The organism is Cryobacterium sp. PH29-G1 (assembly GCF_030063365.1).
In the GTDB taxonomy this organism is placed as follows: Bacteria; Actinomycetota; Actinomycetes; order Actinomycetales; family Microbacteriaceae; genus Cryobacterium.
The window spans coordinates 171589-218334 of the sequence record NZ_JASISY010000006.1; the positions used below are offsets into that span (position 1 = coordinate 171589).

General features: G+C 64.9%; 41 protein-coding genes and 2 pseudogenes (1 of these 43 only partly in view). 18 read left to right on the top strand and 25 right to left on the bottom strand.

All coding sequences use genetic code 11. The annotated features are described in order from the left end of the window. A protein-coding gene (locus tag QMK22_RS10330) for an MFS transporter (RefSeq protein WP_283497550.1) crosses the window boundary here: on the top strand, positions 1 to 86 show its 3' portion. Its footprint begins 1390 nt before the window's first position; the window shows 86 of its 1476 coding nt (coding positions 1391–1476); its start codon lies off the left edge, out of view; it ends in the stop codon at positions 84 to 86. Positions 87 to 153: 67 nt separating this feature from the next. Here the strand turns inward: QMK22_RS10330 and QMK22_RS10335 are convergent, their stop codons facing one another. Next, positions 154 to 342: a hypothetical protein gene (locus QMK22_RS10335; protein WP_283497551.1), complete on the bottom strand. Its 189-nt coding sequence runs from the start codon at positions 340 to 342 to the stop codon at positions 154 to 156. A 294-nt stretch (positions 343 to 636) separates the two neighbouring features. Here QMK22_RS10335 and QMK22_RS10340 point away from each other — a divergent pair, with 294 nt between their 5' ends. Both QMK22_RS10340 and QMK22_RS10345 read left to right on the top strand, forming a co-directional pair. Next, positions 637 to 1119, top strand: coding sequence for a methyltransferase family protein (locus QMK22_RS10340; RefSeq protein ID WP_283497552.1), 483 nt, complete (start codon positions 637 to 639; stop codon positions 1117 to 1119). Positions 1120 to 1180: 61 nt separating this feature from the next. Then, positions 1181 to 2179 carry an LLM class flavin-dependent oxidoreductase gene (locus QMK22_RS10345; RefSeq protein WP_283497553.1) on the top strand — a complete coding sequence of 333 codons (999 nt, stop codon included), beginning with the start codon at positions 1181 to 1183 and terminating at the stop codon, positions 2177 to 2179. Between the two features lie 48 nt (positions 2180 to 2227). Here QMK22_RS10345 and QMK22_RS10350 read toward each other — a convergent pair whose 3' ends face one another. Further along, entirely contained in the window at positions 2228 to 2887 is a 660-nt protein-coding gene (locus QMK22_RS10350) for a histidine phosphatase family protein (RefSeq protein WP_283497554.1), read from the bottom strand. 132 nt (positions 2888 to 3019) lie between these two features. Here QMK22_RS10350 and QMK22_RS10355 point away from each other — a divergent pair, with 132 nt between their 5' ends. Further along, the gene (locus QMK22_RS10355; RefSeq protein WP_283497555.1) at positions 3020 to 3346 is read left to right on the top strand and encodes an antibiotic biosynthesis monooxygenase family protein; all 327 of its coding nucleotides are present in this window, start codon (positions 3020 to 3022) and stop codon (positions 3344 to 3346) included. A 30-nt stretch (positions 3347 to 3376) separates the two neighbouring features. Here QMK22_RS10355 and QMK22_RS10360 read toward each other — a convergent pair whose 3' ends face one another. Genes QMK22_RS10360 through QMK22_RS10370 form a run of 3 tightly spaced genes read right to left on the bottom strand, consistent with a single transcriptional unit; the run spans position 3377 to position 5345 of the window. Then, a complete protein-coding gene (locus QMK22_RS10360; protein WP_283497556.1) occupies positions 3377 to 3799 on the bottom strand; it encodes a hypothetical protein in 423 nt (140 codons plus the stop codon). A gap of 23 nt (positions 3800 to 3822) precedes the next feature. Further along, complete coding sequence (locus QMK22_RS10365) at positions 3823 to 4851, bottom strand: MAB_1171c family putative transporter (protein WP_283497557.1); 1029 nt, start codon at positions 4849 to 4851, stop codon at positions 3823 to 3825. Continuing rightward, positions 4851 to 5345 carry a hypothetical protein gene (locus tag QMK22_RS10370; protein WP_283497558.1) on the bottom strand — a complete coding sequence of 165 codons (495 nt, stop codon included), beginning with the start codon at positions 5343 to 5345 and terminating at the stop codon, positions 4851 to 4853. The genes QMK22_RS10365 and QMK22_RS10370 overlap by 1 nt, the downstream gene beginning before the upstream one ends. A gap of 371 nt (positions 5346 to 5716) precedes the next feature. Between QMK22_RS10370 and metH the strand changes: the two genes are divergently transcribed. Further along, positions 5717 to 9319, top strand: a complete 3603-nt coding sequence (gene metH, locus QMK22_RS10375) for a methionine synthase (protein WP_283497559.1) — start codon at positions 5717 to 5719, stop codon at positions 9317 to 9319. Between the two features lie 32 nt (positions 9320 to 9351). On the opposite strand, the gene QMK22_RS10380 is transcribed toward metH, so the two are convergent. The 5 genes from QMK22_RS10380 to QMK22_RS10400 are packed head-to-tail and all read right to left on the bottom strand — an operon-like array spanning position 9352 to position 15269. Beyond that, entirely contained in the window at positions 9352 to 10149 is a 798-nt protein-coding gene (locus QMK22_RS10380) for an ECF transporter S component (RefSeq protein WP_283497560.1), read from the bottom strand. Continuing rightward, positions 10146 to 12158, bottom strand: a complete 2013-nt coding sequence (locus tag QMK22_RS10385) for an ATP-binding cassette domain-containing protein (RefSeq protein ID WP_283497561.1) — start codon at positions 12156 to 12158, stop codon at positions 10146 to 10148. The genes QMK22_RS10380 and QMK22_RS10385 overlap by 4 nt, the downstream gene beginning before the upstream one ends. After that, positions 12158 to 12754, bottom strand: a complete 597-nt coding sequence (locus QMK22_RS10390; RefSeq protein WP_283497562.1) for a hypothetical protein — start codon at positions 12752 to 12754, stop codon at positions 12158 to 12160. Before QMK22_RS10390 ends, QMK22_RS10385 begins: the two co-directional genes overlap by 1 nt. 20 nt (positions 12755 to 12774) lie before the next feature. Beyond that, positions 12775 to 14097 carry an O-acetylhomoserine aminocarboxypropyltransferase/cysteine synthase family protein gene (locus tag QMK22_RS10395; protein WP_283497563.1) on the bottom strand — a complete coding sequence of 441 codons (1323 nt, stop codon included), beginning with the start codon at positions 14095 to 14097 and terminating at the stop codon, positions 12775 to 12777. After that, positions 14094 to 15269 (bottom strand): MalY/PatB family protein, encoded by a 1176-nt coding sequence (locus QMK22_RS10400; protein ID WP_283497564.1) that lies wholly within the window; start codon positions 15267 to 15269, stop codon positions 14094 to 14096. The genes QMK22_RS10395 and QMK22_RS10400 overlap by 4 nt, the downstream gene beginning before the upstream one ends. 133 nt (positions 15270 to 15402) lie before the next feature. Here QMK22_RS10400 and QMK22_RS10405 point away from each other — a divergent pair, with 133 nt between their 5' ends. Continuing rightward, entirely contained in the window at positions 15403 to 17634 is a 2232-nt protein-coding gene (locus QMK22_RS10405) for a HelD family protein (RefSeq protein WP_283497565.1), read from the top strand. Between the two features lie 24 nt (positions 17635 to 17658). Here the strand turns inward: QMK22_RS10405 and QMK22_RS10410 are convergent, their stop codons facing one another. After that, positions 17659 to 18516 carry a 3-hydroxyacyl-CoA dehydrogenase gene (locus QMK22_RS10410; protein WP_283497566.1) on the bottom strand — a complete coding sequence of 286 codons (858 nt, stop codon included), beginning with the start codon at positions 18514 to 18516 and terminating at the stop codon, positions 17659 to 17661. Positions 18517 to 18534: 18 nt separating this feature from the next. Then, positions 18535 to 19218 carry a TetR/AcrR family transcriptional regulator gene (locus QMK22_RS10415; protein WP_283497567.1) on the bottom strand — a complete coding sequence of 228 codons (684 nt, stop codon included), beginning with the start codon at positions 19216 to 19218 and terminating at the stop codon, positions 18535 to 18537. Positions 19219 to 19369: 151 nt separating this feature from the next. Between QMK22_RS10415 and QMK22_RS10420 the strand changes: the two genes are divergently transcribed. The 5 genes from QMK22_RS10420 (at position 19370) to QMK22_RS10440 (ending at position 26343) form a co-directional block, all read left to right on the top strand. Continuing rightward, entirely contained in the window at positions 19370 to 20893 is a 1524-nt protein-coding gene (locus QMK22_RS10420) for a DUF3375 domain-containing protein (RefSeq protein ID WP_283497568.1), read from the top strand. Beyond that, entirely contained in the window at positions 20886 to 21605 is a 720-nt protein-coding gene (locus QMK22_RS10425) for a DUF4194 domain-containing protein (protein WP_283497569.1), read from the top strand. Before QMK22_RS10420 ends, QMK22_RS10425 begins: the two co-directional genes overlap by 8 nt. Further along, the gene (locus tag QMK22_RS10430; protein ID WP_283497570.1) at positions 21602 to 24961 is read left to right on the top strand and encodes an ATP-binding protein; all 3360 of its coding nucleotides are present in this window, start codon (positions 21602 to 21604) and stop codon (positions 24959 to 24961) included. Before QMK22_RS10425 ends, QMK22_RS10430 begins: the two co-directional genes overlap by 4 nt. Before the next feature lie 168 nt (positions 24962 to 25129). Beyond that, the gene (locus tag QMK22_RS10435) at positions 25130 to 25606 is read left to right on the top strand and encodes a DUF2231 domain-containing protein (protein WP_283497571.1); all 477 of its coding nucleotides are present in this window, start codon (positions 25130 to 25132) and stop codon (positions 25604 to 25606) included. 89 nt (positions 25607 to 25695) lie between these two features. Further along, a complete protein-coding gene (locus QMK22_RS10440; protein ID WP_283497572.1) occupies positions 25696 to 26343 on the top strand; it encodes a hypothetical protein in 648 nt (215 codons plus the stop codon). Positions 26344 to 26360: 17 nt separating this feature from the next. Here QMK22_RS10440 and QMK22_RS10445 read toward each other — a convergent pair whose 3' ends face one another. From QMK22_RS10445 to QMK22_RS10460, 4 genes are all read right to left on the bottom strand, one after another. After that, complete coding sequence (locus tag QMK22_RS10445) at positions 26361 to 26894, bottom strand: GNAT family N-acetyltransferase (RefSeq protein ID WP_283497573.1); 534 nt, start codon at positions 26892 to 26894, stop codon at positions 26361 to 26363. A 45-nt stretch (positions 26895 to 26939) separates the two neighbouring features. After that, positions 26940 to 27434 carry a DoxX family protein gene (locus tag QMK22_RS10450; RefSeq protein ID WP_502857485.1) on the bottom strand — a complete coding sequence of 165 codons (495 nt, stop codon included), beginning with the start codon at positions 27432 to 27434 and terminating at the stop codon, positions 26940 to 26942. An 83-nt stretch (positions 27435 to 27517) separates the two neighbouring features. Beyond that, a complete protein-coding gene (locus QMK22_RS10455; RefSeq protein WP_283497575.1) occupies positions 27518 to 28321 on the bottom strand; it encodes a Gmad2 immunoglobulin-like domain-containing protein in 804 nt (267 codons plus the stop codon). A 96-nt stretch (positions 28322 to 28417) separates the two neighbouring features. Next, entirely contained in the window at positions 28418 to 28582 is a 165-nt protein-coding gene (locus QMK22_RS10460) for a DUF8730 family Cys-rich protein (protein WP_283497576.1), read from the bottom strand. A gap of 131 nt (positions 28583 to 28713) precedes the next feature. Here QMK22_RS10460 and QMK22_RS10465 point away from each other — a divergent pair, with 131 nt between their 5' ends. Beyond that, a complete protein-coding gene (locus tag QMK22_RS10465) occupies positions 28714 to 31008 on the top strand; it encodes an FdhF/YdeP family oxidoreductase (RefSeq protein WP_283497577.1) in 2295 nt (764 codons plus the stop codon). A 10-nt stretch (positions 31009 to 31018) separates the two neighbouring features. Here the strand turns inward: QMK22_RS10465 and QMK22_RS10470 are convergent, their stop codons facing one another. Next, the gene (locus QMK22_RS10470) at positions 31019 to 31507 is read right to left on the bottom strand and encodes a DUF427 domain-containing protein (protein ID WP_283497578.1); all 489 of its coding nucleotides are present in this window, start codon (positions 31505 to 31507) and stop codon (positions 31019 to 31021) included. Between the two features lie 35 nt (positions 31508 to 31542). Beyond that, positions 31543 to 32787 (bottom strand): MFS transporter, encoded by a 1245-nt coding sequence (locus tag QMK22_RS10475; RefSeq protein ID WP_283497600.1) that lies wholly within the window; start codon positions 32785 to 32787, stop codon positions 31543 to 31545. A gap of 104 nt (positions 32788 to 32891) precedes the next feature. Here QMK22_RS10475 and ligD (QMK22_RS10480) point away from each other — a divergent pair. Continuing rightward, positions 32892 to 33143, top strand: a pseudogene (gene ligD / locus QMK22_RS10480) (non-homologous end-joining DNA ligase LigD); the annotation flags it as partial. A gap of 35 nt (positions 33144 to 33178) precedes the next feature. Here ligD (QMK22_RS10480) and QMK22_RS10485 read toward each other — a convergent pair. Further along, positions 33179 to 33517, bottom strand: a complete 339-nt coding sequence (locus QMK22_RS10485; RefSeq protein ID WP_283497579.1) for a recombinase family protein — start codon at positions 33515 to 33517, stop codon at positions 33179 to 33181. 408 nt (positions 33518 to 33925) lie between these two features. On the opposite strand from QMK22_RS10485, the gene QMK22_RS10490 reads away from it, so the two are divergent. Continuing rightward, positions 33926 to 34591 carry a hypothetical protein gene (locus QMK22_RS10490; RefSeq protein ID WP_283497580.1) on the top strand — a complete coding sequence of 222 codons (666 nt, stop codon included), beginning with the start codon at positions 33926 to 33928 and terminating at the stop codon, positions 34589 to 34591. 813 nt (positions 34592 to 35404) lie between these two features. Here QMK22_RS10490 and QMK22_RS10495 read toward each other — a convergent pair. After that, positions 35405 to 38488 carry a Tn3 family transposase gene (locus tag QMK22_RS10495; protein ID WP_283497581.1) on the bottom strand — a complete coding sequence of 1028 codons (3084 nt, stop codon included), beginning with the start codon at positions 38486 to 38488 and terminating at the stop codon, positions 35405 to 35407. Between the two features lie 64 nt (positions 38489 to 38552). Here QMK22_RS10495 and QMK22_RS10500 point away from each other — a divergent pair. After that, positions 38553 to 39329: pseudogene (locus QMK22_RS10500) on the top strand (DNA polymerase domain-containing protein); the annotation flags it as partial. On the opposite strand, the gene QMK22_RS10505 reads toward QMK22_RS10500, so the two are convergent. Continuing rightward, positions 39330 to 39650 carry a hypothetical protein gene (locus QMK22_RS10505; RefSeq protein WP_283497582.1) on the bottom strand — a complete coding sequence of 107 codons (321 nt, stop codon included), beginning with the start codon at positions 39648 to 39650 and terminating at the stop codon, positions 39330 to 39332. It abuts the pseudogene before it with no gap. Positions 39651 to 39793: 143 nt separating this feature from the next. On the opposite strand from QMK22_RS10505, the gene QMK22_RS10510 reads away from it, so the two are divergent. Continuing rightward, entirely contained in the window at positions 39794 to 40213 is a 420-nt protein-coding gene (locus QMK22_RS10510) for a VOC family protein (protein WP_283497583.1), read from the top strand. Positions 40214 to 40220: 7 nt separating this feature from the next. After that, positions 40221 to 41024, top strand: a complete 804-nt coding sequence (locus QMK22_RS10515) for a DUF1206 domain-containing protein (RefSeq protein WP_283497584.1) — start codon at positions 40221 to 40223, stop codon at positions 41022 to 41024. Here the strand turns inward: QMK22_RS10515 and QMK22_RS10520 are convergent. The 3 genes from QMK22_RS10520 to ligD (QMK22_RS10530) are packed head-to-tail and all read right to left on the bottom strand — an operon-like array spanning position 40950 to position 45119. Continuing rightward, positions 40950 to 41744, bottom strand: a complete 795-nt coding sequence (locus tag QMK22_RS10520; RefSeq protein ID WP_283497585.1) for a phosphatase PAP2 family protein — start codon at positions 41742 to 41744, stop codon at positions 40950 to 40952. The genes QMK22_RS10515 and QMK22_RS10520 overlap by 75 nt on opposite strands. A 26-nt stretch (positions 41745 to 41770) precedes the next feature. Further along, positions 41771 to 42469, bottom strand: coding sequence for a phosphatase PAP2 family protein (locus tag QMK22_RS10525; RefSeq protein ID WP_283497586.1), 699 nt, complete (start codon positions 42467 to 42469; stop codon positions 41771 to 41773). Positions 42470 to 42494: 25 nt separating this feature from the next. After that, the gene (gene ligD, locus QMK22_RS10530) at positions 42495 to 45119 is read right to left on the bottom strand and encodes a non-homologous end-joining DNA ligase (protein ID WP_283497587.1); all 2625 of its coding nucleotides are present in this window, start codon (positions 45117 to 45119) and stop codon (positions 42495 to 42497) included. A gap of 71 nt (positions 45120 to 45190) precedes the next feature. Between ligD (QMK22_RS10530) and ku the strand changes: the two genes are divergently transcribed. Then, the gene (gene ku, locus QMK22_RS10535; protein ID WP_283497588.1) at positions 45191 to 46018 is read left to right on the top strand and encodes a non-homologous end joining protein Ku; all 828 of its coding nucleotides are present in this window, start codon (positions 45191 to 45193) and stop codon (positions 46016 to 46018) included. A 156-nt stretch (positions 46019 to 46174) separates the two neighbouring features. Here the strand turns inward: ku and QMK22_RS10540 are convergent. Then, positions 46175 to 46746 (bottom strand): HNH endonuclease signature motif containing protein (locus QMK22_RS10540; RefSeq protein ID WP_283497589.1); only part of this gene is annotated, 572 nt, incomplete at its 5' end.

Sequence of the window (46746 nt, forward strand, 5' to 3'; positions counted from 1 at the left end):
GGGGAGCCGGGTTCTTCTTCTTCGGCGCCGTTGTGGCCGCGTTCCTGTTTCGCCGGATCGGGCACGGAATCTCGCTGGCACACTGACCACTCGCGCACCAACCACTCGCACACCAGTCACCGGTATCAGCGGATGCCGTCCTCCAATAGGCGGCTACGCGGCCAGGGAGCCGGCCGTCCAGCGGATCGCTCGCCCGCCGGCGCGGGTGCCATGGGTGTCGTCGTCGTGGCCGTGCAGGCGGCGGCACTGCACGAGGTCCTCCGATGGCGTGATGTGCGGGTCGCGGCAGGAGCTGTCGTACCCGGTGTAGTCAATTTCGAGCAGGAGTTCGTCGTCGGTCATAGTTGTGGTTCCACTTCAGTCGGACGCCTCACTGGGGAGGCGCCTGGCGAACGCACGTGCCGAAACACATGCTTGCCGCGAACCGATCGTTCACGTCTGGACGTGACCTCATCTGGTTCGAAGCCCGATGTCACTCTCCGGCGGCATCGGCGGAGCTGGTCTGTGCGTACGAGCGTAGGTCGAGGTCTGGCAAAGTGCCTACACAATAGGCGAAGATGTTTCATTTCGTTACACGGTGGTGATCTGTCGTTAACGTGCCTTGGAGGGTCGTCTGCCCGGGCGTACGCTCGGACTATGAAACGCACACTCGCCCTCAGCCTGGTCGCCGTGCAGTTTTCACTCCTCGCGGCGTTGGTATTTTTGCCGCACGGTTCGCTCTGGTCAACCACCGAAGGCGTCATCGTGGCCGCGATCGTCGTGGGACTTTTCGGTGCCGGGCTCGCCGGGCTCGGCGTGCTCGGTTTAGGCGCCGCATTGACGGCGAGCCCGATACCGCGCGCGAATGCACCGCTGGTCACCGGGGGTGTGTATGGCCTGATGCGCAGCCCGATTTATTCGGGACTCATGATCGGTGGCGTGGCACTCGTGCTCGTGGGAGCATCCGTTTGGCACATTCTGTCGTGGGTGGCGCTGGTCGGTTTGCTCTCGGCCAAGACGCGTTGGGAAGAGCGGATGCTCGTTGCCGAGCACCCCGACTACCGTTCCTACGGCCAGCGGGTGGGGCGTTTCGTGCCCGGAGTCGGCCGGTTCGCTCGATCGGCCGAGGCACACCGCTGACCGCTGCGCGGAGTTTTCGCCCGTCGGGTAACGATTTAGCCGCGCGCGTGTTGCCTTCAGTATGACTATTCCGCTTTCCATTCTTGACCTCGCTCCGATCGCTCCCGGACAGACCGCCCGGGAGAGCTTTGCGGCGAGTGTCTACCTCGCTCAGACCGCCGAAAAGCACGGGTATGAGCGCGTTTGGTATGCGGAGCACCACAACATGCCCACCATCGGATCGTCGGCGACCAGCATTCTGATCGGCCACGTCGCCGGGCAGACAACCACGATTCGGCTTGGATCCGGCGGTGTCATGCTGCCTAACCACTCGCCGCTCGTGATCGCCGAGCAGTTCGGCACTCTCGCCGAGCTCTACCCCGACCGCATCGATCTGGGCCTCGGTCGAGCTCCCGGCAGCGATCAGAACACGGCCAGCGCCATGCGCCGCGATCCGCGTGCGTCCGATCAGTTTCCGCAGGATGTCATGGAACTGCAGGCCTACCTGCGTGGCCAGTCGATCGTTCCCGGCGTGCAGGCCGTGCCCGGGGCCGGTACCAACGTGCCGCTGTACATTCTCGGGTCATCGTTGTTCGGTGCCGGGCTGGCCGCAGCGCTCGGCCTGCCGTATGCCTTCGCATCACACTTCGCGCCCGACGCGTTGCGCGAAGCCATCGCGCTCTACCGCCGTGATTTCACCCCGTCGGAGCAGCTTGCGGCACCGCACCTCATCGTCGCGGCCAACGTGATCGCCGCCGATGACACAGCGGATGCCGTGCAGCAGTTTGAGACGACGCGCCGCACCCGGGTGCGCGGCATGCTCTCCCGTGGACCGGCAGCGCCAGCGTACAGCGACGAGCAGATCGATGTGTTTCTGACCACGCCGGAGGGTCGCAAACTCGCGAACATGATGCGGTACTCGGCCGTCGGTACCGCCGATGAGGTGCGTGTCTTCCTCGAAGAGTTCGCCGCCGGAACTCAGGCCGACGAGCTGATTCTCGCCCACATGTCGCCAACTATCGCGGATCGTGTGCGCTCGGTCGAACTCACCGCCAACGCGATGAACCTCGTTCCCGCGTAGGCGGGTTAATGCCCGCCCGGTCGAAACCGCCCGGGCGCCTGCCCGCGATCAGTCGTTGAGCGGGTCGCCCACGGGATCAGCAGCGCTCAGGTCGGCGAGGGCCATGCCGCCCACCGGCAGCCCGGCCCAGGACAGCAGGGTCCAGCCCTCATCCGGCGAACCGGTGAGTTCGACCACGCCGGTATTGTCGAGTTCGTTGGCCCCGGCAAAGGTCATCGGCACGTTCTCGGCGCGGGCCGCGGTCCACACCCGAATGGCTGCGCCATGACTGAACACCGCGGCCACGTGCGAGGTGGCGGCCGCGACGGCGATGTCGGCATCGAAACGCCGCATGAAGTCGTGACCGTCGTGCGCGCCCGGCATGCGCCGATCGAGGTCACCGGAACCCCACGCCACCGCGGTCTCCAGATAGCTGCGCACGGATGCCCGATCGCGCAGCCCCTCCAAGGACCCGGCTTCGATTTCGTGCAACCCGGTCGCGATTTGCAACTCCAGCTTGCGATCGATCGCGAGCGGATTAGCCGTCAACCGGGTGCGCAGCAGGGTCGACACGAAAATGGCGTCGACCGGGTCGGAGCGGAGGGCATCGGGAATGGCTGCAGCCTGGCGCAGGCCAAGATCGGTCAGGCCCGGTCCGGGATGGGCGGTGTCAAGCCGCCCCAAGACGTTACCGGGAGTTTGGCCGTGGCGGATCAGGAGAAGTCGCATTTGTTTCCAGCATAGGCAACGTGGCTGGGCAATGGCAGACCGATGCGGTTGACAGGCCGGTGGCACGGTAGTTCAGCGGAGAGTGGCAGCATGGAGTAACCATCCACGAGCGTTCGACCAGAAAGCAGTCCCATGACGATCATTAAAATCAACGCCATCACCGTACCGAGCGATGGCGGCGACGAGTTGGCCCGCCGCTTCGCTGCCCGCGCTGGCGCCGTCGACGACCGTCCCGGTTTCGAAGGCTTCGAGCTGCTCAAGCCGACCGATGATCGCCTGACCTGGCTGGTCGTCACCCGCTGGGCCGACGAAGAATCATTCCAGGCCTGGCTGACCTCTCCGTCGTTCGCGCACGGACACAAGAGCGAAGCGCCGAAGGACGGCGAGCCGGCAGCGCGCCCGGTTGGCGTGAGCAGTGAGCTGTGGTCGTACGCCATCGCCGGTGGCACCGCGAGCTGAGACCGAACCGCGGCTTCAGGCCTGCCGGTCTTAGACCGGTGGGCCTGAATCTGTGGCGCCGGTCTCGTTCTGAAGTAGTTCGGTGATGGACCGGAGCGTCTCGGGGGAGACATCGCCGAGCATCCGTGCGGCGAAGTTCACGACGCGCGCCACGCGCAGGCTCTTCACAAAGGCGAGCTGAGCATCGACGCGGTCCGGAAGGTCACCGTCGGAGCCGAGCATGTACTCCGGGGGGATGCGAAAGAATTCGGCGATGCCGGTCAGGAGCGCCGCATCGGTGACGAGGGGGCCCTCGCCGGTGATCATGTAGGCCCAGCGTGCGCGGGAGAGGGTCAGACCGCGTTCCTTGAGCCCCGCTTCAATCTGGCGGTAGGTGTACGGGGTATTGCCTTCGGCCACGACGACATCGAGTAATAGATTGAGCTTGCGGGCCAGTTCCAGTTGCGGACTCACCGCGGCAGACTCGCGCCCCGGGCTCATCGCCGTGCTCCGGTGGGGGAACTGCCCGTGGCCGGTGCTGTGACCGGTGGCCGGGCCTGGGTGCGTGCTTCGGCCAGATCGATGATGGCTTGCTCGGCCGGTGTGACGGTCTGCCCGGGGTGAATCAGCAAGCTGTCGCGTATTTCGACGTGCCGGCGATACAGGTGCACGCCGGGCGCACGTACCGTGAGCAGTTGCAGGGGCGAGAGTGAGCGTTCGATGCTGAGGTCGGGGCTGGCGCCCAGTAGACGCTGCCACAGCGGTGTGATGCGCCACAGCAAGACGCGGTCGCGGTAGTTCCTTCGACCGGCGGACAGCGCGTCGACGGCGGCCGAAAGCCCCAAGCCGACGACAAGACTGATCGGGGACAGTATGAGGGTCAGCGTGTAGGCGATGCGAGCCCAACCGATGAGTAGAAAATCAGGGTAGATAACGGCCAGTACGGCGCTCGTGAGGCTAATGACGGCGTACGTGAGAACACCCAGACAGGCCAGCGTCACCAGAGTCAGCGAGATCAGGGTAACCGGGCGGCGCTGTCGACGCAGATCGGACAGGCACGCCGTGCCGAAGGAGATCGCGAAGATACCCATCGCAATCCAGGTCGTGGCCGCGTACGCGGTGAAGTCCCAGCGGGGAATGAATGTTGCAGCTATGTCGTCGGTCACGCGCCAATCACTGCCAAAGAACAGGAGGGCCTGCGCGAGAATAATGGCGGTGGCGACAAGCGCGGTGGCACGCTGACGAGCCCGGGTGATGTCGTTGGGCGACATGGCTTGCTGCACGATGATGTCGAGGAGGGCGATGGCCACGATGGCCAGGGCGTGGAAAATGAAATAGGTGACGTTGCCGTTGCCGAGCAACGCGTCTACCGGCCGGTACACGGGCTGGGGCATAAGCGTCATGGTCAGCGCGAAGACGGCCAAAAACAACAGTAGGGAGCGGCGTTGTCCGCGGATTGCCGAAGGAAGGCAGACCAGAGCAGCTATCCAGAAGATGGCGGAGAGTGTGAACAGCGTCGTTTGCATTACAGAACGCGCCCAAACCCGGTGGGGGTGCCGTGGGCTGCTGCGCGTCCATCGTGCAGCATGATCAGGGCCAGTCGATCGCCGATGGCCTCGGCCAGGGCCTCCTGCTCATCGGTGAACCGGCTGCGCGAGAGCGCATGAACGATGGCGTCCATCGGAATTAGCGGCGCCAGCACGGCAACTCGCTCCGCAGACAACAGCTCCTGCTGCTGATTGAGGATCATGTGACCGAATTCGTGATTGATGAACTGCTGACGCTGCACCGCAGAGGTAGTCGGAGCATGGTGGATTCGCTCAAAGCTCTCGCCGGCCACGGCGATCCAGAGCCCGCAGAGCCCGGCTTCGAGCAGGCGCGGCGTTGCGGTGTAAACCTCGATCTTCTTACCGCGGATTGATTCCATGTGCCGGTGCAGTGCGTCGGCCGTGAGCGGTCGGGGCAGACCAAGTTGTTCGACCAGCGTGCGCGCCCGTTTCTGGCGTGACTCGTAGTCCATCTGACCCCCTGTTTGCCCATTCAGCTTACTGCGATGCGGGCGGATCGGCACGGGTGTCGGCGCGAGGCGGCCGCAAGGGGCTACGATAGACATGTCTAACGTGGCTTCCGGGGGAAAGCGGCTGCGGCACCGCACGTGACTGGCGACATTGCCGGGGCTCCGATCGTTCTATCTGTTGATACACGATCTGCCGCCAATCACGACTGCGGTCTCGCGTGCCACGTGGCCGTTGCGCGCTCGGCGCCCCACACGGGGCGCCGAGTTGCCCTGGCCTGCATCCCAAGAACCATCAGACACAGCTCGGCAGGCGCAGGCTAAGAATCGTTACGCGCACGCCGCGCTCGGCCGAGACCCGCCGTTAAGCTGAGCTAATGAGCAATACCGATACATCAGTCGATGCGGCGCGTCCGGCCCGATCCCAGGCGCTGCTGGATGCCGTGACTTCCTCCGTCGTCATCGCCGACGGTGCCATGGGCACGATGCTGCAGGAGCACAATCCCACCCTCGACGACTATCAGCAGCTCGAGGGCTGCAACGAGATTCTCAACGTGAGCCGCCCCGACATCATCGCGGCCATCCACGACACCTACCTCGCGACCGGCATTGACGCCATCGAGACCAATACCTTCGGCGCGAACTGGTCGAACCTGTCCGACTACGGCATCGAAGACCGCATCGAAGAGCTCGCTCAGCTCGGTGCCGAGATCGCGCGCACGAGCGTTGAAACTTTCGAGGCCCACGACGGCCGGGTGCGCTGGGTACTCGGTTCGATGGGTCCGGGCACCAAGCTACCGAGCCTCGGCCACACCAGCTATGCCAACCTGAAAGCTACCTTCGCCGAGCAGGCCCTCGGCCTCATCCGCGGTGGGGCTGATGCTTTTCTCATCGAAACCTCGCAGGACCTGCTCCAAACCAAGAGCGCGGTAAACGGATGCAAGCAGGCCATCAGCGAGACCGGCATCCGCTTGCCGATTTTCGTCGAGGTGACGGTGGAGACCACCGGAACCATGCTGATGGGCAGTGAGATCGGCGCCGCGCTGACCGCGCTTGAACCTCTCGGCATCGACGCGATCGGCCTGAACTGCGCCACCGGGCCGACCGAGATGAGCGAGCACTTGCGCCACCTCTCCAAATTCTCGCGCGTGCCCGTGATCTGTATGCCCAACGCCGGCCTGCCGCAGCTCACCAAAACCGGGGCGAGCTACCCGCTCACTCCCGATCAGCTGGCCACGGCGCACGAGCAGTTCGTGAAGGAATTCGGTCTCGGTTTGGTCGGCGGATGCTGCGGCACGACACCCGCACACATGCGCAAGGTGGTCGAACGGTTGCGTGGCATTACCGTGAAACCGCGCACACTCGAACAGGATCCCGGGGTCGCGAGCCTGTACCAGCACGTCAGCTTTGATCAGGACAGCGCCTTCCTGGCTATCGGGGAACGCACCAACGCCAACGGTTCGCGCGCTTTTCGTGACGCGATGCTCGCCGAAAATTGGGACGACTGCGTGGACATCGCGCGCAGCCAGGTACGTGACGGTGCGCACCTGCTCGACGTTTGCATCGACTACGTCGGCCGCGACGGCGTTGCCGACATGAAGCAGGTCGTCTCCCGGCTGGCCAGCGCATCGACTCTGCCACTCGTGGTGGACTCCACCGAGCCGGCCGTGCTGCAGGCCGGCATGGAACTCATCGGCGGACGCCCGGTGGTGAACTCGGTCAACTTTGAAGACGGTGAGGGCCCCACGTCCCGGTTCGGTCGCATCATGCCGCTCGTCAAGGAGCATGGCGCCGCGGTGATCGCCCTGACCATTGACGAGGAGGGCCAGGCCCGCACCGCGGAACACAAGGTGCGCATCGCCACCCGCCTGGTCGAAACCCTCGTGAATGACTGGGGAATGCGGGTCGAAGACATCATCGTCGATGCCCTCACCTTTCCCATTGCGACCGGTCAGGAAGAGACCCGCCGCGACGGCATCGAAACCATCGATGCCATTCGGCAGATCAAGGCCAAGTATCCCGGAATCCACACCACGCTCGGCGTATCGAACGTGTCGTTCGGGCTCAATCCCGCCGCACGCTCGGTGCTCAACTCGGTGTTTCTGCACGAGGCCACCGAGGCCGGTCTTGACTCGGCCATCGTCAACTCGGCCAAGATCGTTCCGCTCGCCTCGGTGCCCGACGACCGCCGCAAGGTAGCCCTCGACCTGGTTTGGGACCGCCGCGAATATGACGCCGAGGGAACACTGACCTACGACCCCCTCGTGGCCCTGCTCGACTTGTTCGCGGGTGTCGACTCCGCCGCCCTGAAAGATGAACGTGCCGCCGAACTGGCCGCGCTGCCGGTCGGGGAACGTCTGGAACGCCGCATCATCGACGGCGAGGCCAAGGGGCTCGAAGCCGACCTCGATCTTGCGCGGGCCAGCGGGCTCTCCGCTCTCGACATCGTTAACGTGCACCTGCTCGTGGGCATGCAGGTCGTCGGTGCCCGGTTCGGCAGCGGCGAGATGCAACTGCCCTTCGTGCTTCAATCGGCCGAGGTGATGAAGGCGGCCGTGGCGTTGCTCGAGCCGCACATGGAGAAGTCCGAAGCGGCCGGCAAGGGCACCATCGTGCTGGGTACGGTCCGCGGTGACGTGCATGACATCGGCAAAAACCTCGTCGACATCATTCTCACCAACAACGGCTACGACGTGATCAATATCGGTATCAAGCAGCCGATCGCCGAGTTCATTCGGGTCGCGGAGGAGAATAACGCCGACGTCATCGGCATGAGTGGGCTGCTCGTGAAGTCCACGGTCGTGATGAAGGAGAACCTGCTCGAACTCGAATCCCGCGGACTCGCGGGCAAATGGCCGATTCTACTCGGCGGTGCCGCACTCACCCGCTCCTACGTGGAAGACGACCTGGACAGCGTCTTCGCCGGGCAGGTGCGCTACGCCCGCGACGCCTTCGAGGGCCTCGCCCTGATGGAGCCGCTCGTGGCCATCGCGCGCGGCGCCGACCCCACAGCGGTCGGCCTGCCACCGCTGAAGAAACGCATTCACAAGAAGAGCCTGCTCACCCTGACCGAACCGGACGAAATGCCCGCCCGTTCCGAGGTCGCCAGCGATAATCCGATTCCCGTGCCGCCGTTCTGGGGCACCCGCATCGTCAAGGGTGTGGCACTGGCCGATTTCTCAGCCTTTCTCGACGAACGGGCCACGTTCATGGGGCAGTGGGGCCTCAAGCCCAGCCGGGCGGAAGACGGTGCTAGCTACCAGGAATTGGTCGACACGGTCGGTCGGCCGCGTCTGCGCTACTGGCTCGACCGCATCCTGGGCGAGGGAATGCTCGACGCCTCCGTCGCCTACGGCTATTTTCCCGTCGTGGCTGAGGGCGACGACATGGTCGTGCTGCACCACGGCGACGACCCGACCGGTCTGGTAGGCCAGGCCGGGCTGCTCGCGCCCGACGGTGGCTCCGGTGGCGTGCTCGGCACCGACCGACTGCGCTTCAACTTTCCCCGCCAGCGCCGCGATATGCACCTGTGTCTGGCTGACTTCGTGCGGTCCAGAGAAAACGGGCAAACGGATGTCGTCGCCCTCCAGCTGGTCACGGCCGGCTCCAATGTGGACTCGGTCACGGCCAAGATGTTCGCCGCGAACCAGTATCGCGATTACATGGAACTCAACGGTCTCACCATGCAGCTCACCGAGGCCCTCGCCGAGTACTGGCACTCCCGCATCCGCTCAGAATTCGGTGTGGGCGGCGAAGACCCCAGTGATATCGCCGGCATGTTCAAGCTCGAATATCGCGGCGCCCGATTCTCGCTCGGCTACCCGGCCTGTCCCGAGATGGATGACCGCCGCAAGGTAGTCGAGCTGCTGAAACCGGAGCGGATGGGCGTGGTCTTGTCGGAAGAATTGCAGCTGCACCCCGAACAGTCCACCGACGCGTTCGTGTTTCACCACCCGGAAGCGAAGTACTTCTCGGTGTAGTTCATCGGACCGCGCGCGGCTGACGAAACGAGTCAGCGGCGCCGGCCCAGGCGGGCGCGACGCAGCGCAGCGAGTACCGCAGGGCCGACGAGAATGATGCCGACGACGGTGGTGATGGCACGCACGGTGTCCCAGGTGAGGGTGGACGTGACGAGCGAGTACAGGCCGAAGGACGCCAGATTCTGGCCTGGGTCGGCTCCCGCGGTATAGGAGATTCCGGTACCGCTGCCCACCGCGAACGGCCAGAACCAGAGGTTCATCATGAGCCCGAACAGGTACGAGGCGAGAACACCGTAAGCGGCCAACAGAATGATTTCTCCGCGAGCCCGCCAGCGCCCTGCACCGGTGCCGTGCCCGTGCGGCAGTAGCCCGGCGCCGGCGCCGACCCAGCCGCAGGCGAACATCTGAAACGGGGTCCACGGACCAAAACCACCCCAGAGCAGTGACGAGACAGCGATGGTGAGTAGTCCGAGAAGAAAGCCGAATCGGGCGCCGTAGACCCGCCCGGCCAGAATGAGCAGTACAAATACCGCCTCGACACCGCCCACGCCGGCGCCGGCGATGCGCACCGCGGCGCCGACGGCCGAGAGCACGCCGAGAAGCGCAACGGTCTTGGCCGTATACATTTCACGATCGAGGGTAAGGGCGAGGGCCACGATGAGAGCAGGGATCAGCGCGAACGCCACGATCGGTACCGCGACCTGCGCGTCGGCCGGCACCGCCCCGACGAAGAACGGCCAGGCGAAGGCGGCGGCGGCGAGCAGGCTGCCACCCACCAGAATCCAGGACGTGTAGCCGATGGTGCGGCGCGGCGCGGTGAGAACCGTCACGAGCGCACCTCGATCGAGGCGGCGAGCCGACCGGCCTGCATGCGCAGGGTTCGCGTGGCGAGGCCGCACGCAAAGTCATCGTCGTGGGTGGCGAACAGCACCGCCGAAGTCGCGCCGGCGGCCTGAAGCAGCGCCGCGCTCACGAGGGTGCGCGCCACGCGGTCGAGGCCACGGGTGGGTTCGTCCAGGAGCAGCAGGGCGGGGCGGGGCGCAAGCTGAATGGCCATCACGAGGCAGAGCCGCTCGCCGGCCGAGAGATCACGCGGGTGTCGATGCAGCAGGTGCGCCGCGCCCGTCATCTCGTCGAAACCGAGCAAACGTGCCAAGGTGCGGGCGGTGTCAGCGCCCACCAGGCCGCGATCGGCCCGGCGGCACTCGTCGGCCACGGTGATCGAAAACAGAAGATCATCGAAGTTCTCGGGAACGAGCGCCACGGCCTGCCGGCGGCTTCGTCGCTTGAGCGATCGAACGTCACGCCCGTTCACCCAAACGGCGTCCGCAACGCTCGGCAGTGCAATAGCGCGCAGCAGGCTGCTTTTGCCGGCACCGTTGCTGCCACGCAGCGCGATCAGTTCGCCGGTCTGTACCTCGAACGACACGTCGTTCACGGCCAGGTCGGCTTGATGCCGAACACTCAGCTGCCGGATGCGCACGAGCGGCTGCGTCTGGGGCGGGGCCGGGTGCACAGTTTCTACAGTTGCCGTTGGGCCAGTTGCCGTTGGGCCAGTTGCCGTTCGGTCAATTCCTGTTAGGCCAGTCCGCGGGTCGGCGCTTGAGATCACGTCGAAGGTGGCCGCACCCAGGTGGTGATCTCGAATGTGCAGCCAGGCATCCGCTATCGGACCGAATTCGCGCGTGTTGTGTTCGGCGATGACGACGCAGACGCCGGCCTCGTGGGCTAGCTGGCCGAGCACGGTGCAGACGCGTTCGCGGGCGCTGGTGTCGAGGTCGGCGAGCGGCTCGTCGACGAGCATCAGGATGGGACGGTTCACCAGGGCGGCGGCGATCGCGACGAGGCTGGCCTCACCGGCCGAGAGCTGCTCGATCGGGCGAGAGATCAGGTGCTCAATCTGCAGCCGGGCGGCGATCTCGAGTACGCGGACGTGCACGACGGAGGGGGCGACGCCCCGCACGGCCAGGGCGAACCCGATTTCGTCGTGCACGGTTTCGGCCGCGAACCCGAGACGCACGTTCTGGGCGACGAGCCCGACGAAGCCGGCGGTGTCGCGTGGGGGAGTCGATGCCCGGTCGGCTCCGGCGATGTCGATGCGTCCGTGCTGGGTGCCATCGTAGAAGTGCTGGAACAGCCCGCTCATGCTGTGCAGCAGGCTGGTCTTGCCCGACCCGGTCGCCCCGACGATCACGGTCAGGGTGCCGGGCAGGAGGGTGACGTTGAGGTCGTCGAGGTGCCAACCCGTCTGGTCAGGCACGGCACCAAAGTTGAGCGCGGCATCCGTGAGTACCACTGGCGCTTCGCAGAGTCCGGTCACGACGCGGGTGGCCGCGAATCCGCGGGTCTCCATCGACGCAGCGAGCGCGAGGGCACGCTCGATGGTCTGCTCGAAGATCGGTACGAGCAGCGACGCGATCGACCGTTCACCGCGCAGGGCCCGGGCGACGCGCACGCGCCGCACCGACTCCAGAAGGGCCGGAAAGGTGGCCCAGGCGATCACGAGCGAGCGCGAAATGGCCCGCACCGGCCCGCGCCCCGCGCCGCGCGCGAACAGGGACTGCACGTTGATGACGGCGTTGAGCAGACCGAAGAACACGATGACGCCGGCGACCGGCACGGCGCTGAGTGCGGCATTGCCGAGCCCCACGAGTGTGATCGGGCCGAACAGCGTGATGTGGCTGAACGGTCCGTCCAGTCGTACCCGGGGCAGATCCAGCAGTACGGTGCCTGCGCCGGATGCGCCCCCGAACACCACGCGGTAAACGACGCGCAGCAGCACGAAGCCGACCGCGAGTACGACTGCCGCGCGCAGCGGGGCGAGGCGCAGGCGAAACACTAGCTGCCGGGTGTCGGAGCTTCGGTGCCGGTGGTGTAGACGAGGCCCACGGACTGGCCGGGCTGAGTTTCGAGCGTGCCGAGGCCCTCCTGGGCGTAATCCCAGTCAGCGTCGGGGGAGGCCTTCACCCACAGCGCCCAGTAGGCGTAAGCGGGCGGCATTGAGGCGCAGCTTTCGGTGAACGCCGGCTGCCCCTCGACCTCGATGGTCTCGTCGGCGGCCGGTCGGTCATTGACCCGGCAGACAATCTGGTCGCCGTATTCCACACTGCCCTCGGTCGTGACGCCGGTGGTTGCCAGTGCCGCGGTTGCGGCGATCGGCTGGGTAGCGTCGACACACTCGGTGACCGTGTCGGCGTCGAGCGTGCCGAAGTCCACGACGACGCTGACGCCGGCGCAATCGTCGGCCGACGCCTCCGCGTCGGCGGTAGCGGTCGCCGTTGCGGATGCCGTCGAGCCGGCGCCGGTATCCGTGGTGGCGCATCCGCTCAGGGCCGCCAGCAGCACGAGTGCGCCGCCCAGCGCTACGGCCGTGCGGGGAAGAGCGGCCACGCGGTTAGCGGGCGTCGCGCGGTTGAAAGGGTCAGTGAGGTTCATGAATCCAGAGTACCTAGCGTTTAGAGGATGCCGGCGACTCGGTCGAGCCCCGCGCGGAGGTCGAGGAGCAGGTCGTCGAGCGATTCGATGCCCACCGACAGCCGCAGCATTCCCGCGGTGATGCCGAGGCGTGCGTTGAGATCGGGGGCAAACGAGGCGTGCGTGGTGGTGAGCGGATGCAGCACCATGGATCGGGTATCGCCGATGCCGGTCATGCGGCTGAATACCCGCACGCCGTTCGTGAAGGCGCGGGCGCCGTCGGTGCCGCCCCTGACGGTGACGGCGAACACGGAGCCGGTGCGCCCCCCGTAGTAGCTCTCGGCGATGGCATGCAAGGGGCTGCTCGGCAGCCCGGCATAGTCGACGACCTCAACCTCGGGTTGTTCCTCGAGCCAGTGCGCGATGGCCACCGTGTTGTCGACGTGGCGTTCCATGCGTAACGACAAGGTTTCGATGCCCTGGTGCAGCAGAAAACCGTTGAACGGCGACAGTGACGGCCCCACATCGTTCACGACGGCCTCGCGCACGTATTGGGCGTAGGCGGTGGGGCCGAAGCGGTCGAGCAACGAGGGCAGGCCGGGGCGCAGTGAGTCGGTGAGCAGCGGGTAACGGCGCGAACTCCCCGCCCAGTCGAACGTGCCGCCGTCAACGATTGCGCCCGACACGCCGGCACCGTGGCCGCTGAGAAATTTGGTGGTCGAGTGCACGACAATATCCGCGCCGTGTTCAAACGGCCGAATCAGGTAGGGCGTGGCCACGGTGTTGTCGACCACGAGCGGAATACCATGGCGACGGGCGACGGCGGCGACGCGGGCAATGTCTACGACGTCGTTTCGGGGATTGGGAATGGTCTCGGTGAAGATCGCCTTGGTTTCCGGTCGAATCACCGCGTCCCAGGCCGCATCGGAGTCGGTGTCCCAGACGTAGTCAACCGCGATGCCCATGCGGCGAAAGCTGCGGCCGAGCAGGATGCGGGTGCCGCCGTAGATACTGGCGGTCGACACGATGTGCTCGCCCGCCTCGGCCAGGGCAAACAGCGCGGCGCTGATCGCAGCCTGTCCGCTCGACACGGCGACACAGGCCGTGCCGCCTTCCAGGGAGGCGAGGCGCTGTTCGGCGACCGCGTTGGTGGGATTGCCCTGCCTCGAATAGATGGGTTCACGGGAGGCGCCGTTGAACCGGGCTGCGCCGTCGTCGAACGAGTCGAACACGTACCCCGCACTGAGGGTGAGCGGCGGAATGCGCGCGCCGCGGTTTTCGTCGGCGTACTCGCCCACGTGCACCTGCCGGGTGTCGAAGCTGAAGTCGCTCCAATCGGTGATCGGCGTGACGACCTCGCTCATGCCGTGGCCGTGTCGGCGCCAACGCGCGCGACGAGCGCCGTGATGCGGGCGACGGCCTCGCGCAGGGTGTCGGGCGAGCAGGCCAGATTGAGGCGGGCGAAGCCCCGGCCGCCGAGGCCGAAGCACTCGCCGTTATTGAGGGCGACCCGGGCGTCGTCGAGTATGCGCTGGTACGGGCAATCGCCGAGGCCCAAGTGGCGAAGATCCAGCCAGGCGAGGTAGCTGGCGCGCGGCCGGTGGTAGATCACGGCGGGCAGATGTTCTCGAAGCAGGGTATCGAGCAGAGAAACGTTGTCGACGATTTGAGTGATGGCATCATCGAGCCAGTCGGTACAGCCGAACGCAGCGATGTTGGCGTGTAATCCGAGGATGCTGGTGCGACAGGCGACCTCCTCGGGCAAGCGGTTCAGCAGCTCGTTGGTGGCGTCATCGGCGGCGATGACGAGCGCACACTTGAGCCCGGCCACGTTCCAGCCTTTGCTGGCGCTGGTCACGGTGACGGCGCGGGCGCCGGCGGCCGAAGCCAGTGGGGCGAACGGCGTGAACGTGACACCGGGGTGGGTCAGCGGCGCGTGAATTTCGTCAGAAATCACGAAGACGTCGTACTCGGCGGCCAGACGAGCGAGGCTTACCAGCGTGTCACGCGTCCACACGATGCCGTGCGGGTTGTGCGGGTTGCAGAGCAGGAAAGCGTCGATGCCACCGGCGAAACTAGTTTCCAGCGCCGCAAGGTCGAGCGCCCAACTCCCGCCTTGCTCCAAAAGCGGTGTTTCCACAACGGATGCCGCCGCCTCCTCCACCAGCTCGTAGAACGGCGGGTAGACCGGCGGGGTGATGGCGACGCGCCCTTGAGCCGGAACGGCCAGGCGCAACGCCTCGACGATGCCCACGCTCACATCGGTTGCGAGGTGCACGTGGCTCGGATCGACGTTCCAACCCCAACGGGCCAGCGCAAACCGGGCGAACGCGGGAGCGAGCGCGCCCGGACCATCGAGGTAGCCGGTGTCGGAAGCCTGCACGCGCTCCACGAGGGTGGCGACGATGGCGGGAGCGAGGGGGTAGTCCATCTCGGCAACAAACAAGGGAAGTACGTCGGCGGCGAACCGAGTCCACTTGATGCTGCTGCGCTCGCGTCGGATATGCTCCAGCGGTGCGACCTCGATGATTGACATGACCACAGCTTGTTGCCGCCGCATCGAATAAGCGAACAGGTACGTAAACATTCGACACATGCGGGTACGTGAACACACAGCTAGGCCCACACCGACCGCGACTACACTAGGGACTTCGGTTTAAGGGGTGTGCGTGATCGACCAGGAGCTCGTTCGGGAACAGAACTATGTGCAGGCGCTGTATGCGCGGCTGGACGCGCTGGCGGAAGAGGCCGAAAATCAGTTGATTGCCGTGCGCCGCCTCGACGTGGGCGGCAACCACCAGTCCCGAAGTGAACGCGACACGTTTGCGCGCCTCTATGAGGACCGCATTGTGCAGCTGCGTGAGGTCGATGACCGGCTGGCCTTCGGCCGGCTCGAAACCGTTCCCGATGATTCCGGCGACTCGGTGTACCGCTATATCGGCCGGGTCGGGCTGCGCGACGAAGATCACAAGCCGTTGCTGCTGGACTGGCGGGTGCCGCAGGCCAGTGCCTTCTACCAAGCCACCGCCGCCACGCCGCTGGGCGCTCGGGCCCGTCGCCACCTGCTCTCCCAGGGGCGCAGCATTATCCGCATCGAAGACGAGATTCTCGACGCCGCCCTGCTCGCCGACCCGGATGCCAGCACGCACCAGGGTGAGGGCGCCCTGCTCACGGCGCTCACGGCCGAGCGTACGGGGCACATGTCCGACATCGTCTCAACCATTCAGGCGGAACAGGACCGCATCATCCGTTCTGACCTGGCGGGTGTGCTCGTCGTACAGGGCGGCCCCGGCACCGGCAAAACCGCCGTGGCATTGCACCGCGCCGCCTACCTGCTCTACACCCACCGGGATCGCCTGCGGGACAGCGGCGTGCTGATCATCGGTCCGTCCCGCTCGTTTTTGCAGTACATCGAGGCAGTGTTGCCCTCGCTCGGCGAGACCGGAGTGGTGCTCGCCTCGGTCGGTCAGCTCTTTCCCGGCGTCGAAGCGACCGGCGAGGACGCCCCCGCCGTCGCGGCCCTCAAGGGCCAGGCTTTCATGGCCGACCTCATGGCCCGGGCCGTGCATTCCCGGCAGCGTACCCCGGTCGCTCCACAGCAGCTCGTCGTCAACGGCGATCGCATCGTGTTGCAGCCCGAGCTCGTAGCCCACGCGATTGCGCGCGCCCGCGGCACCGGCAAGACGCACAATGAGGCTCGGGTCACGTTCGTGAAGACCGCGATCAACGCGTTGTCCCGAGTCTGGCTCGAGCAGTTGCAGAAGCAGGGTCGTTCGATGGACGACACCGACCTGCCGATGCTGCGCGAAGACCTGCGCCTGGCCGATGATGTGCGGGTAGCGCTCAATACCGCCTGGCTGCCGTTGACGCCGCAAAAACTCGTGCAAGACCTGTACGCGCGGCCGCAGTGGCTGGCCGAGCTGACGCCGCGCTGGCGGTATGCCCAGCGCAAACTTCTCGCCCGCCCGCGTGATGCCGAGTTCACCATCGCCGACATTCCGCTGCTCGATGAGGCGGCCGAGCTGCTCGGTGAGTACAACGCGGTTGATCAGGCCAAGAAGCGCGCGCTCAAGGAACAGCGCAAGCGTGACGTGGAGAACGCTGAATCGGCCATTGAAAACATGCAGGTGAAGGGCCTGGTCAATGCCAAAGATCTGGCCGCGAGTTTCGCTGAACTGGATGAACGCGCCACCACCAGTGAGCGCGCTGCCCGAGACCGCAGCTGGACCTACGGTCACGTCGTCATCGACGAAGCGCAGGAGCTGTCTCCCATGCAGTGGCGGCTGGTGCTTCGGCGCGGGCCGCGTCGGTCGTTCACCATCGTCGGTGACATTGCGCAGGCGGCGAGTGCTGCGGCATCCGCTACCTGGAACGAGGCGTTGCAGCCGGTGCTCGCGGGGTCACCCGAAGCCGAACGCTGGCGCCTCGAAGAACTGACCGTGAACTATCGCACGCCGAGCCAGATCGCCGCCGCCGCCGAGACCGTTGCCCTGTCGCACCGGTTGTCGATCACGCGCTCGCGCACGGTGCGCTCGAGTGAGTGGCCGGTTGAAACTGTAACGGATGCCGCGGCAGCGGTGCGCCGCGACCGCGCGCTCGAGGCCGGAGGTACTCTCGCCGTGATCGTGGTCGACGCAGACCTGAGCGCCCTCGAGGCCGTCCTGCAGGGCGAATTCGGCGATCTGGTGGGGGTGGGAGCGCTCGGTCTGAGTCGCGACATTGCCTTGCTCACCCCGCAGGAAGCCAAGGGACTCGAGTTCGACGCGGTCGTCGTCGTCGACCCGGCCGCCATTCTCGCGGCCTCGGAGCGTGGCGCCGGGGCGCTGTATGTGGCGATGACCCGGGCCACGCAGCGGCTGTATCTGGTGGGGGATGCGCCGCTCGGCGACGCGCCGGCCTGATGCCCTCAGGCCGGCGGGCAGAGGCTACTTCGCGTAGCTGTAGAAGCCTTCGCCGGTGCTGATGCCCAGTTTGCCCTGGTCGATGTAGTTCTTCTTGAGGTAGGCGGCGAACGCCTTCTGCTGGTCACCGCCGTTGGAGGAGATGTTGTAGGCGGTGGTGAGTCCGACGATGTCGAAGATCTCAAACGGTCCGGCCGGAGCTCCGGTGCCGATGCGCCAGGTCTTGTCGATCATTTCGGGTTCGGCGATGCCGTCCACGAGCAGGTCGGCAGCCGCGTCGAGCAGCGGGATCAGCAGGGAGTTGAGCAGGTAGCCGGCCTTCTCCTTTTTGATCTCGATCGGAACCATGCCGATGTCCCCGGCGAACTCGGCGACGGTGGCGTACACCGCCGGGTCGGTTTGCGCGGTTCCCATGACCTCCGCGGTGTTGTGGACCCAGACATGATTGGCGAAGTGCAGTGCGAGAAAACGGTCGGGGCGACCGGTGAAGGCCATCAGGTCGCTCGGCAGCAGGGTGGACGAGTTGGTCGCGAAGATCGTCTTCGCCGGGGCGAGAGCGCCGAGGCGGGTATAGGTGTCTTCCTTGATCGCGAGATTCTCGGGGATGGCCTCGATTACCAGATCGGCGTCGTGTACGGCGGCGGCGAGGTCACTCGAATAGGTGATGTTGTCGAGGGCCTGCTCGGCGCGGCCGTCAGCACCGCCGGCGACGTCGGTCGTGTAGGTGTCGGCCAGGGTGCGAAAACGCGCTGTGGCGGTCTCAAGAACGGCATCGCTGATGTCGTAGGCAACCACCTTGAAGCCGTGGAATGCGCTCTGATAGGCAATTTGGGAACCGAGAACGCCGGTGCCGAGAACGGTGATGTTGGTCAATTTGGTCATGGTGTGTCCTTTTTTGTTTTATTGTCCTGCCGCGAGGTAGCCCCGCGTGATGAGTTCGATCTGGGCGGTGAGTTCGGTCAGAAAAACGGTGGGCGGCGTTTCGGCCAGGGTGGCGCGCGCAAGTTCCAGGTGCAGAACGTTCGACACCGCCCGCGCGGCCAGAGTGGAGTCGCTCGTGCTCGTGCTCGTGCTCGTGCTGGGCCGCGCTGCGGCAAGGATGCCTGCGATCGCGAGCTGCAACTCGGCCACGAGCACGAGCGCTTCCGCGCGGTAGCGTTCGGTCGGTTCGCCGAACATGATCTCGCGCTGATAGGCGGCGGTGTTGGCGTCGCTGCGGCGCCCGGCCACAATCAGCGGAGTGACCAAAGTGAGGATGCGCGGTACCGGTGCTGCTGCAGCGGCATCAGGTGCGGAAACATTGCGCCGGCCCCGATCCAGGTTGCGACGAAAATCGTCGTTGCAGACCATCAGGAGCAGTTCGGCCTTGGTGGAGGCATAGCGAAACAGGGTGCCGTTGGCCACGTCGGCCCGTTCAGCGATCTGCTGGGTCGTGACCGCGGCATAACCGTGCTCCGCGAACAGCTCGGCGGCGGCGGCGAAGATGCGGGCCTGCTTGACTTCCTTGTTGCGCTCGCGGCGACCGGTGCTGTTGTTCGCAGCGTTCGGCGGGGCTGGGACAACCGTGTGTCGATCTGATCGCATCCGCTTCTCACCCGATTTCGCTACCGCCCGACCCGAATAAACGGAGTGGACTCATTACTGAGTATAGTCCGAAATGTAGTTACGCCGCACGGTGCCGTCCGCGATGAACTGCAGGATCGGTTAAAGTGGAGAGCTGGAGAGGAACCAGCTATTGAGTGATATTGCGGCCGAATTGGCGCGGGTGCGCGAAGCCTTCGACAAACCCACCCTGCGTCTGCTCGACCGCAAATGGGCGCCGTTCGTGCTGGCGGTGTTCAAGACTTCGTTCAGCCGCGACCGCCGCAGTGTGGGCTGCGAATTGCTGCACACCCAAGTGGATGCCTACCTCGGCGACCTCCGCAGCAGCGGCATTGACGCCCCCGAGAAGACCGGCCGGGCGCTCTGCGTGCAGTGGATGAACGACCTCTGGCTGTACCGAGAAATTCGCGACGCCGCCGACGGAAGCGGTGAGGCTCCGGCGGAGCACTATTCGCTCACCAGCCACGCGCTGGAAGCCCTGCTGCTCGTCGACGGCCTGGCTCGCGATCGGGCGCTGATCAGCGAATCCCGGCTCAGTACCATCGTTGACACCGTGCGCCACCGGGCTACCGAGGCCAACCCCGACCGCGAGGAACGGGTGCGCCGTCTGGATCAGCAGATTCACGAGCTGACGCGCGAGCGTGACCGGCTCGCCGGTGGTGGCGACATCGAGTCCGCATCGAACGAGCAGATGCACGAGGGCTACGCCAACCTCATCGACCTCATCGCCCAGTTGCCGAGCGACTTCAAGCGCGTCGAAGAATCAGTCGCGGCCATGCACCGGCAGATCATCAACGACTTTCGCGGCGAAGAACGGCCGATCAGCGAAGTTCTCGACGATTACCTCGCCAAAACGGATGCCCTCATGTCGTCGACCTCGGAGGGTCGCGCCTTCGAGGGGGCCTTCACCCTGCTGCGAAACGACGCGCTGATGGAGGAGCTGAAGGCCGATCTGGAGACGATTCTGTTGCATCCGTTCGCGCTCGAACTGAGCCTGAACGAACGCCGCGGCTTCATGAGCACGGTGACTCTGCTGCGCAAGGGTATCGACGATGTGCTCACCCAGCGCAAGGGGCTCACCACTACCTTGCGCGAGCACATCGTCAACCACGATGTTGTGAAGGACCGCGAGCTGGAGCGGGTGCTGCGTGATGTCAACCGCGAACTCGCCACCTGGATGCAGACGGCTGGGCCTCGCTCCACCGTGACGGCCGAGCTCATGCCCGGCACCCTCGAAATGGAGCATCTGCGCGAGCGCTTTTATGACCCGGTGGCCCATAAAGGTCCACCCGCCCTGGCCGACGTGTCCGACGCGGCACCGGCCGCGCCGAGCCTCGGCGACCTGCGTCAGCAGGGCGGGCCGTTGCTGCACGAGCTGCGCGACGCCCTCGTGGCGGCGTTCGGGGCGGGGGAGACGGCATCCGTCGGTGTCGCGTTCAACGGGCTTGACGCGAGCCTGCGTCGGCCCGTGGAGATTCTCGGGGTGTTGCAGCTTTACGCCCAGCTCGAAGCGCCGACCGGTCCGCTGACCCTGGAAAGCTTTACGACGGTGCGACCTGATGGCTCGGTGCGGTTCTTCGACGTGCCGCGCCGCATGCTGACCGACAACGACACGGCGGCGCTGGCCGCCCAAGATTTGGGATCACAGCATGACTAACGACCTGGCCGACGACCTGACCGACGACCTGACCGACGACCTCTCGGACGAAGAAACGGCCATCGATAGCGACCCGGTGAGCCTCTCGCTGTTCGAAGGCGACGAGGGCGGGCTCAGCGTGGAACAACGCCGCACGCTCGTGCTGCTGCTCAAGCATCGCTATATTTCGGCGGCCCTGCAGCCGACCGAGTGGCAGACCCTGCTGCGGTCGCAGCGCCTGCTCAAATCGCGTCTCAACGATGTCTTTCTCGACCTGCACATTGACCTGCACTACGAGGTCGCGTTCAAGCGGCAGGCCGTCGCCGAGGGCGGCGAACGCTTTCCCACCCTGCTGCATGACGTCGCCTATACCCGCGAAGAGACCATTCTGCTCGTGCTGCTGCGTCAACGTTTTCGCAGCGAACGGGCCAACGGCCTCGAAATCGTGTTGGTCGACCGGGACAACCTGGTTGAGAACGTGGCGCACTTTCGGCCGGAATACGCTACCGACCTCTCCGGCGATGCCCGCAAGGCGGCGGCCGCTGTCGACAGCCTTGCCAAGGCACGGGTGCTGCTGAAAACCAGCGACCCCGACCGTTTTCGCATCTCAGCGGTGATCGAGGTGCTGCTGTCGGTGGAACGCCTCGGCGAACTGCTCGACTGGCTGCGCGAAGAAAACCGCGTTGACGCTACCGCACCGCTCACCGCACCGCATTTGGAGCCCCTCGTATGATCGATTCCCCGCTGTTTTACATTGACGGCGCCACGGAGGGCACCACCCAGTGGCGAGCCGAATCAATGCAACTGGTGAACTGGGGTGGCTTCCACGGCCATCACGAGATCGATTTCGCCGTTCAGTCCACGCTCGTCTCTGGCGCGTCGGGTACCGGTAAGAGCAGCCTGCTTGACGCCTACCTTGCGCTCATGATGCCCTCCGACACCCCGTTCAACGGCGCGTCGAACGATGCCGGTTCCGGTCGGGCCCGCAGCGTCGACCAGCGCAACCTGATGACCTACCTGCGCGGCAAGACCGACGCCAACCGTGAGGCCGGCACCGGGGAACTGACCGACCAGGTCTTGCGCGGTGCGCACGAGGCAACCTGGGGCGCCATCGCGATGACCTTCGTCGACGACAACGAACGTCGGTTCACCGTGCTGCGGGCCTACTTCGTGCCACGTGGCGCCCACAAATTTGCCGACGTGACCATGAAAATGGCCACCACGAACGGATGCCTGGACCTGCGCGATCTTGCCGACGTTGCGGAGAGCCGGTTTGATAAACGTGCCCTCAAGGCTCGCTTTGTCGACCTTGACGTTTTCGACACCTATGCGGCGTTCGCCCAGACCCTGTACACCCGCCTCGGTATCGGTGCCAATGGCGAGGGCGGCAAGGCGCTGCGACTGCTGGCTCGTATCCAGGCCGGCCAGCAGGTGAAAACCGTCGACGGACTCTACAAGTCGATGGTGCTCGAAGAACCCGGCACCTTCGCCGCCGCCGACAAGGCGGTTGATCACTTCGAAGACCTCGAACGCTCCTACGGTGCCATGGTCACCGAGGCGCAGAAGGCTCAGGTGCTCGAGCGCCTGCCCGAGCTCTATCGCAGCTACGAGACCGCGACCGCCAAAGCCGATCTGGTCGACACGTTTGGGGTGCACCGGGCCGGGGACACGCCGTTCGTGCTCTGGCAGCTGCTGACCGAGCGGAGCCTGCTGGAGAGCGCCGCCGATACCAATCGGGCTGCCCGCCGCGCCAACCAGGGTGCTGCGACACAGGCGCGGGACCTGGAGACCGCGCTGAAAACCCGCGTCGCCGAGCTCGCCCAACAGCAGCGCGACAACGGCGGTGACGTTCTCGAGCGGTTACACAACGAACTGGCCCAGCTCGGTGATCGGCGCGACGACGTAGCTCGCGAGCGCGCCAGCTTTGAAGATCGGGTGCAGAGCCTGGGCATAACGATCGATTCTGCCGACGCCTTTGCGGCCGCACAGCGTGACGCCGATGCGTTCGCGGGCGGTTTCGCCGCCACGGAAACGGCACTGGAAGAAAGCCGCGCGGCGCTGCAGCGCGAATCGTACCCGGTGGAGGAGAGCATCCGCTCGCTCAAGCAGGAGCGTGCCTTTCTCACCGGTCGTGAGAGTCTGGTGCCGTTCAATCTGCACAGCGCCCGGCTGCTGATCGCTGAGGCCGCAGATATTCCAGTCGAGGAATTGCCGTTCGTGGCCGAACTCATCGACCTCGCCGCGGGTGAAGAACGGTGGCGGCAGGCCGCCGAAGTGACACTCTCATCGGTCGTGCGGGTTCTGCTCGTTGATGAGACCCGCCTCGCCCACCTGAGCGCGGCGATCGACCCGCTCCAGTTGCCGGTGCGCATCCACTTTGAGGGTGTTGCACTTCAACCGCACCACGACGTCGACGGCGACCCCCGCTATGTGTCCGGCAAACTCGATATCAAAGACTCTTCGTTCAGCAGCTGGGTGCAGGCGCGCATCCGCGCGTCGAATCTCGACGCCCTGTGCGTGGCGAACCCGGCCGAACTGGTCGGTGACGGTGCACGGGTGACCCCGAGCGGGCAGACGCGCAATGGTGCCCGCGGGGCACACGGCTGGAACGCGGGCCAGAAGTCGATCATCGGCTTCTCCAGCCGTGCCCGGCTGGACGATATCGCCGCCGAGCTGACGGCGCAGGGGCAGGCGGCGGATGCCGTGGCGGGCCGGGCATCCGCTATCGCAGTCACCCTCACCGAACTGCGCGAAAAGCAAACTGCTCACCAGCACATTCTCGACACGGATTGGCCGAGTGTCGATGTCGCCGCGGCCGATGTGCGCATTCTTGAGAAGAAATCCGAACAAGAGCGGATGCTGGCCGGCAGCGACATTCTGCGCGCGCTGAGTGACGAAGAGGGTCGACTCACCGTCGAACTCGACGCCGCCCAGAAACTCAAGCACGCCACCCATCAGGCCGGTGCTGTGCTCGCTGAGGAACAGGGCAGCATCGTCGACGACCAGGATACGGTGAGCGGTCGACTCGATCAGATCGAACGCGGGGAGGCGCTGACCCTGTCGGAGGAACATTCGACCCATCTCGGCGAGCAGTTCGCGCTGGTCACCGACCAGAACGACCTGACGGCATTCCCCGGAGGTCTGAAACGGCTGCGCGAGCGGCTGATCGCCCAGTCGGCGCAGGATCGCGACAGCGCCGCCCGCGATCGCGCCACCATGATCGGCATCTTCGAGACCTATCAGGGGCGCTGGCCCGACCCCAACATCGGTGTCGCGCTCGAATCGGTCACGAGCTACACCGATATTCTCGACGCCATCCGCACCCTCGGGCTGTCCGAACGTCGCCAGGAATGGAAGCGCCGACTGTCAGCGTGGAGCGGTCAGGACCTCGTACCGCTCACCGGCGCGTTCAACACGGCGATTGAGGAGATCGAAGACCGATTGCGCCCGATCAACGAGATTCTCGCGACCCTGCCCTTCGGTGCGACCCGCGACCGACTGCAGATTCGGCTGCGTCGCCTGCACCGCGACGATGCGACCGCCTTTCGTAAGGAACTCAAGGTGCTCTCTTCGGGTGCGACGGAGAAGTTCACCGACGACGAGACCGAGGATCGGTTTACCCGGTTGCAGCAATTCATGAGTTTGATCCGTCGACCAGATGGCACCAACAGCTCGCAGCGAGACCTGCTTTTGGACGTGCGAGCGCACGTGGAGATCACGGCGGTACGGGTCACGCCGGAGGGTGTCGAAGTGAGCACGTACTCGTCACTCGGCGGTAAAAGTGGTGGCGAGTCCCAGGAACTCGTGGCGTTCGTCGTCGGTGCGGCTCTGCGCTTTCAGCTCGGTGATGAAAGCCGCACCCGGCCACGGTTCGCGCCCGTCTTTCTCGATGAGGGCTTCGTGAAGTCCGACGCGGAATTCGCCGGCCGGGCTGTCGCTGCGTGGAAGGGCCTTGGCTTTCAGCTTGTCGTCGGCGCTCCGCTCGACAAGGTGACCGCGCTGGAACCCAACATGCAGCTCGTGCTGTCGATCACCAAGAACACCACCACCGGTTATTCCTACATCACGCCGTTGGTGTCGCCCGCGTAGATCCAGCCGCGTAAGCCCAGCCTGCCCTTCGTAGCCATCGAAGTGTGGGCACCCCTACGCTTGTTTCGAACGCTGCGCTATCTGCTATCTGCTCTTTGCCTGTCACGGACATTTACGCGGGTAGCGTTTGCAGCGCTCCCTGCCGAGTTTCATCGTTCGAGGAGAACCATGTTTGATACATTTTTCGGCCTTCCCATGCATCCGCTCATTGTGCACGCGACGGAGGTTGTGGTTCCGACGGCGGCTCTCGTGTTGCTCATCGCGGCGTTCTGGCCGCGCTTTCGCCGCTGGGCGAAGCTGCTCCCGCTGGGACTGACCCTGGCCGCGCTCGTACTCGTGCCCCTGTCGACCGAGTCGGGGGAGGCGTTGGAAAAACGAGTATCGGAGAGCACCCTGGTGGAAACGCACGCTGACCTGGCTGAGGGATTGCTGCCCTGGGTCATCGGCATGGTCGTTGTTGCCGCGATTCTGTTCTGGTGGAACCTGAAGAAAGCACCCGCGAAGCGTGCGCCGAAATGGGTCGCCATCGTCATCATGGTCGCCGCGCTCGGAGCATCATCGGGAACCGTGGTGCAGGCCATTCTGATCGGCCACAGCGGTGCAACGGCGGTCTGGTCCGAAGAGATGGGTACCCCGGCCCAGTAAAGGCGCAAACCGGCAACCCGACCGGCTACTCGACCGGCAACCCGACCGGCTACTCGACCGGTAACCCGGGGTGGGCGTAGCATGTCCGCGTGTCGGTTCTCTGGCGTCTCCATCGCAATCCCGCCTTTCGCAACCCCACTTTTCGCAACCCGACTTTTCGCAACCCGACTTTTCTGTCCACCTGGTTGCTGTGGTTGGTGGGGTTTCTGGCCTTTCCGATCGCCGGGCTGGCCGGTACCGCGGTGGGCGGACGGGTCAGTAACCCGGTGTCGGCCCTCATCGGGGGCGCGGTCTGCGGGGTGGTTATCGGTGTCGGTCAGGTGCTGACCAGTAGGCGTCGGTTGAACCCCCTGATCTGGATTCCCCTCACGGGGATCGGCCTGGGTCTGGGGCTGTTGCTGGGGTCGACCGCGGTCAACTACCGAACGACCCTGGCCGAGCTGGCGCTGATGGGTGCACTGACCGGACTCGTGCTCGGGGTGGCGCAGGCGGTCGCGCTACCGCGGCGCGCCCGGCGGCGCTGGCTGTGGGCGGTTGGCGTCGCCGTGCTGTGGGCCCTCGGCTGGATCCTGACCACACTGGCCGGAGTGAACGTCGAGGCGCAGTTCACAAATTTCGGGGCCGTCGGTGCCGTGACGGTCACCGCGCTGTCCGGTCTCCTGCTGCACCTGCTGCTGCCGTTTCACCCCGCCTCCGGCATGTGGCTGCGATCTCGACCGATCATCGCTACGCCATAGTGCCAAGGTCCGGCGCGCTACCCGTGCTGCAGGGCCTTTTCGAGTACTTCGAGGTGCAGGTCGTCGCGTCGGGGCACGCCCAAGCGCGTGTCGATGTGAAAGGGGTGGTGCACACCGGTTCGTCGGTAGCCGCGTCGTTCGTAGAAGGCGATGAGGGAGTCACGCACGCCGATAACCGTCATGATCATTACCGTCGATCCCCATTCGGAGATGGCCAGCCGTTCGGCTTCGGCCAGAATGCGCTTACCGTCGCCCTGGCTTTGGCCCGTCGGACGCACGGCGAACATGCCGAAATAGGCGGCGTCGTTTTCAGTCTTCGCGATGTGGGCGCACCCCACCAGATCGACGCCGCGCTCACCGATAATAACCAGGCTGTCAGTACGATCGAGGTCGGCTCGCAAAAGATCGGCATCGAGGCGCGGCCCATCAACGAGGTCGGCTTCCGAGGTCCAGCCCTGTCGGCTCGCTGCGCCGCGGTAGGCGCTGGTCACCAGGTCGAGCAGCGCCGGAATGTCGGCGATGGTCGCGCGGCGAAATGTCAGGGTCTCCATTGCCCCAACGATATCGCCGTAGACGATTGGTGCGGTTCGCCGCGGTCAGCGCTCGCTGGGCCGATTCGTACGCCAGACTCGCCACGCTCCGGTTGACCACGCTCCGGTTGACCACGCTCCGGTTGACCACAGCGCCCAGAGAACGAGCACCGGTTGAAATGCCAATCGGATGCCGCGCGACAGATCCGAATCGAGTCCAAACGAGTTAGTTGCCGTGACGAACTGTGAAATGTTGCCGGGAAATATTGCCACAAAAAACAGAGCCACCACCCAGCCAACGGGTACGCGCCACCGGTGCAGTGCGAGCAGAGCGACACCGAGGGTGATTTCGGCGATGCCGGAGAGCACCACGACGGTGTCGGTGTCGAGCGGAACCCAGGCCGGAACCTGCGCCTGAAAAGCCTCACGGTTGAACGTGAGATGGCTGATTCCGGCCAGGAGCAGGAAGGCACCGAGCGCCAACTGGCCCAGGAGTCGCGGCAGGGAGTGGCGCGAGCGAGCCGTGGCTGCGCGAGGTTGTGGGCGAGTCACCGTAGTCAGTGTAATCGGACCAGTCAGTGTAATCGGACCAGTCAGCGTAATCGGACCACCCGGGCACCGCTGGGCATTGGTTGAGCGCCCCGTCACCCGCGCACGGAGATCTGCACCGTGAATTCGTGCTCGAATTGGCCGTCGCGGGCGCTGTGGTCGAAGGCCACGACGTCGTAGAAGCCGGCCGGCAGCTGTGCGGGCACGGTGATCACGGCGCCGAACAATGATTCCACACCGCCTTCTTCGGCCAGCAGGTCTTTGCTGAAGACGACCGTTCCGGCCTGATTCCGCAGTTCCACGGTGAGAGCAGCCTCAAATACCGTGGCCAGGCCGGTGATTGCGAGGTTCGCGCCTGGCGCCACTACGTCGCCGCAGGTCGGGCTGGTCAGCATGATCACCGCGTGCGCCGGCGACACGGCGACGACGCGATCGACCAGATTGATCATCGCGCCGTCCTTGGCACTGAGCTCGTAGGCACGCAGCGTGACCGAGGTGTTTTGGGTATCACTCGGGGGAACAAAATCGAGGGTGGTCTGCCAGGTGCCCGGTGTTCCACTGCCGGAGGACGCCATGATGTGTCGCACACAGAGCAGGTCGCCGACGGCGGTGAGTGCGTCGACCGTCAGCGCGGCCTCAAAGGTGTTCGACGTTCCGCTCATCATCACGGGAACATTCACGGTGGCGCCATCGGCCGGTACGACCAGGTCGATCACCGCCCCGGGCGTCGGCGTGGGCGTGGGCGTGGGCGTCGAAGTCGGCGTGACCGTGGGCGTCGGTGAGGCGGATGCCGACGGCGTGGGTGACGCGGAGGGGGCCGGCCCCGAGGAACAGGCCGCCAAACCAAGAATGGCCGCGATGATCCCGGCGAGCACGATGACCCTCGACCGGCGCGGCATCCGGTTCCTTTCCGGCCCACACTTTACACCCGTTAGCGCTCCCACGCAGCCCGTTTGCGACGAAAACGACGAGCACCTGACGGGCGTCCGACGCGGTTACCGGCCGAGCAGGCGCGAAAAGAAGCCGCCGGTGGACTTCTCTTTCACGTGGCCCTCGCAGCGCTGGTTGCGCGGAACGCCCTTCATGACCTGATCGACGTGCTGGCCGCACCCGGCCCAGGTGGTCTTCTGACAGGTCTTGCAGGTGACAGCTCTGCACATGATTGGTGCCTTTCGTTGGGGATGTACCCTCATTCTATACCCTTGGGGGTATTTATGCACTCGTTTTATTGGAACGGATGCTGCCCGCGCAGTCGGTGTATCGTGCCAGCGACGAATGAAAGTGGTGCAGCATGAGCAGTGAACCCCCGGTCAACGACGTCACCGATGACGATATCGAGGTCACACATTCCAAAGCCTGGGCCGCCGGTGTTCCCGGCGTGCTGCATTCCATGGAACCGGCGATAGCCCAGATGGGCGCCCTGCGGGGAATGCGGGCGCTGCTGTCGATGAACCAGAAAGACGGTTTCGACTGCATGAGCTGTGCCTGGCCCGATCCGGCGCACCGCAAGGCCTTCGAATTCTGTGAAAACGGTGCCAAAGCCGTCACGTGGGAGGCCACCCCGATCACCATTCCCACGAGCTTTTGGGCCGAGCACTCGCTCGCCGACCTGCGTGAGAAGAGTGAATACTGGCTCGGTATGCAGGGTCGGCTGGTCGAACCCGTCTACAAGCCCGCTGGCAGCGACCATTACCGCCCGGTCAGCTGGCCCGAGGCCTTTCGGGTGATCGCCGCCAAACTCAACTCCCTCGATTCTCCTGACCAGGCCACTTTTTACACGAGCGGCCGGGCCTCCAACGAGGCGGCCTTCGCCTACCAGCTGTTTGCGCGCGCCTACGGCACCAACAACCTTCCGGACTGTTCCAATATGTGCCATGAATCCACCGGCTGGGCCATGGGGCAGACCGTGGGGATCGGCAAGAGCACGATCAGCTACGACGACTTCGCCCAGGCCGACCTGATCATCATCATGGGACAAAACCCCGGCACCAACCATCCGCGCATGCTCACCGCGCTCGAAGAGGCCAAAGACGCCGGCGCGCAAATCGTCGCCGTGAATCCACTGCCCGAGGCCGGCCTGCGCCGCTACAAGAACCCGCAACGCGTGCGCGGGGTCATCGGGCACGGCACCGACATCGCCGACCAGTTTCTGCAGATTCGCATCGGCGGCGATATGGCGCTGCTGCAGGCCGTGTCCAAGCGTGTATTCGACGCGGAGGCAGCCGCTCCGGGTACCGTACTTGATCAAGCATTTCTCGACGAACACTGCCACGGCCTGGCCGAGCTGCGCGAGCACCTGTCCGCCCTCGACGAGCGGATGGTGCTGGCCGCCACGGGCCTGCGCGCGGCGCAAATCGACGAGCTCGCCGAGCGGTATATCCATGCCGATCGGGTGATCATCACTTGGGCCATGGGACTGACGCAGCAGAAGAAGGGCGTCGACACCATCAAAGAAATCATCAACCTGCTGCTGCTGCGCGGCAACATGGGCAAACCCGGTGCCGGGGCCTCACCGATTCGCGGTCACAGCAATGTGCAGGGAGACCGCACCATGGGTATCTGGGAGCAGATGCCGAAGGCATTCCTCGACGCCCTGCAACGGGAGTTCGGCTTCGACCCGCCACGCGAGCACGGCGTCGATTCCGTTGACGGGGTGCGCGCCATGCGCGACGGAACCATGAAGGTGTGGATGGGGCTGGGCGGCAATTTCGTCGCCGCCATGAGCGATACCGGCATTGCCGAGGCCGCCATGGCGCGCACCGAAATGAGCGTGCAGATCTCCACGAAGCTCAACCGGTCGCACGCGGTGACGGGGGAGGCAGCACTGATTCTGCCGACCCTGGGCCGCACCGAAATAGATGAGCAGGCCGGTGGTGCGCAGTTCGTTTCGGTCGAGGACTCGGTCTGCGCGGTGCATCCGTCGTGGGGCAAGTTACGGCCGGTCGCCCCGAGCCTGCTCTCCGAGGTCGCGATCATTTCGCGCCTGGCCAGCGCCGTGCTCGCGGACCGGGTGGCGGTTGACTGGGCCGGTTTCGAGGCCGATTACGACCGGATTCGCGACCACATCGGCCATGTGGTCGACGGGTGTGAAAACTACAACGAGCGCATTCGGCAGGAGGGCGGGTTTGTATTGCCGAACGGCCCGCGGGACTATCGCCGGTTCGACACTCCGACCGGCAAAGCGATGCTGACCACGAATATCCTGGAGCACCTCGAGGTGCCGCCCGGGCGTTTGGTGCTGCAGACGCTGCGCAGCCATGACCAGTTCAACACCACCATTTACGGACTGAACGATCGCTACCGCGGCATTAAAAAGGGTCGGCACGTGGTCTTCATCAATAAGAAAGACCTGATTGCTCTTGGTTTTGCTGACGGTGATCTGGTTGACGTGCACAGCGAGTTCAGCGACAACGTTGACCGAGTGCTGCGGGGATACCGACTGGTGGCCTACCCGACGCCGCGCGGCTGCGCCGCCGCATACTATCCCGAGGCGAACGTGCTCGTGCCTCTGGACAGCGTCGCCGATCAGAGCAATACACCGGTGTCGAAGGCCGTCATTATTCGCCTGGAGCGTGCGGCACCCTGATCGTGCCGGGTTACCAGCCCATGGTGCCCGCAGCGCCCTTGAACGGACCGACAATTTTGTCCGTGATCCAGCCGCCGTAGTAGTCGCCCTCCTGCGCGCGCACCGTTTCACCGTTGATCGTGCAGCGCGACATGGCGCCCGGATAGATCGCGACGCGATCTGCCAGTGTCTCGTAGCCCGCTGTCGGGGTGGGATAGAACCAGGCCGCGCGAGCGCTCGAGCCGACCGAGAGGTAGCCGGCAACGCCCTTGTATTCGCAGTAGCTCTGGCCGGGGGCCGGCCGAAGAAGGCCCGGGGCGAAAGCGCTCCGCGGCAGGTAGTAGACCGGAGGATGGCTGGTCTCGAGAACACGCACGACGTCGGACGTGTCGGCGATGACCGCGCCGTCGAGTTCGACGGTGACGTGTTCCATCGTGTGTTCGACGCGGGGAGGGCGCGGGTAGTCCCAGACGGATTCCTGGCCAGGACGGATGGGATCGCGGTTGGCTCGCTCAATCATGACCCGATGGTACGGCACTTAACCTGCGACGAACATCAGCCGACTCGCTGCGGCCGGAGCACAGCCGCGGTGAGTCCTGCGGCGACGACCGCGAGCCCGACAACCAGCGCGACCGTTCCGGCCCAGCCCCACTGCACGAAGAACACTCCGCCCAGCCAGCCGAACAGGCTCGACCCGGCGTAGTACGAGAGGTTGTACAGCGACGAGGCCTGGGCACGTCCGACGGTGGCGGCCGCTCCCGTCCAGCCGGAAGCGACGGCGTGCGCGGCAAAGAAGCCGGCGGTGGCCAGCAAAACGCCGATCAGGACGACCACGAGCACGGTGGACAGGGTGAGGAGTACGCCGGCGATCATGCAGGCGAGAGAGCTGAGCAAGACCGACCAACGGCCGTAGCGGGCGGCGAGAATTCCGGCCTGGGCTGAGGACCAGGTGCCGGCCAGATACGCCACGAAGACGAGGCTGATCAGGGCCTGCGGCAGGTTGAACGGCTCGTGGGCCAGCCGAAAGCCGAGGTAGTTGTAGAGGGCGACGAATCCACCCATGAGCAGAAAGCCCTGGGCATACAGCGCGAGCAGGCGCGGCGACCTGAGGTTGGCGCGCAGCAGCATGATCAGGCTCAGGTCGGTTCCGGGGTCGCGTAGCTCGAACCGGCGCGGCACGAAGCCACGGGGCGCCGGAATCAGCAGGATGAACAAGACGGCCGCGATAGCGCAGAGCACCCCAACAGTGAAGACGCCGACTCGCCAATTGGTCAGTTCGGTGACCGGTCCGGCTACGAGGCGTCCGAGCAACCCCCCGATAGTCGTGCCGGCGACGTAAGTGCCAGCTGCGCGGGCTGCGTGGCGGGGTTCAATTTCTTCGCTCAGGTAGGCGACCGCGATCGCGGGGACACCGCCGAGCATCAGCCCCTCAACGAAACGACCGGTGAGTAGTAGTGAAAAGGTGGGGGCGAACGGTACGAGCAGGCCGAACACCGTGGCCGCAATCACGGCGATCGACATGGCCCGCACCCGACCGTGGCGGTCGGCCACGAGCGACCAGGGAATCACGCCGATGGCCAGGCCGAGCGTGGAAGCGGAGATGACGAGGGCGGCATCCGCTGCGCTGACGCCGATGTCGACGGCGATATGAGCGAGCACTGCCTGGGGCGAGTACAGCTGGGCGAAGGTGGCGATGCCGGCGAAGAACAGGCCGGCGAGCAGTTTGCGGTAGTCGGAGCTGCCGTGCGCGTGCCCGATCCAGTTGGTGGATTCCGCTCGGCCGGGGTGCGCGGGTGCCATCACGCGGGGGTCACTACTTGAGGCACTCGTTCAGCGTACGCTTGAACGGTTGCGAACAAACACAGCCCCCGCACCGCACACAGGAATCTGGCTACAGTGTGCGCATGAGTTCTGACGCGCAAATTCTGCCGGTCGATGGCCCGCACGGCACGCGGGAGGTGCGCCTGTCCAGTGCCGCCCGGGTGCTGTGGCCGGAGCCGAAAATCACCAAACTCGACCTCGCCCGCTACATCATCGATGTCGGCGAAGCGTTTGTGCGGGCCAACGGCGACCGTCCGGTGTCGTTGCAGCGCTTCAGTGGCGGGATTGACGGTGAGCAGTTCTTTTCGAAGAATCCGCCCAAGGGTGCGCCCGACTAGGGGTCTGACCAGTATTGGAACGGTGGTTGGCGCTAACAGTTGAGGTGCCGGTAGATGGTGGCTCGTGAGACGCCGAGAGCTTTGGCGATTTGAGTGGGTGTCTCGCCTCGTAGCCGTCGTGCCTGCGCTGCGGCGAGGGTGTCGGGGCTGATGACGGTGGGGCGGCCTCCGACCCGGCCATCAGCTCTCGCGGTCGCGAGTCCGGCGAGGGTGCGTTCGCGGATCATGTCGCGTTCGAGTTCGGCGAACGCGGCCATCATTGTGAAGAAGAACTTTCCCTCTCCTGTCGACTGGTAGGTGCCGGAGAGGGTGCCGGTCAGGATCTGGAGCTCGTCGTCGCGGCGCAGCAGCGGCACCAACACGCTCAGCATCGGCGCATGTCGCCTCCCTGCTGGTGCCGCCCTGAACTTCACAAGAGCCTTCGTCACGGCCGGTCCATAGGTCGGTGACCGCCTTGCCCTGAGCTTCACCACCTTGAGCTTCAACCCGGCCCGCAAGGCCGCACGTGCGTAGTCGCGATGCCACCCGGTCAGCTCGACCAGCTCGGTCAGGATCCGGCCGGTCCACGCTCCGGTACGCGAGCGCCTTCTTCTTCGCCACAGCCTGCCGTTGCGTCATCGTCAGCTCCATAGAAACTGGCGTATCCCATATCCATCGCTTTACTGCCGACCCACGCCGAAGCGGAGGTTTACGCGGAGGTTTCTAATGAGTCAACGCGGGGGAAGAGCAGGTGTGCAGGTGCCGCAGTTAGAGTAGGAAAACCTCAACCAAGGGATATCATGCGCTACCCACTCAGAGTTGTTCTAGCTTTCGGCCTCGTTGCTGCATTGGCGGGCTGCGCTGCCCCGCCTGTTTCCTCAGGCGGAAGCACCAACAGCACCACTCCAACGGCGCCTACGACAACGCCTGTCCCCGCACAGACCCAGGCATCTGAGCCGTCGCACCTGGTCATCTCCAGCACAGACATTAAAATCTATCTGCAGGATGGCTCACTCGCTGAAACGATCAATTACTTCGACCCAATTGACCCCGCTGTTGAGCGCCTCACGGAGCTGTTCGGAGCAGCGCCTGCGGTGAACACCTATGACGGCACCGGCGCTGCGGAATACGAATGGCCCGGATTTCGCTTAGGAACTGACGGGCCAGCGACGCCCATTATTGGGCCGGAGCTCTCCGTCCGCGCCACGGCGGCCGAGGTCAACAACATTCAGGTCGGGACCACAGACGGCACTCGGGTCGGCGAGGACCTCCGGCCCATCTCGGCGGCCGACCCCATGAACTCATCCGTCTATCCAAATGGCACAGGCGAAACGCTGTCCGTTAAGATCGGAATCGTTCCGGTCGAACCCGGCGACTCCGAGCGCGCGTTCTACACCACACTGAGCGCGGACCCTGCGGATGGCATCATCGATCAGATCCACGCACCCGGGAAGAACTTCGAGTAGCAGCTTTTGGCTCGCGGCTCTAACTCAAACCCCCCCCCGTAATGAAGTTGCGGGGGTTTTTGTGCTGCATCAGCTGCGACGTGAGGGCTACGGAACAGCGCATCTATAGTGGCTTTTTCAGTGCGAAGCCATATATTCTGTCAGGCTCCTCCTATCTGTTGGGTGAGCCGACTCGTTCCGGCCCGGGGGCTTTGAGAGAGTCGACGGACTAGGGCTCTAGTCGAGTTCTGCGTAGAGGTCGCCGAGGAAGGTTGGCGCACGGACATCGTCATAATCGCGTTCGGGACGGTACTCGGCAAAGATCAAAGTCACCGTTCCCACCTTGTCCACATCACTATTAACACAAGTGGGCGGGGCTTCAAGGTGCCGACCCACAGGAGCGAGGTCGGCGTCGAGCGAAGGACCGAGCTGCTCAGGATTCTGCAGACTGCGTCGAGTGCGAAGAACGCAATCGCCTTCACAGAGTCAAGGCAAGTCTCGGGCAATCGGTTCCAACCTCTGTAACCGGGAAGCTTCACGAGAAAGAGAATGAACCCGACAGGTGGAACGTCAGCGCCGCAGACACAACGCTGGAATACCACGATGAAGTAGCGCCCCGATTAGTTCCCTGTCCAGTCTTCCGCTCACTCCGCAAGTCTCCCATGGCGACGCACGCGCCCGGACCATGCCCAGCCGGGGCAGCCGCCGGGACCCGCAAACAGAACCGCTCCCTGCCCGTCTGACGAGGAAAAACCTGCGGCCGGCCGTCGCGTTATCCACGGCTGGGTGTCTCGAAACCTAAGTGCTTCATAACCCAGCGTTTTTGGACACCGGTCAGTCGTCGTCGCTCGAGGAGTCCGGGTCGCGGAGGGGGCGGAGCCGTTTGTCTTGAACGCTGGTGAAGGCGTATCGGCCGTGAACGTTGATGTGGGTATCGCCCAGGGGCGAGAGCCGGGCAACGTCGGCGTCATCGACGGGGTAGCCCTTGTCGCGGAGTGCGTTCAGGGCGGCGTCGATGTAGCGGGTGTTCCACAGGATGACGGCGTTCAAGACGAGGCCCAGGGTGCCGAGCTGGTCTTCCTGGCCTTCCCGGTAACGCTGTCGGAGTTCCCCGCGTTGCCCGTAGAAGATCTTCCGGGCGAGACGGTGGCGGGATTCCTGGGTAGTGAGCTGGACATGAATTTGTCGGCGATAGGTCTCGTCGTCCGGGTCGTACATTGCCAGCAGGTGCAGGGTCTTGGCGATGCGCCCGTATTCGGCGAACGCGGCACCCAGCGGGGTTGGATTGCCGTCACGGCCGAGCATCCGCAGGAGGTCGTAACCGGCGACAGCACCGTTGTGGAGGGAGCCGGCCACGCGGAGCATGTCCTCCCAGTGAGGTTCCATCCGATTGACGGACACCTTGTTCTTCGCGACTGGGCCCATGATTCCGTAGTCGGCCACCGGGGCGCCGGGCGTGGTGAGCCGCCAGAGCCGCTGGTCGGGCATGTCTGCCACTCGCGGGCTGAACTGATAGCCCAGGAGGCGGAAGAGCCCGAACACGATGTCGGAGTACGACGCCGTTTCGGTCGCGATCATCTCCGGGGCAGGGCCGCCGTCACGGTTCAGGATGACGTCGAGCACGTGCAGGGAGTCCCGCATGGTTCCGGTGACGACGACGGCGCCGATTCCTGCGACCTGGTCGTTGATCGCGTTCAGCCAGGTCACTCCTTGGCTGTGGCCGAAGTAACGGGGGTTCGGGCCGGCGTCGAGGGTGCGAACCGGGACAACGAATCGGAGCCCATCAACGGACGCGACGAGCCCACCACCCCACACCTGCGCGGTTCCTATCGATGCTTGCGCGTCGATGAGGCGCCCATTCGCGGCCGAGAGAGTCTCCACCCGGAGGTAGTTCTGGGCCACGTGGGAGAGCCTGCGCCGGTTCAGCGAGGGATGGCCATGTTTGACGACCGGCGCGAAACCGAGGTTACATCCCTCAGCGACGAGGACGGCAGCCATCGACAGCGCCAGGTCATTCAGCCGTGATCCCGACCGGCTCTCCGTCAAATTGATGTGCGTGAAATCGTCCAGATACCCGGTCCACGCGTGGACCTCCAGCAATACCTCGGGCAGGTCGACTCTCGGCATCATCCGCTCGACGAGCTCTCGGAGCGCGCTCAGGGACTCCGGTTCCGGGATGGGTTTGAGTTTCGTCAGGAATACGCGAGAACGCCCGTCGGCGCCGGTCTCGACGGTCAGTGGAGAGTTCTCATCCCCTGGCCCCTCACCCAGCCGTGTCGCGATCGACGTGTACGCGTCATCCAGCCGACCGGCGAGGTGTTTCATGTGCGTGCTGAAGGGGTCCGCCAGCTGGAGGGCTCTCAGCACGTCCGGCTTCGCGTTGGACCAGGCGTCCCCATCAAGCAGCTGCACCCGCGGGTCCCCCCAACGCCTGGATCTCAAAGCGAAGAGGTCACGGCGACGCAGAGCGCGATGCACAGCTTCGAGCACGCACAGCGTGTAAGCGCGATGATCCACCGGCCCATCATCGGCCGGGTCGGGAAAGATCAGGCGCCGCCAGGCGCCACCCACGACGTCATCGACGATCTCCGACCGCTCGACTCTTTTCCGCCCGACCAGGGCACCCAGCCCACGAACGGCCTGGAGCAGTGTTGCGCCGGCCTCGGTCGAACGCAGCGGCAGCGCCGAGGCGAACATCGACAAGAACGGTCTCACCGTCGCGTATCGCTTCACGAGCTGGGCCTGTTCCCGGGTGGGATCATCCTCGCCGAACGGACTGAGTTCGTCCACAACCTGCACCGCTGCCCTCAGCCGCTCCCGCATCCCCTCCGTGCCCAACAACTCCCACACCGCGGCGGCATCGATCTGTTCGCCCGGTTCGGCAACTTCCAACAACATTTTCGCCGCCGACGCCAACGTTACGGACGCACGGCGCAGCGCCGGCAACGACCGCATCTGCTCCTTGGCCACGGCCCTGTTCGCCGGACCGATCAGCTTCGTGGCCATCAGCACCGCGAACAGATCAAGGACGTCATCGACGGATGACACCTGCAGGGACGCCACCGTCGCGAAAACCGTCGCTCGCCTGCGCCGCTCGGACATTCGCCGCAACGTGCTTGCGTCAGCAGACAGGCCGTGCCTCGCCAGAACGTCCAGACGCCCGGGGGTGATCCCGGCCAGGTCAAGCGTGGACGCGCCCACCGCGGTTACCGCAGCCACCCTTTCGAGCGCCTTCACCATTTCCGGCCCCGACGCTCGGACCGGTGCCCGGCGAAGCTCCCCCAGCCCGGAAACACGCTCCTCTCGAACGCTGTCAACGAGAGCGTCAAGACGGGCAGCCAATCCGGCATTCATCCGATCGGACAGCAACGAGAACAACCTCTCGTTCGCCTCCGCCCGCGCCTCTGCGACCAGCCTCGTGACCAGGCTCACCCCCGGCAGGAGCACTTTCTCGCGCCGCAACCACGTCACGGCTTGATCGAACACAATCGTCGGCCGCTCCGTGCGCGTGGCCGTGCGCGCCGCCAGGAAGCCCGTGAACTCGCCCAGCACGACGGGGTCTGATGTGCGCCGATAGCCGTAAGCCTCCGCAATCTCCCACCCGTGCTCATACCCAGTCTTAGCCCGCACCGAATATTCCTCGAACACGGTAGGACCGGCGATTCCGAGCTGCCGTGACACGAACTCGACCACGTTCCCTGGGACATCCGTCGGGTCATCCAGAAAGCACCCCAGGTACCGCACCGTTCCGAGCTGGACAGCGAACCCCAACCGGTTCGCCGCGCCCCGCCGACGGCCAACGATCGTCAGGTCGTCGTCATCGAGAAAGAAGAACCGTTCAAGGTCTAGCTCCGATACCGACCCCACGAAACGGCCGTAAGCCCCCACCTGCGCATCACTCAGAAAATCAACCGGCACCATCCAACCGTAATGACCCGGAGCTACGGCTTAGCGCCAACCACCGTTCCAATACTGGTCAGACCCCGACTATGTGCGGGCGGTGCCGGTGGTCTACCCGAGCGGGCGTACGCATCCGCAGCTCGTGATCGACGAACCCGCCGCCGCGGTGTGGGCGGTGCAGATGAACACGATCGTGTTCCATCCCTGGCCGTCCCGGGCCGAACTTCCGGACAATCCCGATGAGCTGCGCATCGACCTGGATCCCCAGCCGGGAACGGGCTTCGCCGACACCATTCCGGTGGCCGTGGAGCTGAAGAATCTGCTCGCCGACGCCGGTCTCACGGCGTTCGTGAAGACCTCCGGTAATCGCGGGCTGCACGTGTTCGCGCCCATCACGCCGACGCGCGAATTTCTCGACGTTCGCCACGCGGTCATTGCCGCGGCTCGCGAACTGGAACGACGGATGCCCACCCAGGTGACCACGAACTGGTGGAAGGAAGAGCGCGGCGAGCGCATTTTCATTGACTACAACCAAGCCAATCGCGACCGCACCATGGCTGGCGCTTACAGCCCTCGGCCGCTGCCGCACGCACCGGTGTCGTGTCCACTGGAGTGGAACGAACTGGCCGAGGCCGACCCGCGCTCATTCACGATCCTCACGGTGCCGGATCGGTTGGGCACGCAGGGTGACCCGTGGGCGACGATGCACGAGCAGCCCGGCTCGATTGACACACTCTATTCCTGGTGGGAACGCGACCTCGAAAACGGGCTCGGTGAACTGCCGTTCCCGCCGGACTTTCCCAAGATGCCGGGGGAACCGCCGCGCGTGCAGCCCAGCCGCGCCCGCCGCCCGGAGTAGTCAGCCGTGCTGTTGAGCCGTGAGCTCTTCGGCCAGTTCGGCGTCGGTGCGAGCATCGATGATGCCCCACATCATGTGGGTGGGGCCGCTGCTGTCGCTCGGCTCCACGCGAGGGCGACTGGCCCAGCCGCGTGCGACGGCGTCGGCACCGAGGCGCTCGAGCGAGGCAGCCATGCGTGTTTTGCGAAACTTACCGGCCTGCACGCTGCCGTCGGGTGCCAGACGCCAGCTGCGCTTGTGGGCGATCACCCGACCGATTTCTTCGTCGGTGAGCCACCGCGAAAAGCTACGAGTGGGTGGGTCGACCGCGATCAGCTTCATGCCCACACTGTACCCGCCGCCAGCCCGCCACAAACGCGCTGTCAACTGGCCGTCGGCCTCGGAAACCTCGTCAGCGTGGCCGAACCGGGTAATAATCAACACCAGCAACCAACATCTGATCCGACGTTTAAGGAGAACCAAACATGAGCAGCCATCTCAGCCCGTACCTTAGCTTTCGCGACAACGCCCGTGAAGCAATGGACTTCTACCAGAGCGTCTTAGGGGGTGAAGTCGCCTACACGACCTTCGGAGAGTTCAACGCGAGCGAAGAACCGGCCGAGAACGACAAGATCATGCACGCAGAGTTGACGACTCCGAGCGGATACTCGCTGATGGCCGCCGACACCCCCGGCAGTATGGAGCTGTCCACCGGCAGCAGTGTCTCGATGTCGCTGTTCGGCGACGATATGGCCGAACTGACCGGGTTCTGGGAAAAGTTGGTGGTGGGTGGAACGGTCACGATGCCCCTCGAATTGGCTCCGTGGGGTGACACCTTTGGTATGGTGACCGATAAGTTCGGGACCGAGTGGATGGTCAATATCAGCGGCACGCCCGCCTCGTGAGGCAAAGATGAAAACATCGGCAACAGGCCTCGCTCGTGAGGCGAGCAACAGTACAGTTCTGCAACTGCTGGCTCGTCTGGGCTTCGCCGTCAACGGACTGCTGCATATCCTCATCGGAGTGATTGCGATCACCGTAGCGATCGGCGCAGGCGGCGGTTCCGCTGACCAGAGTGGAGCGCTGGGTCAACTCGCCTCGAGCCCTGGCGGGGTGTTTCTGCTCTGGACCGTTGTCGTGGGCCTGTTCGCCCTCGGACTGTGGCTGATTATCTCCGCTTTCATCATGCGGGGCGATCCCAAACGCAAGTGGTCGCGTCGGTTGACCAACCTCGCCAAGGCCATCGTCTATTTTGCTCTCGGCGCCACCGCGCTCACGTTTGCGCAGGGTGGAACAGCTGACTCCGCCAGCAGTACCCAGAGCGCCAGTGCGTCGGTCCTGGCATCGCCCGGCGGCGTCTTTTTGCTGTTTCTGGTCGGTGTAGGCGTGCTCGGTGTTGCCGGCTACTTCATTTACAAGGGGGCGGCGCAAAAGTTTAGGTCAGATCTCGCGGTGCCAAGCGGAACAGCCGGTCGCACCGTCATCGGGCTCGGCGTCGTCGGCTACATCGCCAAGGGAGTAGCCCTCGGCGTGGTGGCTATTCTCATCGGGGTTGCCGCGCTCACCCAGGATGCGAGTAAATCCACCGGGCTCGACGGCGCGCTGAAAGCGCTCGCCGCCCTGCCCCTCGGCATGTTCGCTCTAGTTCTGGTCGGTATCGGCCTGATCGCTTACGGCCTGTACTGTTTTGTGCGCGCTCGCCGCGCGCACCTGTAACGCACGGGACGAGTGGTGTGTATCCCAGGCGATCACGCCGCCCAGCACGACGAATGAGATCGACACCGAGGCGATAGCATCCGTTGCCCAGTGATAGCCGAGGTAGAGGCGGCTGATCGCGGCGAGTCCAATGCAGATAGCGGCGATGCTGAATCCGATGACGGCGGCCCGTTGGCTGGATCGCCGCGACACGATGAGGTAGGTGAGCACCAGCACGAAATCGGCGGCGCCAAGAACATGCCCCGATGGAAAAGAGAAGGAGTGGTCGGCGCCGAACAGCATGAGTTCGACCGGCGGTCGACTGCGGGCGATGAGCGGGGCCAGAATCTGAGCCAGGATGACGCCGGTGATCATGGCCAGTGCAAGGAGGAGGGGCCGCCAGGCGTGCTTGCTGGTGATGCCCCAGATGACAGTGAGGGCCAGCACAATAATCGGCAATGCGATCGGTCCGAACACAATCGCCAGGCCGATCATGATCGTGGTCAGAATCGGCGACCGGCCGTCGACCAGCCAGAGGCGAACCGGAGAATCGTAGACCGACGAGCGGTCCGGCTGCAGCACGTCGACGAGCACGATGGCGAAGAGCACGGTGCCGACGCTTACGAGGACGATCGCAATCAGGTTCAGACGTCGACGGTCGGTCGCGGTGAGGGGCCGCGGATCGTCCACGAGCTTGCGATACCGGGTGTGCCACCCCGGTGTAGGCCGGATATCGCTCATCTACGAATCCTTTCGGTCATGGTGGCTCAGTCGTGATGATGGCGTCGCTGTCGGCGTTCGCCGTCGAGTTTTGCTGCCAACGGCGCCCACAATACAACGGCAATGCCCACGCCGAGAAGAACTGCGCCGATTGTGTCGGTCAACCAGTGCGCGCCCAGATACGTGCGACTCAGCATCATGGCCACGGTATAGGCGGCGCCGAGCACCCAAACCCAGGTTCGAGCAAGAAGCAGGGCAAAAATTGTGGCCATAACGGCCGCGTTGGCCACATGTCCGGATGGAAACGATCCGAAATCAACGCTGACCAGAATGTCCTGCGGGCGGGTGCGACCGAACAGGTGTTTGAGCGCCTGAACGGCGCCGCCGGTGAGCATGCTCGCTGCGAGGAAATAACCAACTGCCCAATACCGCCGGACCAGGAGCAGCGCACCGACGATGAGTGCCGGGATCAGGAATGAGGCGGTGAGCCCGACGCCGAGATAGTTGAGAACCAGCGCTGGCGCATCCAGAGTCGGTCCGCGAAACTGATCGATCCAGACCATCCACGCTCGATCAAGGGCGAGGGATGTGCCGCCCGGGGAGTCGGCGGTGCTGCGCAGCATCACCAGGTAGCCAAGGCTGACGGTCAGAGCCAGCGCACCGAGACCACTGATCAGCGGCCATCGGCGCGCGACGCGTTTCGCGCGCGACGTGGCAGCGCGCTCCGGATGCTGATCGCTCACCATGGGGCAATGCTAGATCCTGCCGGCCTTAGTCGACGGCAATGTCACCGGGTGCTTTGTCGGGACGCCAGCCGCGCCAGGACGGCTGACGTAGTCGACCGGTTGCGGTCCATTCGGCAAATTCCACTTCGGCGACGAGGGTGGCACGCACCCATACCGCGCTCTCGGCATCCGCTCGGGGAATGTCATTGAACGGTGTGGTCTTGCGCACCAGCCGGGTCAGCCGAGAACGGATGTCGGTGAGGTCGCGCTCTGCAAACCCCGTGCCCACTCGGCCGATGTAGCGCAGCCCGGTCTCGGTTGGCACGCCGAGCAGCAGTGACCCGATCGTGCCCGACCGGTTGCCGCGGCCGGGGCGCCAGCCGCCCACGACAACTTCCTGGGTGCGAAAATGCCTGATCTTGACCCAGTCCCGGGATCGTCGTCCGACGCTGTAGCGGCCATCCAGCCGTTTGGCCATGACTCCCTCCAGACCAAGCTGGTAGCTGGTCTGAAATGCCTCGGCGAAGTCGCCGTCGAAGCGTGGCGGCACGTGCACTCGGCCGGTGGCAGTCACTGATGACGCTAATCGGTCTCGGCGCGCGCTGTAGGTCAGCCCGGTGAGCGAACGACCGTGCTGTTCGAGCAGATCGAACAGCATGTATTGCACCGGGGTTGTTTTCGCCGCCGATGCCACTTCGCGGGCCTCGGTGAGTTTCATGCGCGTCTGGAGCAACCCAAAATCCGGGCGTCCGCGCTTGTCCACGGCCACGATCTCACCGTCGAGCACCGCGGTGGCCAGCGCAGGATGCACCCGTGCATCCACCCGTGCATCCACCCGTGTATCCACCCGTGCATCCACCCGTGTATCCACCCGTGTATCCACCCGTACATCCACCCCGGCGTCCACTACGGCATCCATCACGGCATCCGTCTCAGTATCGACCCCGGCCGGCATCGATCGAAGAGCGGTGAGCAGGTCGGCGACGAGATCGGGATACGACACGGTCACATCATGCCCGTTGCGGGTCACCAGGCGCACACTCTGCTCGGGCAGCGATACGTACGCGAGGGCTCGCATGCCGTCCCACTTCATTTCGAACGCCCAGCCGTCGTCGTCGAGATCCGCTTCGGAACCGGGGGCGGCGAGCATGGGGGAATAGGGGTTCTTCGGCGGTGCCTCACCGATGTGCGCGGCGATGCTTCGGGAAGTGGTGCGGGTCCCGCCCGAACCCGAGCTGTTCGTTTTCATGCGGTGGATCAGCCAGTTGTTCGCCGGCTTGGCACCGGAACGTCCGTCGCTCGTGCGAATCAGGGCAAATCGGGCGGTGCCGCCGAGACCGGCGCCCGGTTCGCCATGGAGGGTCACAATAATTTCGTCATCCCGCCATTTCTCCAAGTCGTAGTCGCCACGGTCCCAGATCGACACGTCGCCCGCACCGTATTCTCCTACCGGAATATTTCCCTCAAAGCTGCCGTACTCGAGCGGATGATCCTCCACGTGCACGGCGAGTCGATTTTGGGCGGGGGAGACCGGTACGCCGCGGGGGAGTGCCCAAGATACGAGCACCCCGTCATGTTCGAGTCGAAAGTCCCAGTGCAGGCTGCGGGCATGGTGCTCCTGAATGACGAAACTTCGGCCAGCCGATTCAGAAGCGACGGTGCCGGACGGAACCGGCTCGGGCGTTTTGCGGGCATCTCGCTTGTCGCGATATACAGTGAGCCGGTCCGGTGTGACGAGCTCAGCTGTGCCGCTGCCAGACGTGCCGGCAGCGTGCTCAAATGAGCCCGTCGTCAGCACGGCGAGGGGATCCTCCCGGCTTTTCAGACGAGCGAGCACCTGCTTGTAGTCGAGCTGCGCGAGATCGGCCGAGGCCAATTCCTTCCAGGTGCGCGGGGTCGCAACCATCGGGTGGCTGCGCCCCCGCAAGGAATACGGCGTGATGGTGGTCTTGGCGGCGTTGTTCTGACTCCAGTCGACGAACACTTTTCCCGGGCGCACGCTTCGCTTCATCTCGCTCACCACCAGATCGCGGTGGTCGGCTTCCAGAGCACGCGCCAGTTCGTGTGCCACTCCCGAAACCTGATCGGAGGTATAGGAGAGATCGAGGGCAGCGTACAAGTGGATCCCCTTGCTGCCGCTGGTCACCGGCAGCGGTTGCAACCCCATATCCTGCAGGATCGAGCGCGCCAACCGGGCCACCTCCGCGCACTCGAGCAGTCCCACTCCTTCGCCTGGATCGAGGTCGAGCACGAGTCGATCGGGATGGCGCGGGGTACCGGTGCGGCTGAACTGCCACTGCGGCACGTGAATCTCCAGGGCGCTCATCTGGGCGAGCCAGGTGAGGGTGGCGAGGTCGTTCACCAGCGGGTAGGAGTTCACATGGTCTTTGTGCTGGATCTCGCGCCGTTTTACCCAGCTCGGCGTCGACGGTTCCAGATTCTTCTGAAAGAACATCGGGCCGGGGTTCTCGGCCGTTCCGACACCGTGCACCCAGCGTTTGCGGGTGGCCGGGCGATTCGCCGCGTGGGGGATGAGTACGTCGGCGATTGCCGCGTAGTACGCCAGTACGTCGGCCTTCGTTGTGCCGGTCTCCGGATACAGCACCTTGTCGAGATGGGTGAGCGTAATCCGGCGACCCTCCACGGAGACCACCTGGCTGCTGGCGTTCATGGCTCAACTCTGGCGCGAAAATCACCGGTCTGCTAGGAGACGAATGTGCCGTTCGGGTGTGTACTGGTTGCATGAGAAGCATCTGGACCGGTGCGATCACCTTCGGGCTCGTTAACGTGCCCGTGAAGGTGTACAGCGCCACCGAAGACCACGACGTCTCCCTGCATCAGGTGCACGATGCCGACGGGGGACGCATCCGCTATCAACGCCGGTGCGAGATTTGCGCCAAGGTCGTTCCCTACGACCACATCAACAAAGCCTTCGACGATGGCGATCAGACCGTGGTGCTCACCGCAGAGGACTTCGCGGCGCTGCCAGCCGAGCACAGCAAGGAAATCGACGTGGTCGAGTTCGTGCCGAGCGACCAGATCGACCCGATCATGCTCGACAAGAGCTATTTTCTCGAACCCGATGGCAAATCGTCGAAGGCATACGTGCTGTTGCGGCGCACGCTTGAGGCCACCGATCGCACGGCTATCGTGCATTTCGCGCTGCGTCAGAAAACTCGACTTGGTGCGCTGCGTGTGCACGGCGACGTGCTCATGCTGCAATCCCTGCTCTGGGACGACGAGGTTCGCGAGGCAAAATTTTCATCCCTCGATGAGCGGGTGAACATCAGCGCTAAAGAACTCGACATGTCAGCCGCATTGGTCGAGTCGTTCGCAGCCGATTTCGCACCGGATGCCTTCAGCGACGATTACCAGGACGAGTTGCGAGCGCTCATCGAGTCCAAGCTGACCAGTGGCGACGCGGTGTCGACCGAAGCGACGTTCGGCCAGGCCGAGGATGAGGGCGAGGGCGGCGAGGTTCTCGACCTCATGGAGGCGCTGCGCCGCAGCGTCGAGGCCAGTCGCGATCGGGCCAAACCCAAAGCAAAGAAGTCGCGTTCGGCTTCCTGAGGCGTGCGCCCGGCTAGGACTCTTCGATCTAAAGCGCCCGGCTGGGACCGTTCGATCTGCGGCGGTTCGATTCAGGATCGTCCGATCGGCCGTGCCGTGCCGTGCCGTGCCGTGCCGTGCCGTGCCAACTGCTGTGATATGTCGCGGGGGGCTGGGTTAGAACGGTGGGGGGCTGCTGCTGTTGTTGTGCGGGGTGGCTGTGCGGTTGGGTGCACGGTTGGGGGTGTGGTTGGGTGCCCAGGGGTCGTGGGGCAGGGGGATTGGTCCGATGACGGGTTCTGCGGGTGGTGGGGGTGGTTCGGTGTGTGGGGGTTTGGGTCTGATTCGGGTGGCGGGGTCGGTGGCGTAGTGTTTGCCGGCGGGGCTGGTCCAGGTGAGGGTGCCGTCGGGGGTGCCGGTGACGGTCCAGTTGCTGAAGTGTTTGAGGTTGTGGTTGGCGGGGCAGAGGTGGGCCAGGTTGGTGGCGGTGGTGGGGCCGCCGAATTGTTTGTCGCGGGTGTGGTCGAGGTCGCAGTTGCGGGCGGCGCGGTTGCAGCCGGGGAAGCGGCAGGTTCCGTCGCGGAGTTGGAGGTATTTTTTCAGCGCGGCGGGCACGCGGAACGGGGTGGCGCTGACGTCGAGCACGATGCCGGTGTGGGGGTGGGTGAGGATGCGTAGGAAGCTGGTGGCGGTGCCGGCGAGTTTGCGGGCGGTTTCGGGGTCGATGGGTCCGTAGCCTTCGAGTTCGC

What these genes read in the sequence shown, in the direction of transcription:
- QMK22_RS10485 (WP_283497579.1), bottom strand. Translation starts at nt 33,517, where the DNA reads ATGCTGAGCGTGTTGGTGCCGCTGCTGCGCCGCGACGACGAGCTCCAG.
- QMK22_RS10395 (WP_283497563.1), bottom strand. Translation starts at nt 14,097, where the DNA reads ATGAGCGAGGTCGTCACGCCGATCACCGATTGGAGCGACTTCAGCTTC.
- QMK22_RS10355 (WP_283497555.1), top strand. Translation starts at nt 3,020, where the DNA reads ATGACGATCATTAAAATCAACGCCATCACCGTACCGAGCGATGGCGGC.
- QMK22_RS10505 (WP_283497582.1), bottom strand. Translation starts at nt 39,650, where the DNA reads ATGAAGCTGATCGCGGTCGACCCACCCACTCGTAGCTTTTCGCGGTGG.
- QMK22_RS10525 (WP_283497586.1), bottom strand. Translation starts at nt 42,469, where the DNA reads ATGGTGAGCGATCAGCATCCGGAGCGCGCTGCCACGTCGCGCGCGAAA.
- QMK22_RS10410 (WP_283497566.1), bottom strand. Translation starts at nt 18,516, where the DNA reads ATGACCAAATTGACCAACATCACCGTTCTCGGCACCGGCGTTCTCGGT.
- QMK22_RS10415 (WP_283497567.1), bottom strand. Translation starts at nt 19,218, where the DNA reads ATGCGATCAGATCGACACACGGTTGTCCCAGCCCCGCCGAACGCTGCG.
- QMK22_RS10435 (WP_283497571.1), top strand. Translation starts at nt 25,130, where the DNA reads ATGTTTGATACATTTTTCGGCCTTCCCATGCATCCGCTCATTGTGCAC.
- QMK22_RS10335 (WP_283497551.1), bottom strand. Translation starts at nt 342, where the DNA reads ATGACCGACGACGAACTCCTGCTCGAAATTGACTACACCGGGTACGAC.
- QMK22_RS10345 (WP_283497553.1), top strand. Translation starts at nt 1,181, where the DNA reads ATGACTATTCCGCTTTCCATTCTTGACCTCGCTCCGATCGCTCCCGGA.
- QMK22_RS10490 (WP_283497580.1), top strand. Translation starts at nt 33,926, where the DNA reads ATGCGCTACCCACTCAGAGTTGTTCTAGCTTTCGGCCTCGTTGCTGCA.
- ligD (WP_283497587.1), bottom strand. Translation starts at nt 45,119, where the DNA reads ATGAACGCCAGCAGCCAGGTGGTCTCCGTGGAGGGTCGCCGGATTACG.
- QMK22_RS10470 (WP_283497578.1), bottom strand. Translation starts at nt 31,507, where the DNA reads ATGATTGAGCGAGCCAACCGCGATCCCATCCGTCCTGGCCAGGAATCC.
- QMK22_RS10430 (WP_283497570.1), top strand. Translation starts at nt 21,602, where the DNA reads ATGATCGATTCCCCGCTGTTTTACATTGACGGCGCCACGGAGGGCACC.
- QMK22_RS10365 (WP_283497557.1), bottom strand. Translation starts at nt 4,851, where the DNA reads ATGCAAACGACGCTGTTCACACTCTCCGCCATCTTCTGGATAGCTGCT.
- QMK22_RS10465 (WP_283497577.1), top strand. Translation starts at nt 28,714, where the DNA reads ATGAGCAGTGAACCCCCGGTCAACGACGTCACCGATGACGATATCGAG.
- QMK22_RS10340 (WP_283497552.1), top strand. Translation starts at nt 637, where the DNA reads ATGAAACGCACACTCGCCCTCAGCCTGGTCGCCGTGCAGTTTTCACTC.
- QMK22_RS10390 (WP_283497562.1), bottom strand. Translation starts at nt 12,754, where the DNA reads ATGAACCTCACTGACCCTTTCAACCGCGCGACGCCCGCTAACCGCGTG.
- QMK22_RS10350 (WP_283497554.1), bottom strand. Translation starts at nt 2,887, where the DNA reads ATGCGACTTCTCCTGATCCGCCACGGCCAAACTCCCGGTAACGTCTTG.
- QMK22_RS10400 (WP_283497564.1), bottom strand. Translation starts at nt 15,269, where the DNA reads ATGTCAATCATCGAGGTCGCACCGCTGGAGCATATCCGACGCGAGCGC.
- QMK22_RS10455 (WP_283497575.1), bottom strand. Translation starts at nt 28,321, where the DNA reads ATGCCGCGCCGGTCGAGGGTCATCGTGCTCGCCGGGATCATCGCGGCC.
- QMK22_RS10370 (WP_283497558.1), bottom strand. Translation starts at nt 5,345, where the DNA reads ATGGACTACGAGTCACGCCAGAAACGGGCGCGCACGCTGGTCGAACAA.
- metH (WP_283497559.1), top strand. Translation starts at nt 5,717, where the DNA reads ATGAGCAATACCGATACATCAGTCGATGCGGCGCGTCCGGCCCGATCC.
- QMK22_RS10425 (WP_283497569.1), top strand. Translation starts at nt 20,886, where the DNA reads ATGACTAACGACCTGGCCGACGACCTGACCGACGACCTGACCGACGAC.
- QMK22_RS10520 (WP_283497585.1), bottom strand. Translation starts at nt 41,744, where the DNA reads ATGAGCGATATCCGGCCTACACCGGGGTGGCACACCCGGTATCGCAAG.
- QMK22_RS10475 (WP_283497600.1), bottom strand. Translation starts at nt 32,787, where the DNA reads ATGGCACCCGCGCACCCCGGCCGAGCGGAATCCACCAACTGGATCGGG.
- ku (WP_283497588.1), top strand. Translation starts at nt 45,191, where the DNA reads ATGAGAAGCATCTGGACCGGTGCGATCACCTTCGGGCTCGTTAACGTG.
- QMK22_RS10460 (WP_283497576.1), bottom strand. Translation starts at nt 28,582, where the DNA reads ATGTGCAGAGCTGTCACCTGCAAGACCTGTCAGAAGACCACCTGGGCC.
- QMK22_RS10445 (WP_283497573.1), bottom strand. Translation starts at nt 26,894, where the DNA reads ATGGAGACCCTGACATTTCGCCGCGCGACCATCGCCGACATTCCGGCG.
- QMK22_RS10510 (WP_283497583.1), top strand. Translation starts at nt 39,794, where the DNA reads ATGAGCAGCCATCTCAGCCCGTACCTTAGCTTTCGCGACAACGCCCGT.
- QMK22_RS10515 (WP_283497584.1), top strand. Translation starts at nt 40,221, where the DNA reads ATGAAAACATCGGCAACAGGCCTCGCTCGTGAGGCGAGCAACAGTACA.